The organism is Corynebacterium sp. S7, from assembly GCF_054401105.1.
Genome location: NZ_JBTIYK010000002.1, coordinates 1 through 49597 on the forward strand (window position 1 = coordinate 1; position 49597 = coordinate 49597).

At 56.7% G+C, this 49597-nt stretch carries 47 protein-coding genes, 5 pseudogenes, 1 riboswitch and 1 other annotated feature; of the genes and pseudogenes, 24 read left to right on the forward strand and 28 right to left on the reverse strand.

All coding sequences use genetic code 11. The annotated features are described in order from the left end of the window. The first annotated feature begins 322 nt into the window (after positions 1–322). The 5 genes and pseudogenes from ACXZ66_RS13935 to ACXZ66_RS13955 all read left to right on the forward strand — a co-directional run bounded on the left by ACXZ66_RS13935 (position 323) and on the right by ACXZ66_RS13955 (position 5987). Complete coding sequence (locus ACXZ66_RS13935; RefSeq protein WP_458751461.1) at positions 323–940, forward strand: recombinase family protein; 618 nt, start codon at positions 323–325, stop codon at positions 938–940. Between the two features lie 428 nt (positions 941–1368). Beyond that, a pseudogene (locus ACXZ66_RS13940) lies at positions 1369–2202 on the forward strand (IS3 family transposase); the annotation flags it as partial. Positions 2203–2230: 28 nt separating this feature from the next. Continuing rightward, entirely contained in the window at positions 2231–3022 is a 792-nt protein-coding gene (locus ACXZ66_RS13945; protein WP_458751463.1) for a transposase family protein, read from the forward strand. A 248-nt stretch (positions 3023–3270) separates the two neighbouring features. Beyond that, positions 3271–4539: a hypothetical protein gene (locus tag ACXZ66_RS13950; protein ID WP_458751465.1), complete on the forward strand. Its 1269-nt coding sequence runs from the start codon at positions 3271–3273 to the stop codon at positions 4537–4539. Between the two features lie 266 nt (positions 4540–4805). Next, entirely contained in the window at positions 4806–5987 is a 1182-nt protein-coding gene (locus ACXZ66_RS13955) for a recombinase family protein (RefSeq protein ID WP_458751467.1), read from the forward strand. Between the two features lie 168 nt (positions 5988–6155). On the opposite strand, the pseudogene ACXZ66_RS13960 reads toward ACXZ66_RS13955, so the two are convergent. The 3 genes and pseudogenes from ACXZ66_RS13960 to ACXZ66_RS13970 all read right to left on the reverse strand — a co-directional run. Then, a pseudogene (locus ACXZ66_RS13960) lies at positions 6156–6260 on the reverse strand (hypothetical protein); the annotation flags it as partial. A gap of 161 nt (positions 6261–6421) precedes the next feature. Then, positions 6422–6841 carry a hypothetical protein gene (locus ACXZ66_RS13965; protein ID WP_458751469.1) on the reverse strand — a complete coding sequence of 140 codons (420 nt, stop codon included), beginning with the start codon at positions 6839–6841 and terminating at the stop codon, positions 6422–6424. An 80-nt stretch (positions 6842–6921) separates the two neighbouring features. Then, entirely contained in the window at positions 6922–7170 is a 249-nt protein-coding gene (locus ACXZ66_RS13970; protein ID WP_458751471.1) for a helix-turn-helix transcriptional regulator, read from the reverse strand. A 129-nt stretch (positions 7171–7299) separates the two neighbouring features. Here ACXZ66_RS13970 and ACXZ66_RS13975 point away from each other — a divergent pair, with 129 nt between their 5' ends. The 4 genes from ACXZ66_RS13975 to ACXZ66_RS13990 all read left to right on the forward strand — a co-directional run bounded on the left by ACXZ66_RS13975 (position 7300) and on the right by ACXZ66_RS13990 (position 10219). Continuing rightward, positions 7300–8241, forward strand: coding sequence for an ABC transporter ATP-binding protein (locus ACXZ66_RS13975; protein WP_458751473.1), 942 nt, complete (start codon positions 7300–7302; stop codon positions 8239–8241). 59 nt (positions 8242–8300) lie between these two features. Next, the gene (locus ACXZ66_RS13980; protein ID WP_458751474.1) at positions 8301–9554 is read left to right on the forward strand and encodes an ABC transporter permease; all 1254 of its coding nucleotides are present in this window, start codon (positions 8301–8303) and stop codon (positions 9552–9554) included. Positions 9555–9606: 52 nt separating this feature from the next. After that, positions 9607–9801 (forward strand): hypothetical protein, encoded by a 195-nt coding sequence (locus ACXZ66_RS13985; RefSeq protein WP_458751476.1) that lies wholly within the window; start codon positions 9607–9609, stop codon positions 9799–9801. A gap of 268 nt (positions 9802–10069) precedes the next feature. Then, a complete protein-coding gene (locus ACXZ66_RS13990) occupies positions 10070–10219 on the forward strand; it encodes a helix-turn-helix domain-containing protein (RefSeq protein ID WP_458751478.1) in 150 nt (49 codons plus the stop codon). Between the two features lie 21 nt (positions 10220–10240). Here ACXZ66_RS13990 and ACXZ66_RS13995 read toward each other — a convergent pair whose 3' ends face one another. Next, entirely contained in the window at positions 10241–10639 is a 399-nt protein-coding gene (locus ACXZ66_RS13995) for a hypothetical protein (protein WP_458751480.1), read from the reverse strand. A 268-nt stretch (positions 10640–10907) separates the two neighbouring features. Here ACXZ66_RS13995 and ACXZ66_RS14000 point away from each other — a divergent pair, with 268 nt between their 5' ends. The 4 genes from ACXZ66_RS14000 to ACXZ66_RS14015 all read left to right on the forward strand — a co-directional run bounded on the left by ACXZ66_RS14000 (position 10908) and on the right by ACXZ66_RS14015 (position 14696). Further along, on the forward strand, positions 10908–11339 hold the full coding sequence (locus ACXZ66_RS14000; protein ID WP_458751496.1) for a GNAT family N-acetyltransferase: 432 nt from the start codon (positions 10908–10910) through the stop codon (positions 11337–11339). Positions 11340–11474: 135 nt separating this feature from the next. Next, positions 11475–12227 (forward strand): YfbU family protein, encoded by a 753-nt coding sequence (locus ACXZ66_RS14005; RefSeq protein WP_458751482.1) that lies wholly within the window; start codon positions 11475–11477, stop codon positions 12225–12227. Between the two features lie 160 nt (positions 12228–12387). Next, positions 12388–13107, forward strand: coding sequence for an Abi family protein (locus ACXZ66_RS14010; protein WP_458751484.1), 720 nt, complete (start codon positions 12388–12390; stop codon positions 13105–13107). 542 nt (positions 13108–13649) lie between these two features. Beyond that, a complete protein-coding gene (locus ACXZ66_RS14015) occupies positions 13650–14696 on the forward strand; it encodes a putative toxin-antitoxin system toxin component, PIN family (RefSeq protein ID WP_458751485.1) in 1047 nt (348 codons plus the stop codon). Between the two features lie 236 nt (positions 14697–14932). On the opposite strand, the gene ACXZ66_RS14020 is transcribed toward ACXZ66_RS14015, so the two are convergent. From ACXZ66_RS14020 to ACXZ66_RS14045, 6 genes and pseudogenes are all read right to left on the reverse strand, one after another. Then, on the reverse strand, positions 14933–15370 hold the full coding sequence (locus ACXZ66_RS14020; protein WP_458751487.1) for a hypothetical protein: 438 nt from the start codon (positions 15368–15370) through the stop codon (positions 14933–14935). Between the two features lie 627 nt (positions 15371–15997). After that, positions 15998–16225, reverse strand: a pseudogene (locus ACXZ66_RS14025) (DDE-type integrase/transposase/recombinase); the annotation flags it as partial. Positions 16226–16286: 61 nt separating this feature from the next. Further along, positions 16287–17036: an ABC transporter permease gene (locus ACXZ66_RS14030; protein ID WP_458751488.1), complete on the reverse strand. Its 750-nt coding sequence runs from the start codon at positions 17034–17036 to the stop codon at positions 16287–16289. A gap of 2 nt (positions 17037–17038) precedes the next feature. Beyond that, positions 17039–17824, reverse strand: a complete 786-nt coding sequence (locus tag ACXZ66_RS14035; protein WP_458751490.1) for an ABC transporter permease — start codon at positions 17822–17824, stop codon at positions 17039–17041. Beyond that, positions 17821–18456 carry an AAA family ATPase gene (locus ACXZ66_RS14040; protein ID WP_458751491.1) on the reverse strand — a complete coding sequence of 212 codons (636 nt, stop codon included), beginning with the start codon at positions 18454–18456 and terminating at the stop codon, positions 17821–17823. The genes ACXZ66_RS14035 and ACXZ66_RS14040 overlap by 4 nt, the downstream gene beginning before the upstream one ends. An 11-nt stretch (positions 18457–18467) precedes the next feature. Continuing rightward, positions 18468–19669, reverse strand: a protein-coding gene (locus ACXZ66_RS14045; RefSeq protein ID WP_458748508.1) for an IS3 family transposase whose coding sequence is annotated in 2 segments (ribosomal slippage) — positions 18468–19375 and positions 19375–19669 — 1203 coding nt in all. Because the reading frame shifts where the segments join, the coding sequence is not laid out codon by codon here. Between the two features lie 304 nt (positions 19670–19973). On the opposite strand from ACXZ66_RS14045, the gene ACXZ66_RS14050 reads away from it, so the two are divergent. Next, the gene (locus ACXZ66_RS14050) at positions 19974–22994 is read left to right on the forward strand and encodes a type 2 lanthipeptide synthetase LanM family protein (protein ID WP_458751493.1); all 3021 of its coding nucleotides are present in this window, start codon (positions 19974–19976) and stop codon (positions 22992–22994) included. Between the two features lie 445 nt (positions 22995–23439). On the opposite strand, the gene ACXZ66_RS14055 is transcribed toward ACXZ66_RS14050, so the two are convergent. Then, positions 23440–24915: a hypothetical protein gene (locus tag ACXZ66_RS14055; protein ID WP_458751495.1), complete on the reverse strand. Its 1476-nt coding sequence runs from the start codon at positions 24913–24915 to the stop codon at positions 23440–23442. Positions 24916–25843: 928 nt separating this feature from the next. Between ACXZ66_RS14055 and ACXZ66_RS14060 the strand changes: the two genes are divergently transcribed. Next, a protein-coding gene (locus ACXZ66_RS14060) for an IS3 family transposase (protein WP_458748511.1) occupies positions 25844–27108 on the forward strand; the annotation gives its coding sequence in 2 pieces (ribosomal slippage) (positions 25844–26135 and positions 26135–27108; 1266 coding nt in all). After that, positions 26134–26265 (forward strand) — a sequence feature (AL1L pseudoknot). (Overlaps the previous gene by 132 nt.) 690 nt (positions 27109–27798) lie before the next feature. On the opposite strand, the gene ACXZ66_RS14065 is transcribed toward ACXZ66_RS14060, so the two are convergent. Next, positions 27799–27975 carry a hypothetical protein gene (locus tag ACXZ66_RS14065; RefSeq protein ID WP_458751444.1) on the reverse strand — a complete coding sequence of 59 codons (177 nt, stop codon included), beginning with the start codon at positions 27973–27975 and terminating at the stop codon, positions 27799–27801. A 17-nt stretch (positions 27976–27992) separates the two neighbouring features. Between ACXZ66_RS14065 and ACXZ66_RS14070 the strand changes: the two genes are divergently transcribed. Beyond that, positions 27993–28178, forward strand: coding sequence for a hypothetical protein (locus tag ACXZ66_RS14070; RefSeq protein ID WP_458751446.1), 186 nt, complete (start codon positions 27993–27995; stop codon positions 28176–28178). 959 nt (positions 28179–29137) lie between these two features. Here the strand turns inward: ACXZ66_RS14070 and ACXZ66_RS14075 are convergent. Then, positions 29138–30013, reverse strand: a complete 876-nt coding sequence (locus ACXZ66_RS14075) for a hypothetical protein (protein ID WP_018297231.1) — start codon at positions 30011–30013, stop codon at positions 29138–29140. Positions 30014–30095: 82 nt separating this feature from the next. Continuing rightward, on the reverse strand, positions 30096–30746 hold the full coding sequence (locus tag ACXZ66_RS14080) for an AAA family ATPase (RefSeq protein WP_458751448.1): 651 nt from the start codon (positions 30744–30746) through the stop codon (positions 30096–30098). An 83-nt stretch (positions 30747–30829) separates the two neighbouring features. Here ACXZ66_RS14080 and ACXZ66_RS14085 point away from each other — a divergent pair, with 83 nt between their 5' ends. The 4 genes from ACXZ66_RS14085 (at position 30830) to ACXZ66_RS14100 (ending at position 33850) form a co-directional block, all read left to right on the forward strand. After that, positions 30830–31081 carry a helix-turn-helix domain-containing protein gene (locus ACXZ66_RS14085; RefSeq protein WP_083912632.1) on the forward strand — a complete coding sequence of 84 codons (252 nt, stop codon included), beginning with the start codon at positions 30830–30832 and terminating at the stop codon, positions 31079–31081. A gap of 177 nt (positions 31082–31258) precedes the next feature. Next, complete coding sequence (locus ACXZ66_RS14090) at positions 31259–31864, forward strand: ParA family protein (protein ID WP_033378012.1); 606 nt, start codon at positions 31259–31261, stop codon at positions 31862–31864. Positions 31865–31872: 8 nt separating this feature from the next. Continuing rightward, complete coding sequence (locus ACXZ66_RS14095) at positions 31873–32118, forward strand: hypothetical protein (RefSeq protein ID WP_018297228.1); 246 nt, start codon at positions 31873–31875, stop codon at positions 32116–32118. A 472-nt stretch (positions 32119–32590) separates the two neighbouring features. After that, positions 32591–33850 (forward strand): replication initiation protein, encoded by a 1260-nt coding sequence (locus ACXZ66_RS14100; RefSeq protein WP_245533824.1) that lies wholly within the window; start codon positions 32591–32593, stop codon positions 33848–33850. A 381-nt stretch (positions 33851–34231) separates the two neighbouring features. Here ACXZ66_RS14100 and ACXZ66_RS14105 read toward each other — a convergent pair whose 3' ends face one another. Further along, entirely contained in the window at positions 34232–34495 is a 264-nt protein-coding gene (locus ACXZ66_RS14105) for a hypothetical protein (protein WP_018297226.1), read from the reverse strand. A gap of 108 nt (positions 34496–34603) precedes the next feature. On the opposite strand from ACXZ66_RS14105, the gene ACXZ66_RS14110 reads away from it, so the two are divergent. Beyond that, a protein-coding gene (locus ACXZ66_RS14110; protein ID WP_458748508.1) for an IS3 family transposase occupies positions 34604–35805 on the forward strand; the annotation gives its coding sequence in 2 pieces (ribosomal slippage) (positions 34604–34898 and positions 34898–35805; 1203 coding nt in all). Between the two features lie 236 nt (positions 35806–36041). Here the strand turns inward: ACXZ66_RS14110 and ACXZ66_RS14115 are convergent. The 10 genes and pseudogenes from ACXZ66_RS14115 to ACXZ66_RS14160 form a co-directional block, all read right to left on the reverse strand. Then, positions 36042–36455, reverse strand: a complete 414-nt coding sequence (locus ACXZ66_RS14115; protein ID WP_083912634.1) for a hypothetical protein — start codon at positions 36453–36455, stop codon at positions 36042–36044. A 528-nt stretch (positions 36456–36983) separates the two neighbouring features. Continuing rightward, a complete protein-coding gene (locus tag ACXZ66_RS14120; RefSeq protein ID WP_144741801.1) occupies positions 36984–37694 on the reverse strand; it encodes an IS6 family transposase in 711 nt (236 codons plus the stop codon). Positions 37695–37748: 54 nt separating this feature from the next. After that, positions 37749–38036: pseudogene (locus tag ACXZ66_RS14125) on the reverse strand (phosphomethylpyrimidine synthase ThiC); the annotation flags it as partial. Further along, positions 38034–38143, reverse strand: a riboswitch (TPP riboswitch). (Overlaps the previous pseudogene by 3 nt.) A 397-nt stretch (positions 38144–38540) precedes the next feature. Further along, positions 38541–38684: pseudogene (locus tag ACXZ66_RS14130) on the reverse strand (IS701 family transposase); the annotation flags it as partial. Between the two features lie 154 nt (positions 38685–38838). Further along, the gene (locus ACXZ66_RS14135; protein ID WP_458751450.1) at positions 38839–40242 is read right to left on the reverse strand and encodes an IS1380 family transposase; all 1404 of its coding nucleotides are present in this window, start codon (positions 40240–40242) and stop codon (positions 38839–38841) included. Positions 40243–40552: 310 nt separating this feature from the next. Continuing rightward, complete coding sequence (locus ACXZ66_RS14140) at positions 40553–41245, reverse strand: potassium channel family protein (RefSeq protein ID WP_436406008.1); 693 nt, start codon at positions 41243–41245, stop codon at positions 40553–40555. Beyond that, on the reverse strand, positions 41238–42614 hold the full coding sequence (locus ACXZ66_RS14145) for a TrkH family potassium uptake protein (protein WP_458751453.1): 1377 nt from the start codon (positions 42612–42614) through the stop codon (positions 41238–41240). The genes ACXZ66_RS14140 and ACXZ66_RS14145 overlap by 8 nt, the downstream gene beginning before the upstream one ends. A 248-nt stretch (positions 42615–42862) precedes the next feature. Next, a complete protein-coding gene (locus ACXZ66_RS14150) occupies positions 42863–43135 on the reverse strand; it encodes an Rv0909 family putative TA system antitoxin (RefSeq protein WP_458751455.1) in 273 nt (90 codons plus the stop codon). Between the two features lie 519 nt (positions 43136–43654). Next, the gene (locus ACXZ66_RS14155) at positions 43655–44281 is read right to left on the reverse strand and encodes a recombinase family protein (protein ID WP_458751456.1); all 627 of its coding nucleotides are present in this window, start codon (positions 44279–44281) and stop codon (positions 43655–43657) included. A 206-nt stretch (positions 44282–44487) separates the two neighbouring features. Continuing rightward, positions 44488–44631, reverse strand: coding sequence for a hypothetical protein (locus tag ACXZ66_RS14160; RefSeq protein WP_155268199.1), 144 nt, complete (start codon positions 44629–44631; stop codon positions 44488–44490). Between ACXZ66_RS14160 and cmtR the strand changes: the two genes are divergently transcribed. Further along, the gene (gene cmtR / locus ACXZ66_RS14165) at positions 44632–44991 is read left to right on the forward strand and encodes a Cd(II)/Pb(II)-sensing metalloregulatory transcriptional regulator CmtR (RefSeq protein WP_290280009.1); all 360 of its coding nucleotides are present in this window, start codon (positions 44632–44634) and stop codon (positions 44989–44991) included. Further along, positions 44991–45587: a cadmium resistance transporter gene (locus ACXZ66_RS14170; RefSeq protein ID WP_046552205.1), complete on the forward strand. Its 597-nt coding sequence runs from the start codon at positions 44991–44993 to the stop codon at positions 45585–45587. Before cmtR ends, ACXZ66_RS14170 begins: the two co-directional genes overlap by 1 nt. A gap of 354 nt (positions 45588–45941) precedes the next feature. On the opposite strand, the gene ACXZ66_RS14175 is transcribed toward ACXZ66_RS14170, so the two are convergent. Continuing rightward, positions 45942–47069, reverse strand: coding sequence for a type I restriction endonuclease subunit R, EcoR124 family (locus tag ACXZ66_RS14175; RefSeq protein WP_458751458.1), 1128 nt, complete (start codon positions 47067–47069; stop codon positions 45942–45944). Between the two features lie 41 nt (positions 47070–47110). Here ACXZ66_RS14175 and ACXZ66_RS14180 point away from each other — a divergent pair, with 41 nt between their 5' ends. Then, positions 47111–47821, forward strand: coding sequence for an IS6 family transposase (locus ACXZ66_RS14180; RefSeq protein ID WP_144741801.1), 711 nt, complete (start codon positions 47111–47113; stop codon positions 47819–47821). On the opposite strand, the gene ACXZ66_RS14185 is transcribed toward ACXZ66_RS14180, so the two are convergent. Both ACXZ66_RS14185 and ACXZ66_RS14190 read right to left on the reverse strand, forming a co-directional pair. Continuing rightward, a complete protein-coding gene (locus tag ACXZ66_RS14185; protein WP_458751460.1) occupies positions 47735–48217 on the reverse strand; it encodes a type IIL restriction-modification enzyme MmeI in 483 nt (160 codons plus the stop codon). The genes ACXZ66_RS14180 and ACXZ66_RS14185 overlap by 87 nt on opposite strands. A 21-nt stretch (positions 48218–48238) precedes the next feature. Next, entirely contained in the window at positions 48239–49477 is a 1239-nt protein-coding gene (locus tag ACXZ66_RS14190) for an IS256 family transposase (RefSeq protein WP_458749673.1), read from the reverse strand. Positions 49478–49597: the final 120 nt, after the last annotated feature.

Below are 49597 nucleotides of genomic sequence, written 5' to 3' on the forward strand. Positions count from 1 at the left end.
GATGCGGGACTACCACGAGGAATTCGACGCCACGATCGGGGTGTTGCGACGACCAGTTGAATCCGCCTTGTTAGCGACGCTTGAAAAGCAGTCCCCCCTACGACGAGGGGTTTTCAGTCGGACGCTGCCACACTTCCTTTGGACCCCTCAAGATGCCAGTAAATGTTTGCACGAATTTTTCGTCACTTTAATTGGTTTCTACACCCTTGACGTGACATAGGTAGAATGACGGGTTAAGTGACAAATGGAGATTTTTCGACCTTGGGCGATGTTTTTCCGGCGTGTGTCACGTAAACGATCGTATAAGTGATGGGGAAGTGCTATGGCATTAATTGGTTACATGCGGGTCTCAAAAGCGGATGGCTCGCAGACCACGGATTTACAACATGACGCCTTGATCAAAGCTGGCGTGGATCCGGATCACATGTATGAGGACAAGGCATCGGGCAAGAAAGAAGACCGACCCGAATTAGCTTCCTGTCTGAAAGCACTTCGTGCCGGCGACACCCTCTTGGTGTGGAAGCTTGATCGTCTCGGTCGGAACCTGCGGCATCTGGTCAACATCGTCCACGACCTCACCGCCCGCGGCGTCGGACTGAAAGTGCTCACCGGGCAGGGTGCGGCGATCGATACGACCTCGGCTCAAGGCAAGTTGGTCTTCGGGATCTTCGCCGCACTGGCCGAGTTTGAACGCGAGCTGATCTCCGAGCGGACAAAGGCGGGTCTCGAATCGGCACGGGCCCGCGGGCGCAAAGGGGGCCGACCGTTCAAGATGACCCCGGCCAAGGTGCGCCTGGCGATGGCCTCGATGGGACATTCCGAGACCAGCGTCGCCGCCTTGTGTCAGGAACTCGGGATTACCCGGCAGACCCTGTACCGGCATGTCTCCCCGACGGGGGAGTTGCGTGAGGACGGACGGAAACTGCTCACCGGTAGCTGATTTCTCGCCCGCGGTACGGGTGCGCCGCCGTTTTTCCGGGGTTGTCTCGAAGGGGACCTATATATAGAGGAATAGCTGCGAAAAAATGAAAGAAGGAAACGAGGCGCTGACCACCTGTCCTGTACCGGGTGCCCGGTCCGATGTGTGGGTTCATATTCCCAGGCTGGGCACGGACCTGGCTGGTTTCTTTAGATGAGTATGGCTCTTAGCTGCGTGTGAAGATTGTCGCAGTTTCACCGACTGGCCAGCTGCAGTTCAGGTCAGACGGCGCTAGAATTTTTTGCGAACGGCACGCTTTCCTAGTCACGTGTGCCGTTCGGTATTGTTGCAAACTCATGTTTTCGACGAAAATGGCGGACTTGCGATCCGCAGTGCGCTGCACGCTATCACGTAGCTAGCAAGCGGGAATTTCTCTTCGCAACAGCACCCTCAAGATCAACAGGTCCTCCTATTACAAATGGAAAACAACCTCTCCTGCCAGGACGAAACGCCTGCTGGACGACTCCGTGCTCGGTGCCCAGGTAAAGTCCATTTTCACTACTGAGCGCGGTTGCTACGGTGCCAAACGCATCACCGCTGAGCTCAATGATGATTCAGGAAAAACGCCGGTCAATCACAAGCGAGTGGCCAGGATCATGAAGTCCTTGAAGCTGTTCGGATATTCGAAGAAACGCAAGGTCACCACCACCGTGTCCAACAAAACCAAGACGGTGTTTCCTGACCTCGTGGGCCGGGAATTCACCGCTGCTCAGACGAACCTGATCTACGTCGGCGACATCACGTATCTGCCGATTGCTGATGGATCGAATATGTACCTGGCCACGGTAATCGATTGCTATTCTCGCCGACTGGTGGGCTTCGCGATCGCTGATCACATGCGTACCTCCCTGGTGCAGGATGCCCTGCTCATGGCCAAGGGCCAGCGCGGCAGCCTGAAAGATGCGGTGTTCCATTCCGACCACGGAAGCGTTTACACCTCTCACGGGTTCCAGGACACTTGTAAGGAGCTGGGAATCAGGCAGTCAATGGGATCAATCGGGACCAGTGCTGACAACGCCTTGGCGGAGTCGTTTAACGCTGCGCTGAAACGGGAAGTCCTTCAAGATTCCAAGACCTTTGCGAATCAGTTGCTCTGTCGTCGGGAGGTGTTTCGCTGGTGCACCAGGTATAACACCACCCGGAGACATTCCTGGAGGCTTATTCATAGGGGTTTAGCGCTCCCAGGTCGATCGCCGCTCGTGGGGCGTGTCGTGTGCGCATAAAAAGGGGACTGCCTGTTTCGATTAATGTGTGAAGAAAAACCCAACAAACAGTCCCACCAACAAGACTACGGCCCCACTAAATGACACTCAACTACTCGGCCTGATCGAGACCATCGAGCATTGCGATCAGCTCGCCGATGTGCCCTACGGCAGGCGCACTCTGACCGTGGAAGATCGTGTCCTGCTGACTCTGGACTACCTCAGCGAGAACCGCACCGAACAAGCACTCGCCAAGAGCTACTGTGTCTCTCAGCCCACCGTCTCCCGCATCATCAGCACCTTCACCGATCTGATCACCACCCTGCTGGAAAAACACCGGCCCACTCCCGCAGACTTCCAGACCTTTGCCGGCACACTCGTGGTCGATGGAACCCTAGTGACCTGCTGGGACTGGCACGACCACCACGACCTCTACTCCGGGAAACACAAGACCACCGGGCTCAACCTCCAGGTCGCCTGCGACCTCGACGGACACCTGATGTGGGTCTCCGACCCGAAACCCGGGTCCTGGCACGACCTCCGGTGCATTCGGGAATCGGAGTTCCCCGACCCCGAAGGGCAGTCCTGGAACGTCACCGCCGATAAAGGCTACATCGGCTGGGACTGCACGCACCCGATCCGGAAACCCAGAAACGGCAGCCTGAACGACGAAGACAAAGACTACAACCGGCAGGTCAACAGCCACCGGGCAGTGATCGAGCGAGTGAATGCACATCTGAAGAACTGGCACATCCTCAAAACCAGGTATCGACGCCCAATCGACGATTTCCCCAACGTCATCAGAGCAATCATCGGAATGATGTTCTACAACGGCCTATGAATAAGCCTCCTGGTGTAAATATCTCGCGCCAACCGTATTCGAGGAACGCTGTCCTGCTATTCTGAGATCTGCTTCTTGATTAAATCCCCTGTGTCTACTTTCCAGGGGTCGGGCCCGATGCAGTGGAGCTTTGGTTTTGTCAGCGTTTCCGTCGCCGAAATTATTAGAGCCATCCTCCTCAGAGGACATAACAACACCGTAAAGTTAATTCTGGGGGAAATACGGGGATTTTGTGCAAAGGAGACGTTATGGCTCGAGGTCGTAGGAGCGGGAAGAAAAACGATGTCCCTCGTACAGAGATCACCATTGTGTCCGGTGTTCAAGAAGCCAATCGGCTTCAGGCAGGGACAGTAGTAGAAGACCTGACACTCACCAGTTCAGCACTGCTGTATGCCGATCATGTCAGGCTGTATTCGATGACAGCTGCTTTCCTACGCCAGCTGGGGACCTTGGCTGGGTTACCTGCGGAGTACCCCTGCAAATTGTTTGTGGACACGATGCTCAATAATGAGCACACTTCTCAGGAACGGCGAGAGCAGCTAACCCCTATTTCAGCACTTCTTGAGCAGCTCATTGCTACCTGGGAAAGCACCAGTCGTGCCCAGCGACGGGCTCCAGATTCCACGTACAACGAGCTGAAGAAACACATTCAGCCCTTTTCTGATCAGCTGCGCTTTCAGTACTTCGATATGTGGAACGCCCATGGAGGAGACCAGTTGGAGGAAGCAGAGGCTGCAGGCCAGCTAACCATCATGACGTCCTGGATAGACGACCTTTTTAAAGGCGGTGACCTCGACCAAGAACTCCTTCTTGGACTTCTAGAGTCGCAAGCTGCGGTAACAGAAGGCTCGTTAATGTTCGACTCGATGATGGGTGGCGTGGTCTCTGCAGCCCAGAAAGAGGAGGTTTTTAAACTTCCTCCGGCTAGCAGATATGGGATCAGGCGTACGGCTACTGGTACGGCCATGATCTCTTATCTGCCGACCTTTTCTGGTACGACTATTTCTGACGTTCTCGAAGCGAAGAATCAGATCCGCACACCGCTTGATAATTACAAACAGGCGGTTAAAGACCTTGAGCAGCGACTTGAGCCGTCCGCCAATACTCCACAGGAGTTCAAAGATGAGCTCGATTTCCTCTGGCATGACCATGTAGAGCGTCGGGTCAAAGAATTGAGCGAAGCCTTTCAAGATACGAAGCTTCCACGTATCTCGGCCGCATCGAAGGGGTTCGTTCGAGGAGCGATCAAGCCAGGCATGGTTTTCCTCGTAGGAGACAAGGCGGTAAGCGAAGCAAACCTTACCCCCGAGGACCTCGAAAGAATTATGAATGTTGCGGACGGCGCCGGAATAGCTTCCTGGCTAACGCCAGAGGGTGTAGCCACCGCATCGGTGGCTAGTGGAATCATGGGAGCGGTAAATGGATGGCGAGCGGCAACTAAGAAACTTGATTCGATTGGGGGCGAGGGGCTCTTCTACCTCGTTGATACGAATAACGCTTTGAATAGGAAAACATAAGCTGATCGGTACTGATGTCTCCTCCGTAATATTCAAGTGCCGAGCTCTGAACCGTAACGCTAAGCATTTCGCACACTCCTGCTACAAAAAGCGTTTTCGATCTAATCGCAACAGGGAAAACACGTTCTGCAGGGCGATTCAATGGGCTATACCCTATTGGGCCACTCTCCGGCCAGGCGTTTCCCCTGTCTCAAAAGGTGGGTTACCTCTTTTGATACACTATGTGCCAACAAGTCAATAATCTTTTGGGACACTAGGGGAATCAGATGGCCAGGCCGGGCACACTGCTCAACGAGGACCTGCGAACACCGCAGGAAGAAATACAGATCGTGCGCAAGCACAAGCACACCACCACCATCCAGCGGCGCGTCCAGCGCGGGCACCGGTGGGTGTGGGACTCGATGACGCAGAAGGTGGCCACCGAGCGCGTGCTTGACGACGACGCGGCGCGGTGGCGCGCTTTCGAGAACAACCCGAAGCTGGCGACCTGGCGCAGCACCCTGGGTAAGCCCCAAGCCCTAGTGAAGATTCACCGTTTCTATAAGTACGTCACTAAGGCGCAGGTCTACTACGGCCGCGACGACGCCGGTGTCACCCGGTGGGGTGAGATCGAGGAGATCTCCTCACCTGACGTCGTGCGTGACGGCGGGGCCGGCTGGGGTTTTCACCCACCCGCCTGGGAGACGACCCACGACACACCCGTGGACGGGCAGGCCAGCCAGGCCGACGGCCACGCCACCGAGATCGACAGCGGTGCCGCGGCGGCGACCACGGAGACAAACGACGCTGCCACAGCCATCGCGGCGACACCGGCCCCGGCAGCCGACGCCACACACGTCACCGACTCCCCAGCCTCGCCGGCGCTGGCCGTGCCCGCACCTCCACCGACGGGGCAGAAAGTCTCCTACCTGCGGGTCTCCAGCAAAGACCAGAGCATAGCCCGCCAACGCGAAGCACTTGCCCACCTCGGCATCCGCAAGGAGTTCGTCGACGAGATTTCCGCGCGCTCCCGCGCCGACCGTCCCGGTCTTGAAGCCTGCCTGGAGTATCTGCGCGACGGCGACGAACTACATGTGGCCAGCATCGACCGACTCGCCCGCTCCCTCATTGACCTCAAAGAGCTGGTCACCGAGCTCACCAACCAGGGTGTTACGGTCGTTTTCCATAAGGAGGGGCTGCGGTTTGCCGCCGACACCGACGATCCCACCGCGAACCTCATGCTCGGTGTCCTCGGCTCCTTTGCGGAGTTCGAGCGCGCGATCATCCGCGAGCGCCAGGCCGAAGGCATCGCGCTAGCTAAGAAGGCCGGGAAATACACCGGCCGGCCCAAAGCACTCTCTGACAAGCAGGTGGCCGACGCGCGGCGACGCATCGCAGGTGGTGAGTCGAAAACATCGGTAGCTGAGGGGCTCGGGATCGGTCGCTCGACGCTGTATCGCTATCTCTAAACCGGCTATCTACCTGGCCTTATCTTCAGACCATGGGAAATCATCTTTCCTGGTCGGGCAGAATTCCCGTCAAGAAGCGGTACCCAATACGCGAAGAAACTCCGCTTCCTTAGGTCGTCAGCGCTGAACGGTCATCCGCCCGCCTTGTTCAGAGCCGTCAGGAAGGAATCATCCGCGGCGCCGTCGGCGCAATTCGAAAAGCATATGCCCGAAGATGTGGGCCAGGCCGAGCAACCCTTCAGGTTCGGCGCGGAAGCCGGAGCGGACATGGACGGCAACGACGGTGGTCGCCGGTCACGGTCAAGAAAGGGGACTGAGTCGGACTTCGTTGTCGAGGGCGATCTTCGATGCAAGTGAGTGCACTGTCTACGGGCGCCCCCGTATGTCGACTGTATGGTGAGCCCAAGTCGGCGCTACCGGGCCCCGACTCAGAGTTATTCCTGGGGAGTTGCCCGGGTGATCCACCCCAACCAGAAGGTCGGTGTCGCGGCGATCAGCAGATGCACAGCCAGGATGAGCTGCCACACTGATTGGAGGACATCCTCGGCCCAGACTCCACCGGATTGACCGATGACCGCAAGAAAGACCATGAGCACGACGCCTGCGCCGATCGCAACCCAGAATCCGGCGGTAAAGGCCCGCGACTTGAGGCTGCGTTCGTACTCGTCCAGATACCCGGACTGGGTTTCAGCAATGTCTCGGGTGGCGGAGCGGGTGATCAGCCAGCAGAGGATGAACACGACAAGCGCTACCCACCAGATCATAGAACCGAAGGCGGTCGCCAGGGTCGCACCGATGAGCACGAGCCAGGCGACTGCCGCAGCACTGATGGCTGCTATTTTTCTTGTCTTCATCGCTTCAAGGTCCTCCAACTCCGCTTGTCTCGATGATTTTCCGCAAACGTAACTAATCCCGGAAGCACGCTCCGGAATTCTTACCTGTAATCGTCTGGCGAATAGGTGAAAGGTTCTCTGCTAAATACCGACTCGACGGGTAAGTCGAACACCGCGCAAATGGCCATCGCCAAGTCGAGCGAGGGATTGTGTTCGCCCCGCTCCAACGCACCGATGGTCTGGTGGTTGACGTCGACCTTGTCAGCCAAGGCTTTGCGAGACAGGTCCATCTCGGTCCGCAACACCCGCAGGCGGTTGTAGAGCGGACGCACCTCTTTCTTCCTCGGCATAGACCCAGCGTAGCACCTGACCTTTGCACGAACAACACTTTCTGCCCTTATTTACATAAAAACATTGCATATACACAACACATCGTTGTATCTTCGGGGGTGTAATCACCACAGCGAACGGAAAACACCATGCTCCAGCTCAACAATGTCAGCAAGAGCTACACCTCCCGGCGGGTGCTGCGCGGCATCAGTCTCGATGTCCTTCCAGGCGAGCTCTATGGATACGTCGGGGGCAACGGCGCCGGCAAAACCACCTCCATGCGCATCATGCTCGGCATCAGCGAAGCCGACTCCGGCACGGTGAGGTTAAACGGAAGCCCCATCGATGACCGAGTGCGCTCGACAATCGGCTACATGCCCGAGGAGCGCGGCCTCTACCCAAAGATGACACTCGTCGACCAGCTGACTTACTTCGGCGTCGTCCACGGTGTCACTGCCCGCTCGGCCCGCGCCGCCGCGGACTACTGGCTTCACCGCTTAGGCCTGTCCGGCCGCTCCGACAGCCCGCTTGAATCGCTGAGCCTCGGTAACCAGCAGCGCGTACAGCTGGCCGCCGCCCTAGTGCACGAACCAGCCGCCCTCATCTTGGATGAACCATTCTCCGGATTGGACCCGGGTGCTGTGAATACGATCGCGAACATTCTCCGCGAGGAAGCCGACCGCGGCATCCCGGTCGTCTTCTCGAGCCACCAGCTCGAATTAGTCGAGAAGCTCTGCGACCGCATCGGCATCCTGCGCGACGGCCGCATCATCGCCGAAGGCACCTACGAGCAACTGGGCAGCGCGGTCGGACGACAGTACGTCATCGAGACTCCCGTCGCCCGCGCCACGTGGCTGTCGCAACTGGAGCGGGCCCTCGATAACGACGCCGAGCATCTGTCCGTCCAAGCACAAGACGGCAACCACACCCGCGTAAAAATTTCCGAGCACCTCGACGAACAGCTCATCATTGACGTTATCCGCCGCAGCGGCGACCTCACTGCCTTCTACCAGTGGCTGCCGCCGCTGACCGAGATTTACTCCGCGGCCATGTCCGGCACGGCGGACTCCCCCACCACCGCAGCGGCCTAGCGCACAGAAACAAAACAGCACCACCGAGCACCCTTCCCACCACGCCTGAAGGAAACACCATGACAACGCTGGATGAATCTCCCCCACCACATATCTCCGACCCCCCTTCCCAACGTCCACAGCTGGCACGCACCGCTGGCACCAACCGCTGGTCCGTCGTCTTCGCGGTCCTGTTCCGCGAGCTGAAGGCCAAGCTACTGACCCCCGGCTACCTGTGGAGCACCATCGCCTTCGCCGCGGTCGCCTTCTTCACCCCGGCCCTGCTCAACCGCGGGGGTGACAACACCTCGGTCATCGCGATTCCGCCGGAGTCCGGCGGATTAACGGGGCTCCTCGAATCCGGCGCTCAGGGCGCCTGGTCAATCCGTGAAGTCGCGGACAAGCACGAAGCCGAAGCACTCGTCACCAACGGCGACGTCGACGCCTACCTGACCCCGGCCGCTGACGGCAGCTGGTCACTGGTCAGCTCGGAGGCGATGAGCCCACAGTTACTGGAATCGCTGCAGACCTTGCTGTCCACCCAGTCGTTGACGTCCGCTGCCGTCGAAGCCGGCGCTACCCCAGAGCAGTTGACCGAGGCCGTCTCCGATGCCACCGTCACCCCGATCATCCTCGAACAAGCCGTCGTCGATATGCCGACGCTGCTTTTCGCGTTGGGCATCGGCCTGACAATCGTGTTCATCGTGCTCCTGTGGGGCGCGACCATGGCCAACGACGTAGTCCAGGAGAAAACCACCCGTGTCGTCGAAATCCTGCTGGCGACGCTGCGCCCGTGGCAGCTGCTGGCCGGAAAGATCATCGCGATCACCATCATCGGCATTCTCCAGGTCGCCGCGGTCCTGGCCGCCACCTGGGCGGGACTAGAACTGTTCGGCGACGGCATCTCCTTTGAGGGAATCCCCGTCAAGTTGGTCGTCGTCGGCGTCATCAGTGTCTTAATCGGTGTGCCGCTGCTGGCCTCCTTCATGGCCGCTATGGCCGCCCGTGTCGACCACCCGGACGACGTCTCCACCGCCACCCAGCCGGTCTACCTGCTGCTGATGGTTCCGTTCGCCGCGGTCGTATTCCTGGCCTTCGAAAAGCCAAACGGCACCGTGCTGGAGATTCTCTCCTACGCACCGGTAACCAACATTTTCGCAATGCCGGTCTTCGTCGCCGCCGGCGACGTCGCACCGTGGCAGCTGCTGGCCAGCCTAGCGATAGCCCTGTTGACACTGGCTGCGGCGATCGCACTAGCAGGACGCATCTACTCCAACTCGGTCTTGCGCAGCGGCACCACCGTCTCCTTCCGGGAAGCCCTGTCTTCCACCTAACCCCATCCCGCCACCGACCACCGCACCACACCACCAGAAAAGGATGAATACTGTGAATACCTTCACCACCCGCTCTGCTGTCACCCTCATCAGCGTCATCGTCATGATTGCGCTGCTCGCACTTGTCTTTGCGACCTCCTTCCCGTGGTGGCTGGGACTGATCATCGCACTGGTTATTCTGCTGCCGATGCAGATCTACCTGAACAAGTCCCACCCACAGCGCAACACCATCCGCAATGACCACTAGCGCCCCGCACGTCGGCGGCGTCACCGCTGCCGCGGGACATCACTCTATTTCCCAAGCGGCTAAGGACCTGCAGACCTGGCGGGCATAGGGCTACCACGTCGCCAGCATCCTCAATCCCACCTACCCTCAGCACCTGGCCGGGGTATACGAAGCACCAGCCCTGCTGTTTAACAGGTGCTGTTATAAATAGTGAATCTCGCCTGCACCCATTCGGAAAACCGCAGTACACAACGGTTGGAAGATCAGCGAAATAGGCTCACCACGCGAGTTGGCGACAGCACCACCCAAAGCACTGTCCGAGGAGCAGGTGGCTGACGCACGGCGGCGGGTCGCAGGCGGGAAGTCACAGACGGCTATCGCTCACGATCTAGGAATTGGGCGCTCCACGCTGTATCGCGCCTTAGCGGCAGAACAATAGTCCTGCCCAGGAAAAGTGGGCTTACCAGCAATTTCCAGGGGTCGATTCCCCGTGGAGATATTCTCGCTCGAAGGCTTTCTTCGACGAGCAATGGCCGTGAAAAACCTGCGCGTTGACGGCGTCGTCCACCGTCGCACCCGGGGTGAGTTCTGCCCACACTCCAGGCGCCACCGCTACAGCTTCTGACGTGCCCGTGCCCTCAAACGCCCACTGCATATTCTCGGGGATCTCAGAGACCGGGACAATCTGCGGGTAGCCCTCCGGCAAAGAAAGTGTCTCGGCGGGTGCCTCGGCCGCAGTGTCCACCGGCGTCTGGACAGGTGTTTCCGTCGGCGCCTCAGCAACCGGCTGCTCACCATCCGGGCTTGAGCAACCCGCCAGCAGTAAAATCGACACACAGACAACAAGGGTTTTCTTCACGGCGTGACCATATCATTTCAGGTTACACCGCCTTTTCGAACGGATACTCAGGCTGCCGAAACGCAAGAACCATCTCTTAGGGCAAGCAACACGCAGGCGTTGTGCGTTTTCGACTTCGCTAGGCAGCAGGAAAGTAGGATTATTTCATTAAGCTAAGACAAATGACCGATGCCTTGCTTGGCCTATCCCACTTACTGAGCTTTCTGACGGGACCCTCACCCTGCGTGGGCTTAAAGCCACTGACGCCGAGGACATCTATCTATGCGCCATCGATGAACGCATGAAACGCTATACCCAGGTGCCGTACAAATACACCCGTGAGATGGCCCTTGATTTCGCCACCAGACGAACCGACAACCTCGTGTTTGCCCTTCAACACGACGAATTCGGCGAGCGCTACTGCGGCAACATTGAAATACGCCTGCGGGATCCATCGATCCCTTCGGTCTCCATCGGATACAACACCGCCCCATGGGCCCGCGGACGCGGGCTGCAAGCCCGAGCCTTCGCGCTTGTCATGCAACACTGCTTCGACAAAGGCATCCACCGTGTCGAAGTACAGGCCGCAGTGCACAATGTTGCATCTCGACACGTCGCCGAAGTCGCTGGCTGTCAGTTCGAAGGGATCATGCGCCACGGTGAAAACCTCCGGGGCAGGCGTCATGATCTCGCGGTGTACGCAAAACTGGCCACAGACTAACCCCTAAGAAGCGCGGCCTCGCCTTTTATGAGACAGCTAACCGAGTGGGTGCACCCCACAGGGCACGGTTGCGCAAGATAATGTAAGCATGTATTCTTTTCCGTAAGACGTAAGTGCATTAAGTTAAAGGGAATCATGAAATCCATAACCATTCGACTCCCCGACGAGTTGAAGGACCTTATCTCCGCGGAAGCAGAGAGCAACGGCCAGACCCAAAGTGACTATCTGCGACAACTTATTGAAGCCCATGCGGGGCAGATTCAAGGAGAGAAGTTTCCTAGGAAATCTTTCCAGGAGCTGTCACCGACCGCCGTTGAACGCCAAACGCTGATACTGGGGTATCAAATCCTCCTTGCCACTCGCGGTGATCTTCCCGAGGAACTGTATGACCCGGAATACTTCCGCAACGTGGTGAAAGCACTGCAATACGGGTACGCAGGAGAATACCCCCGGATATTTGCGGGCACTGATGAAGAGTTGAGCTACGACGAGTGTCGGCTGGTGTGGGACATCTTGGATATGTTCCGAGTGATTAAATACAGCATTCGCGACTTGGGCGACAATGGCTGGGAGCGCACCGAAGTCATCGAGGCTGAGCACTACGGGTCATTCCAGGGATTTGATTTCCAGATCAACCTGGAAAGCAAGCTCGCTGGCTATGTCGATTTTCTCGTGTCCACCGGTCGTTGGGAAGAGCAGAAATCAGTAGTCGAGGCCAACGGAGGAAACTCCCACCGCGAGATGCTGCCCACCTACCGTTCTATGCTGGCGGAGTTTAAACCCGTCTGGCGCCAGGTCACTAGCCGCGGCGGCCGGCACCGCCTCAGTGCAGAGGAAATCAAAGGGGTGCTGCTAGCTGCTCCCGGTGCACATCTCAAAGAAGAGTAATGCCCGGACAACGACACCTACCCGCAATGGTGGGGGAAATCCACCTCACAACCAACCGCACCCAGACATGCAACAACCCCGAGCACAAAGCCCGGGGTCGTGGGGTAAGGTGCGTCGATCTACATCGACGCTCACAGCACTAAGGATACCATCACCGGCAATGAGAACCAAAGACGAATTAGACGCCATGCTCGGAGCGGCCCGCTTCGAAAAATACTTCACCGTCGCCGGCAACGACCTCGACAAAGCGGTGCAGTTATATCGATGGAACACCCGCCTGGCAGGTTCGTTGCACTCTCAGCTGTCTTATTTTGAGGTCTTGACGCGTAACGCCATGAACAGAGCCTTACAAGACTGGAATTATCAGCAATGCGGTCACCGCGAGTGGTCCTTAGAACATCAGTCAGCCGACCTTTTATATGCCATGGCAAACCGACCCATGGCCCAGGCCCGGAAATGGGCGCGTAAAGAGTCTCGACGCCGCAGACGAGGACATGCCCGCAAGAACGCTCCGCTGAACCACGACGACGTCGTCGCCCAACTTACCCTGGGCAACTGGTCGAATCTCCTCGGCGAGGCGTTGCCGGTTCACAGAGCAAATGCGCAAATTTTGTGGAAGAACTGCCTGCACATAGCGTTTTCCAACGTCGATAGTAGTGACCGGTCGCGAGAAGATATCGGGAAAAAGTTCGAACGCTTAACGCATCTGCGCAACCGAGTGTCCCACCAGGAGAACCTCCTGGAGACGAACGTGCGGAGCCGGCTCAACGATATGCTCTCCGTACTTCATGCCATCGATGAGGACTACCCCGGCTGGGCGATGGTAGGCAGTCAGGTCAGACAGATAGCACAGGAAGATCCGCGGAAAAACTGGGAGTGAAAACAGCCGTGTCCGCTGCGACGCACCATCGCATAGACGACCCCGGGGTCTGGTCCGAGTGCGACCGTCGCGCGGAAGCTCTGAAGTCACCTGCGTCCAGCCCGCTATAAGACCCAGAGAGTGGCCCACCCTTCATGGATGGGTGTGAGGACCCACGGACCCTTACTCGTGACACCTCGTTATGCCCGCCTCTGGTTGAGGTTGGGGCCGTGCGATGGGGTTACTCTCTACTTTCCCAGGGGGAGTCCAAAGGGCGTCCTAAAGAGGTAGCCTAAAAGCATCCGATTGAAAGGTTTCTAGCCCATGAGTCCCAGAAAAAATGCAGCTCGGAAGCGGCTTCTAGAATCCCTCGGGGCCTCCGAAAGTGACCGGGCCCAGATGACGGATAAGGAACTTGCTGCCGCAAGCTATCGCGCCATTCTTGATTCTGTCGCTTCCCAAAGCGACCTCGTAGACAACGAAACAGCGGCAAGAGAAGTAACTTCTGAGGTCAAGAAAATGCGGGATGAAAAAAGGGGCCGCTCTAGGATTGGGGTCAATAGGTGACCAATAACGGTGAGGATCACACTCCCCAAAAACCGCCTAAGCTCGTTTTAGATGCAAATGTGTTCATTTCGGAACTCATTGCTAAACGTAGGAATGGAAAATCTTTAGTCGAAGCATGCCTAGATGGACAGCTTGAACTCATCTACTCGAACCGCCTTTTAGATGAGCTTGAAGATGTAATAAACCGAGAGAAATTTCGCCGTTGGTTCACCGTTGACCAAGGCATGCAACTGATCGACGCGATTGTCCTAGCCGGCACCGAGGTCCAGGACCGACCTCAGTCAGAGCTCCCACAAGTATGCGAAGACCCCGATGACAATTACTTGTTCGCCCTATATGAAGATTCCCACGCGAACCTCTTAATAAGTGACGATAAAAAGGTAAGAGCCGTTAACCTGCCCGGGGTCATGATCGTTGACCGTCCCGCCGCCAATGCACTTCTTGAAGAAGAACACCCCTGGGGAACGCATTTACTTAGAGGTGAAAGAGAAGAGGTTTGGAAAAAGATTGAAGCAGCAGGTGCCAAGAAAATTTTCGATGCTGTCTCCATGCTGTTTGAGTGCGTGGAGGGCGTACGAAACGGAAAATACCGAGTAGAAACCCTAGAAGCACTCGTCGTACCCGGTACTGCCCCTTATTGGATTCGCAGCTTTGAAGATATCTTCGAAATGATCGACGGACGCGCATTTGGAACTCATCCTATTGTGATTTCACCTGACTTAGTGGGGGTGAAGCTGGTCCCCGATCCAGGCGAGGTGGTAGTACCCGTGCGCTCCCCCTCGGCGGTGGGCAGGTCGACCCCCGATCCAGGCGAGGTGGTAGTACCACTAAACACCCCTACTAGACTCACGGACGTCCTGTGCCTCACTCTCGAACGCTGCAGTGATGTTTTGGGGGAGGATGGCGTTGATCCCTTAGGCCTCGGGGGATGGAGATCACACACCATTGGGGACCGTCCGCTGCAAGCTAGCGAAGTGAGACCTCCAGGCGACGAGTTCCGCAAGCAACAGGTCGAGAAGATCAAGGCTCGGGCTAGGAGATAGATTCTGGGATGATTGAAGGAGCCTCTGGGCTCCGCTCCCTCGGCGCCCCAAGTTCTACAAGTACTACTAGTGTCTCCTGAGAGGGCCCTTCACTACCGGGGTGAAGCCGTTTATCGACTTTTCCGGCCTCTGAGATCATCAAACTGCCTATTTTGTTGAAAGAGCAGATACACCGCTCCGGAGAACTTGACCCCATATGAAAACCACATCACCTCGGAAGGTAGAAGGGTTGAGAGTTAAAGCTTGGGAACCACGGCCAGGAGTGGAAAACCGTAGACGGCATTCTCCTCTTTAATGATCTCCTCGCCGGGCTTGTGAAACCCCACCCACAGTGAGGGCATCTGAGAGCGTTGCTGCGCACCCCCGCTTGTCATGTTGAGAAACCAGGTGTCAGGGTGATCCGCCGCAATCTCATCTAAATGGCCCTTCGTCTCGATGTAAACGAGATCGTGCGTTCCCGCCTCTGCAAGGGCCACCGGATCAATCAGATCCCCACAACCTGGGCGCTTCCGGTATTCATGCGGCGCCTTGTCGGTATACATCTCCCGGAAGATATCGCTCGGGACATTCTCCCGTTCAGCGCCCAACCCGTGGACAGTCCAAGTTTTGTCCTCGTTTTGCTCAGCCAGGACGGCATGTTGGGAAGTGGCGCGCGAATAATAGGGCTTCATCATGGAAGTGACCCTACTGGTGGTCTCGGACACCGTTGCCCTCTCCTGTGTTCGACCGTTCGAACATCGCAACCCTCGCTCTCAGCTTGCAACGCTGATGGTACGGCGTCATCAGCGTGGAAGGCTGAAATATTTACAACCTCCTGGAGAGCAAGCAAAACGTCGACACCGGCTTTAGATGCCGCTCCTGGAGCCGATCCCACTCGGCGCCATACAGCCTGCGGCGCTTCAGGCGCACGGCACTTGCAGGTCAATCACAAGCAGAGCAGATACACCACTCCGGCAGACTTGACGGCGTACCTGTGCACGGTCGGGCTGATGTGGGGTTAGAGAAGACACCCACCAACCATATCTGGCAGGGTTAGTACGTGGCGGTTGATTCGATGGCCCACTCTAAAAGGACCCCGAGCTGGGCATCGTCTTGGTGTACTGGCGCATCTGCCCAGTGGTGGCTGGTGATTGCGCGCGCTGCTTGTTCGTGATCAACGGTAAATTCTCGATCGAACTCATCGTCCGGCTGCGAGAGATAGTGCTTGTGCGTTTCTTCGGCCCACTGGAGTACAGCGCCCTCGAACTGAGAACGGGTGAATGCGACGGTCTTACCGGCGCAAAGGAGTCCATAATCATCGGTGACGGTATCGTCTCCATGCCTTCCAACGTCCGGTAGACGGACGTCCGGTTCTTGAAGGCTCCCTTCGGGTCCCAGGATCCGTTTCAGCCGCCCATGATCGCCTTCCAGCACGTTGTTGAAGGTATTTCATCTGCCGGTGTTCTACTGTTGGCGGGCAGATTCCCTCCTTCTTGAGCTCAGAAATTTCCCCTGGCCAGTGCGGGAGTCTTGTCGGTGCTGATCACCCGAACTAACTGCGTAGGACACTAGTAGCCCTGAGCGAAGGATATCAATGTCTGACCGTGAATTTTACAGGCGGACATCAGCGTTGCGTAGATAGATTGCCGAGGCTAACCACCCCAAGGTTGCCATGATCATCGAAGCGAATGCCACGGTGGCGACCGTACTGACATCAAGGGACCCTGACGTGGAGACAGCCGTGCTTCCCAGTGAAATGGATGTGGTTACCAATGCTGGTGGCAGGAAGTATTCAATGCCGGCGACACCGGATCCCAACGCGCCTACCGAAATGACACAAAGCACTAGAGCAATTGCAATCGGGGCCGCGAAATTGCGGATAACCATCGATAGGAACGACTGCCATGATGCCACAGCCACTCCCGGAATAATCGCGACCAGGATTGCAGTGACGTAGGTCCACGGAAGCTGCCCGGGGACCGACAGAAGCAGGCCGCTGACGAGTGCCAGGACCAGCAACACAACCTGCATAACGGCGATAATCACGACCACAGCCGCCATTTTTGATGCGACCAAGCTACCGGCCGATCTGGTAGAGGTCATCATCGTGTGCCAATTGTGGCCCCGATGCTCGAAACGCCAGGCAGCAGCGGAAATAATCGCGATACCCACTGTCATGAAAATGAGTCCGTAGAACAATAAAATCTGAGAAAAGTAGCTCCCCCAACCACTGTCCAGTTGAGCGGAGTTGGCAGCATAGTTGGCAGCCCCGATCGCCACAGCGATTAGTGGAACGAGCACGACCACTGCCCAGACATGAGAACGACGGAACTTCAACAAATCGTTGCGCAGCAGATTCATGGTTACAGTTCCTTATGATTCAACGAACTAGTCAAGTTTACGAAGGCGATGGCTGCGACTGACAGGTACATAATCCACAGCAGCCAGTTCGGGTTCACCGAGACAACCCCGGAGTCGGAGAAGCCGTAGGGGATCACCATTGCGTAGTAGCCGAATGGGTTGATAGCGGCCAGCCATGGCGGTGACAAGAGTGCGGCGATGCCTAAGAAGCCACCGATGACACCGATGCCGAGGACCACGAGCTGCGATTCGATTCGCGCGGCCAGCCACAACAGCACGGCAAGTACCGCGAGGCTGGTGCCGTAGGCTCCAAGTGCAGTGATGGCCCATGTGACCAGCATGGAAGAATCGGGTGCGGGGCCGCCAAGCAGAATCGGAACGGTGAGTACACTGATGAATTCAAGTGTTTTCAATCCCCCAACAATGATGGCTAATACGATGAACTTGCGACGGACCAGGGTCCCGGGACGAATGCTGGCCACGGCATTCAGACGCCATCCGCCACCGTTGTGTTCAGCGTCGGCGCTGCGGCTGGCTAGCATTGCCAGCTGGAGGGGCGAGAGAAACGCCAATGCCATGCAGTAACTGATTAGGTATCCGGCCCAACTACTGTGTGGATCTTCGCGGAATGCATCAATCTGGCCTCCCGCAAACAGGTTCATGCTGGCAAACAGGGTTATTCCGGCCGAGAGCAAAATCCCCATCAAGACAATTCGTGTGCGCCGCAATTTGGCGAACTCGATGGCCGTGCCGCCGGTGTTGTGCGCATGCGCGACTGCGGTTGTCATGCGTTCAATGCCTTTCGTCCGGTCAGACTGATGAACACTTCTTCCAGACTTTGGTGGCGTCGAACAACCTGGTAAATCGGAATGTCGTGGTTGACCAGATGAACACATACTTCGGCAACATCGTCAGCGTCAAGTCCCGATACCTCCAAGCCGTCGCCGGTGGGCCGCGGGTTCAACTTGTGCAGCAACGCTGCCGCCTCATCGGTAGCAGGTGTTTCAATGAACACATCCGGCAGATGGGCATGGAAAAGCTTGTCCTGGGAGCCTTGGAACAGCAGTTGACCGTGGTTGATAATGGTCAACTCTGTAGCCATCTTCTCGATTTCTGACAGCAGGTGACTGGAGACAAGTACCGTCCGCCCTTGCTCGGTGGCTAGGCTGACGATCAGATCGCGAATTTCTTCGATACCTGCCGGGTCGAGTCCGTTGGTGGGCTCATCCAAGATCAGCACCTGAGGATCACGCAAAAGGGCCATGGCCAGACCAAGGCGCTGTTTCATGCCCAGCGAGTAGTTTTTGACGAGCTTATCCATCTGTGTGCCCAATTGGACGAGTCCGATCGCCCAGTCGATGTTGCGCGCGTCGGCACCCAGAAGTCGGGCGGTAGGGCCCGACCCCCGGGAAGTGGACACGGAGGATTTAATCAGGAAGCAGATTTCAGGATAGCAGGACCGCGCTCCTCAAACACCGCAGGCGCGAGATATTTACACCAGGAATGTCGGCGCACCGTGTTGTAACGGATACACCAGCGGAACACGTCCCGGCGGCAGCGCAATTGATTCTCAAAGGTCTTGGAATCCTTGAGGACTTCCCGCTTCAGCGCAGCGTTGAAAGACTCCGCTAACGCGTTGTCCGCACTGGTGCCGATTGATCCCATTGACTGCCTAATTCCAAGCTCTTTGCAGGTGTCCTGGAATGCGTGAGAGGTGTAAACGCTGCCGTGATCCGAGTGGAAAATCGCACCTTTAAGGCTTCCACGCTGGCCCTTAGCCATCAGCAAAGCATCCTGCACCAGGGACGTGCGCATATGATCCGCGATCGCGAAACCAACAAGTCGGCGAGAATAGCAATCAATGACCGTGGCCAGATATATATTCGACCCATCCGCAATCGGCAGGTAGGTGATGTCCCCGACGTAGAGCTGGTTTGGTTTATCGGCAGTGAATTTCCGGCCGACAAGGTCAGGAAACACGGGTTTCTTCTGATCTGAGACGGTCGTGGTGACCTTGCGTTTCTTTGTATATCCGAACAGCTTGAGTTCGCGCATGACTCGGGCAACCCGCTTGTGGTTCACGGGGCCATGACCGGCCTGGTCTTTGAGTTCAGCCGTGATCCGTTTCGCCCCATAGCAACCGCGTTCGGCAGCGAATACAGTCTTGACGCGGGCGCCGAGGATCGCGTCGGACATGAGGCGTTTCCTGCGGGCTGAACTGCTGTTTTTCCATTTATAGAACGAAGATCTGTTGAGTTTTAACACCTCGCACAACCGCTTAACCGAATGGTTCTTCTGGGCGTCATCAACGAACCGGAAGCGGATCACCAGTTCGTCTCTTCCGCGAAATATTTAGCGGCTTTCCGCAGGATGTCACGTTCTTCCCGGAGCCGGGCGTTTTCTCGTTCGAGTTGTCGAATCCGCTCGGCCTCCGTCACCGAGGCCGGGGAAGCTGAATCCTTAGAGCTGATCTTGGTGCGGGCACCGGTGCCGTATTTTTTCAGCCAGTTATGCAGGGTGGCACGGTTGATCCCAAGATCAGTGGCGATGGTCTGGAGCGAGGTGCCCGGGGAGTTCTCGTAGAGCGCGACGGCATCGCGTCTGAACTCTTCGGTGTAGGTCTTGCTTGGCATGGTGTGGAGATTACCTTTCAGTCCCAGATTGTTGGGATGTTAGGTGTCTACCAAACGGGGGTCAGGTCCCATGGGACGTCGACAATAACGACTCCGCAATCGCCCTTGACCACAACGAAATCGACAGCGTCTTCGACAAGAACACCCTGATCGCCGCCTCCTCCGGCTGGCTGTGCACCCTGACCATCGAGTGCGGAACTTTCGTTTGCGCTTGCCGCTAATCGAAACTCCCGACCACTAGGAGGGGCGTCCAGGAAACTGGCGCGCCCCTCCCTTGACATCCCTAAAATAGGAAGTTGTAAATATGCTGTCCAAGACAGGCTTGTTCGAAGCATTTTTTTCTTCCGAGAGGCAAGAAGGTCATTTCAGCGATGCTGCTATCCAGTCGTGGAAGGGCGACTTTTACATCTCTGATACGCGTTGGCACGAGTACCTAAATTCACGAGAAACTACTGAACGTTCATTCTCTTCAGCCCTTACTTCGACACAGGCTAAAGACACCGATGACGGTTGGATTGAAACGCTAAACGCAGTCCTCTCCGGGCCTTACACAACCCCAGTGTGTAACGCTCGTCCGCGCTACGGTGCGCAGCAATTGGATCATCTTCCTTTTGAACCGTTTTTCGGACCATTTATAAATTATTACATTGAATTGATAAAACGCCGCATCCCAAACAACCTCACGGTCGCGTCCGACTGTCTGCAGAGCATTGTCGATGATCTTTCCTCTGAACTATTTAAAGAAGGGTTTCTCTGCGTTCTGGATTGGTACAAGCTATCGGGAATGACGCGGGATGAATACGACAATGTCTTTCGGTTTGGAAACGGACATGCGGAAATCTTTACTAGGTACCCAGTTCTTCCACGCGCACTGATTAAAGCCGCAGAGGACTTTACCGCTCTAGTTTTGACTATTCTTTTCCATTTTGAGAACGACTGGTCCGAGCTCAGCAAAGTCTCCTTAGTGCAAGGTGTCAGTCCACGGATCGACGATTTGAGATCAGGCTTAGGCGACAAACACGAGGCCAAAACTGTATGCCGACTAACAATCGAAGATAATGAGCTGTATTTCCGTCCGCGGTCGGCACCCGAGTTTCAGTTATATAACGACATCGTTTACGCTATCGGTGCTGAAAAATGGCTTCCACATGTCGAACATCTGAACTTTTCAGACCATTGCTGGGTTCGTGGCTATCAGATCGGTTCTGTAGCCCATTTGGCTTCTGATGATCATATCTACCGGCTCGGTCTTCTTGGAGCCATTTTCCATTCTCTGGGCTCTAAGGATATGCACTTCGAGAACATCATCGCCACGTCGGCTGGCCCGGTTCCTGTGGATTTAGAGACGATCATCGCGCCACAGCCCGCCGCACGGACTCACCGATCGGACGAACTTGCTCAATTGCTAATCAACGACAGTCCTCTTGGCACGGGCATTTTCCCAGTAGGAAGCTCCATCTCCGGAGGCGAGTTAGAGGTCAGCAGCCTATTCGGCGGCCTAAAAACCACAGATGTTAGCGTCGAGAAAATTATATTCGACGATTCCGGCGATATATTTCTCATCCCCGAGAAACAGACAAGCCGACCATCAAATAGCAGCCTTAATGGAATGAGCTATCAAGATGTGGTAGAAAACTCTTCGTGCGCGCTAGAAGGACTTAAAAAAGGTTTGGAGCTAGTCAATGCCTCAGAGAAAAATATTACGTTTCTTGTAGATAGCTACCGCGACCAGCCAGTCCGTGTACTTCTTCGCCCCACGGCCATCTACGATATGACGCTTAGGGTCCTTCGCCACCCTACTTATATGCGATCCATGCTTTCTCGTGAACGGTTCTTGCTTCGTTTGTGGCAGAAAGTAGATGATCAGCCGTTCGAGCTTTCGCCTGCACAAATTTATTCAGAAGAAAAGCAACTACTGGAGGGAAATGTCCCGTACTTTACGGTACAAAGCTCGTCTCTAGATTCTCGAGATCAGTTTGAAATGACACCGTTAGAACGAGCTCGACATCAGATCCTGCGGGCTTGCTCCCCGGCTAGCCTTGTTCAAGATGTTGGTTTTGTTCGAGAATCAATCGCCAGCGCTGCAGGCATTCAGCCACCAGCCGATCTCCTAATGTCAGACAGTTTCGCCGATCCGCACCCTGAGGTTGTAGCTGAGATTGCCGATTCCATTTTTCAAAAATTTATTGATCAGGCAATCCTATCAGGTGAAGATGTTACTTGGCTAGGGTTCACGTCTAGTACGGAGGGCGGGTCAGTCCGTCTCTCTCCGCTAGGCACTGGGATGTACGACGGATTGAGCGGAATCGCCGTGGGCTTGTCGTCCTACTTCCGAGTATCTGGCGACCTGTCGGCCCGCGAGCTCGTACGCATGATTATCGACTCTCTTCAACACGAAGTAAGACTTCTCGATGCTTCACCATTCACACCTATCGGCGCCTTTTCAGGTTTAAGCGGAATCCTTTACGCCATCCATTTCGCAGAAACCATGATCGGGGATCCAAGTAGTCTTTCCTCACGCGAGTCCGAAGATGCTTGGGTCACACGGTTGTCTGCCCGAGTGGAAGAAGATACCTATCTTGATCTAACTTCCGGATCTGCGGGGGCCTTATCCGTCGTTTGCTCATTAGTGGAAAACGGAGTGTGGACCACCAAACAATCTCAGGACTTGATCCGACTTCTACAGAAAAAGCTTTTATCCAGCGCATATCAGAGACCTGGACTCATCGGGCGTGGGTGGCCAACCGGTAACGCTGAAGTCATGTTGGGAGGATTCTCGCATGGCTCGGCTGGTATAGCCACTTCTCTCGCCCGAAGTAACCGGATCTGCCGTGACACAAATGTCGGATTCTGTGTCCAAGAAGGGATCATCTTCGACGACAATTTCATTTCGCCGGAGACAGGATTGTGGATTGACCAGCGTCCAGAGTTCGGTAACGAAGAAGTAGTATCAAATCAATGGTGCCACGGAGCCGCCGGAATAACGTTAGCCCGCTCTCTCATCAATAAATGGAGAGAAGGCGACAGTTACGCAGGACTAATGGAGGCGGCAGTCGACAACAGCAGTTTTGCCCCAGTACCGCAAAACTTTTCACTTTGCCATGGTTTGTTTGGCAACGCCTATTGCTTGAAAGAAATAGATGAGCAAATGTTCAGTACCGCATTCAATCTGTCTTTCGACGCGCTCTTGAATAATGGGTTCAGGGCTGGTCTATCGTTTGACATCCAATCTGTCCCAGGTCTCATGACCGGATTAAGCGGAGTTCTATACGCGTTGAGCGCGTACCTAGATAGGAGAATCCCCAACGTACTCTGGCTCGAATAGGAGCATTATAGGCGAGCGCTCGTGTTATCGCGTCTCACGGCGCTCAGAAAAACTGTCGTGACCTGGGATGCTAGTGACTGTGGTTAGGGGAAACACTGAATCTTCTATCGCTTCGACGGCGTGGCGGAAGTGGGGCAGTACATTGAGACCCCCAGCAGACAAGATGGTTTCTTCTTTTCCTGTGATGCGGACCTGTCCGTATAGGACGAATGCGGAAGCTGCTGGAGGAGAATTATGCTCAGCAAGTACTTCTCCTGCGTGTAGTGCGATGATGGATTGACTTAGGGGCCGTCTTTGATAAGGAGTTTTGCTACTCGCCCTTTGTTTGAGCCGAGCGCTTCATGAAGGAAAGCCTCAGTTAGTCTTTGAATGCTCTTTTTTGTCTCGTTCCCGTCGTGGAAATTCTCGGGCCCAAGCGGAATGCATTCATGATGATTCGATGGTGTCAATAGGTTGTGCTTACCCACTCTAAGGGCGCTTCAACTCCCGTATTGGCCTGGTTGTGTCGGGCGAGGACGGTGTGTAGCCAGGCGAGGGGCCGGCGGATTTCGGTGGGGTAAATCTCCCAGCCGCGGGCTGCGAGGAACGCGTCGATACCGGCCTGAATCTCCGAAGCTGCTCGGTGGGACGAACCCGTATCCTCGATAACATGGGCTAACGCTCCCAGGTGGTAGCGCCCACCAGTGGGTTTGCGGAGTAGCCAGGGGAGCCTGTCGGCGAGGACAGCGGCGGTTTTGTGCGCCTGGAGTGAGGCTGGATCGCGGTGGAAGCCGGGTTTTCTTTGCTGTTTCTGATTCGATGATGGCTTGCTCGCGCGCGTATGCGCGTTGAGTAACCAACTAGAGAGGGTAACTAGAGAACTACGCAGCGCTACGCGCTGGTGGGGTGACAGTAACCCGTGTGCGCACATGTCCACAAGCATGGTTTTTGCTTGGTTTATCAGTGTTTTCCACGTCCCTTTCCCTGTGCCGTTCTGTGGTCCGTGGTGCATGAACGGGTTGGTCGATACTGCCCAGGCGGGCTTAGGCTCCCGGGGCTTTTCGGCAACGAACTCTGAACGCGGGGTGACAAGGTCGCGTACCGAGCCGGCCCTTGTTTGGTGTCTGCGATGCCTGGCAAACGCGACGACCCGTTCAGCTGTGGTGAGGTGCCGGCCTGTGGCGCGCACGATGACCCAGCCCAGATCGGTGAGTACCGCCAAAACGTGGGATACGGCGCGGGTCATGGATTGCTCCGATAGGGCAGCAGTGCGCCGGCCTGTCGTGCGGTAGCCCTTTTTCTCCGCATCATGTGCGAGCTGTTGTGCGCGCCTGCCAATTGTGCGGTTGGCGGCGGTGCAGTTATGGCCTGTCACATCATCGGCAAACATGGCGGCCGCGCGCACAATGAATGACCAGTGCTGCTTACCGACGCGCTCCAGCTTCTTATGCCCGCATCTCTGGAGCGCGGCGAGTGCACCTTTCACCCACAGTGTGCGGGACTGCCAGCGATCCTGGACCCGCTCATCAGAGCTGACCGTCACGGGCAGCGAGACGCTGCGGGAGTTGGGGACCTCGGGCAGGGTGGGTCCCACCGTGGCCACAACATGCGCGCGAGCATCATCGACCTGGCCGAGGACATCGAGCATCTCGGAGGCAACCGCCTCGTCGGTTTTACCGGAGGAGTCAACGCCGAATACGCGCCGCAGGAGAGTGGTTTGTCCCTTCTCGGTGGCGATGCGGCTGGAGATGTCTTCGTAGATGACTTCGCGGTAAGCAAGTTTTGCCGATGCGTCGGCAAGATTTTTAGCGGTATTTTCTTGTGTCGTGGACGTTTTTTTATATGAAAAAGCCCAGGTCGTAGTCGTGTGAGAGGGTTCGTCCCGCGTTGGTGTTGCGAAACGTATCTGGGTACGACTAACCTGGGAGACAGCGTGTTGCAATGCTGTTCCCTTCTGTGGTGGAAGGATTTTCGAGAAAATCAGTTGGCGCTGTTTCTCCCCTGAGACTTTGTAGGACCCCCGGTGTGGTAGCCGGGGGTTTTCTCATGCCCACTATTCGCCGGAGTGGTGAAGTTCCTAGGTAGCTGGTGAAGGCTACGCAAGCGATAGCGGGTGGGTAAAACCCTTCCGCAGATATGAAATTACTGGTCTGGCCGTGACGTGGACCAACACGCAGAAACTACGTCTAAGCGGGTAAAACTCCTTAAAAAAGTCGAGACGACACCAGTGTGATTACACAGATGTTCCCCCTATTGTTACACACGACACCCGCAGGCTGTCGAGGAACCCGCGGCAAGTCGTCCAGGCCCAAAACCCCAGGCCAACAAAACAACAAAGCCACATTTGTGGCAAACACCATCACGAAAAACGGGGTCACCCAGCAGATTTAATAGCAAGCGGTGACACTCAATGGCACTGAGTTGTCGCCACACTGGGCAAAGAGACGCCGAACATCACACTCAACTTCCCACAGCGGGAAGATCGCCAGGGAAGCTCAGCTAAGCGCTTAGACGGGAAGATCACCACAAGGCGCGCGCAGGACTCACCGAAGAACACATTAGTGACGTGTCACATACAAACAGTAAGCATACATAGCGGACTATTCGGCCGCCGAAAACACTACATCTAGTGCCTAACCCCCTCTTTGCGCATATTTACCCACACGAAGAGCACCTATAATGTCCGCACAGGCACACATAGGACAAAATGCCAGGTCAGGCTGCGCATATTTACCCACAAAAAGCCCACCACCTAAAAACCGTGCGCATATCTGCCCACACGCCTGCGCATATTTACCCACACGGTTGCGCATATCTGAGGCGGCCTGGGTTGGTCGGAGACTAGGTTTTACCCTAGGAGGAAGATCAGCATGGCACGACCCAGTCAGTACGACGCAGCCACGCAGGAGCGCGCGGTGCGCATGTACTTCGAGCGCCTCGAGGAAGGCGATATCTCCAAGGCGGGCGCCCGCCGGGAGATCGGTGAACTTCTCGGTGTGAAGGAATCCACCCTGCGCAACTGGATCCGCAAACAGGAAAAGCAGGCCGAAGCTCCTGAGCCTGGTTCCCTGTCCTACGAGCAACTCCAGGCCGCCTACGACGAGCAGGCCAAGGAAGTGGCCAAGCTGCGACGCGCGAATGAGATCTTGAAGACGGCGTCGGCTTTTTTCGCCCAGGCGGAGCTCGACCGCAAACTTCGGTAATCGTGGATTTCATCCGCACCTACCGCCACCGCTTCGGGGTCGAGCCAATCTGCGAAACCTTGACTGCCCATGGCATCGCGATTGCCCCAAGCACCTTTTACGACCATCAGGCCCGCGGCTTCGGCCCTTCGGGCGCCGAGTTGGATGAGGCCTATGCCGCTCACCGCATCTACCGGCTGTGGGAGGCCAACCGCAAGGTCTACGGCCGCCGTAAACTCTGGAAGGCCGCTGTCCGCGACGGCATGACTGTTGGCCGTGACCAGGTCGAACGACTGATGAAGATCACCGGAATCAAAGGCGTCTCACGTGGAATGCACCGTAAGAAAACCACCGTGGCCAACCCGGCCCACCGCCGGCACCCGGACCTGATCAACCGGCGGTGGAGCTATCCGTCGCACCCGAATCAGTGGTGGATCGCCGACTTCACCTACGTGTGGACACGCCAGGGCTTTTGTTACGTCGCCTTCATCGTCGACGCGTACTCACGGATGATCCTCGGCTGGGTCGTGACCCGGGTGATGGACACCCGGATGGTGCTCATGGCCCTGGAGCATGCCCTGTTTTCCCGCCGGCGTACGAAGATGGACTTCACCGCCACCGGCATCGTCCACCACTCGGACGCGGGTGCCCAGTATACCTCGCTGGCGTTTACCGACGCGCTGACGGAGGCCGGGTTGCAGGGCTCGATCGGCTCGGCCGGTGACGCGTTGGATAACGCGATGATGGAGTCGACGAACGGGCTCTACAAGACTGAGCTCATCGACTTCGACCCTGCACGGACATGGAGGGACGCCAAGGAGGTCGAAACGGAAACGGCCTCGTGGGTCTACTGGTATAATCACCAACGTCTGCACTCATCGATCGGTGACGTTCCCCCGATCGAATACGAGCAGGACTACGAGGAATTCAACACCACTCGAAAAGCCCAGTAAGGCTTTTAACCGTAGTCTCCGAAAAACTCAGGCCGATTCAATCTGCCCACACGGTTGCGCATATTTACCCACACGGTTGCGCATATCTGCCCACACGGTTGCGCATATCTGCCCACACGAAAAACCGAAAAAAGGACCGACACCAGCACAAATAAAGAAAAAATCGCCCGCCTATATCTATATATCCATATACCAGTAGAACAATAACGCGCGCGGGCGCACGCGCGAGGCAGACCACCACAACATCTAGCACCACACAACAGCGAAAAAGAACTCACGCCTCGCTCCGCTCGTTGCGCTGGCGCGGACGACTTCGTCGCCCTTGCCCACAAAAACCACACTCACCGCAGTCGCGGGTCACCGATCCTGGACGGAAAAAAACCACACGCCTCACGGCAGCAAGTAGTACACCGAGCGCACAACGAACCCAAGCACACCCTCAGAAATCGACAGCCACCACAGCAAGGAAGCAAAAAGAGGGCAATCCACGGCACCACTTCACGAGCTGTACACCGGCCAGAATCGCCCCAGACCGACCAACAGGAACAAAACCAACCACATACACCATCACGACCCCTCAACGCCCCAGAAACGGCCACAACGCTTTTTCAAAGGATGAAGCGCCCCTGGAACATGCCCCGGTACTAATTCGGGGCGACCCCACGGGCGCTTGCTGGGATTCGGGCTGTCTTAGTTGCGCACTGCGAGAGCAACCTGCGCGGTCAGCGACCACGCGAATGCGGCAATGACGAAGCTGGCGTGGTTGAACATGCCCGCCACCATCAGTGCCACCGTGATGGCAGCGACTGCGACCTGCATCGACGTGAAGGCAGCAGCATCGGCATCTCGAAGCTCGGGGACCAGCACGCCGAGGAGTACGAGAAGTGAGGCAAGCAGCTCACGCGCGATCCACGGGAAAGCACGAGCACGGTCAGGCCTGCGATGATGGGCGATGGGGAAAACTGGTCGAGGTGGATGGTGGAGGAGCCGGTCAGCGCGGCCGCTCCGGCCAGGGCGATGACAGTGTTAGCTGCGGCCGTGGCGAGTTGGTCGAGAATGAATGGGACTAGGGAAAAAGCTTCTTGGAATTAAGCATGGCAACACCGTGCCGGCATTGCCGAACGTCAGCTGACGGATTTTAGGCCCCGAAAACCGCCTATATGTCAAAGAGTATGAACATAACTGGCGAAACTATAACCTTATAGCTATATGACCCTATGCCTACATGGCCATATCGACGTCAAAAAGTGTCACCTAAAGCCTCCAGGTGACATTTGCGGCGCCGAGCGCGCACCGGATCACGCCGGCCTAGACCTGCGGCGCCCAACGGGTGTCAGGTGCCGACGGGCTGCGTGCGGAAAATACATTAAAAAAAGAACACGCCAGCTCACGGGCGCGATCACACCGGCCGGCCGAATACATTGCATAGAATAATGCTCGCCGAATATTAAACGGGCACACAGTGAACGGACCGGACTCCCCGCGCGTTTTGGTATGGCCCCAGGTTTGTACAAAACCTGGTACCTATTAGAGAAATAGGACCTATAAAAGAGTATTAAAAGTACAGGTCATAGCCACTATTAAAAAGTTAGTGACATGTCACTGTAAATCTTCCGAATCCCGCACATCTCCCGCGGAGTCATTGGGTATGCGTGAATGTGTGCCTGAAACAATTATATCTTGCAGGCATGGTCTGCGGGAGCATCCTGATTTTGCAGGAAAAATCATCTCCAGTGGCGGGATTGAACTTATGGGAGAGCGACCGCTTGGCTTCTAATATGACTCTATGCCTATAAGGTTATATCGCTATATGACCCCATCTCTTGGGAGGGGATCGGTTACTTATTTATCTAGCCGGGAAACTGTCACATAATGCCGATTATGTTACGAAAGTAGTTCAATGCCGATTTATAGATTTAACCGCTGATCTCTATATTTCGAGTTTTCTGTGTGATCTCAGTCCCGTCTGGTATGAATTCTTTGAATCGAATTAGGCACCCGGCAAGATGTGTGAGCTACATGGCGTTCTTTAGCCGGTGATTACGTAGTCTTCACCGCTACCTTTACCGATTTTGCCGTACATGAGCATGGATAGCGTGTAAGCCATGTGTCCAATAGCGTTCCTACTGTTTCCACTTGTTGTTTCCTGTGGGTCGTCGCTTTGCACCGAGACCCACGCACCACGAAGGCCGTAAGGCTCGACCTCCTCAGAGATTCCTCCGGGGTTGATGGAGAAAGTAAGATTCATAGCGGTGTTGTCATTGAATAGATAGCCACGGGTGTTGGGGTCAATATTGGTGTTGAAAATCATGGTCGAATCCTCAACCAGCCCATTGGAGCTTGCATAAGCTAATCCATCATCGGCCAGAACAGACACCCCTGCTACGTCGTTTACATTCTCGAACTCCGTCACATTTTCCGAGCGGTTGTTGTAAAGATCGGAGTTCACATCACGGTTATATTCGTTCTGCTCTGCAGATAAGGCCGACACGGTGATGGTGGCGTTGTTGATGTCGCCGCCTGGGATGTCGGTGATGTCTGCGTCTTTGATGATGATGTCGCAGGTTTTGTGGCCGGATTGGGTGGGGTTGCCTTCCTGGAAGGACACGTCGACGTATTCTGCGTTGCCACCGTCTTCAGCGGTGTAGTACAAGACGAACTCTTCGGCCTTCTCAGTGAACATTGAGCTGCATCCTTCATTGGCGATGGAAGCAAAACGTTCATCGCTGCCTTCAAAATGAGGAGGTTTGGTGGGGATGGCGTTGGGTTCCTTCGCCGTTGTTTCCTGCCCGCCGGTACCGCCGTCTCCGGTTTCGCTGCTGGTACAAGACGCCAGAACAAGACCTGCGGATACAGCCACAGCAGTAGCGGTCAAAAGGTGGCGGGAGGAAGAGCGGTGAGGCATTTCTTGGACTTCTCTTTCTTAGCTTTACGTGGTTTGTGCTGGATTTAATGAACACAGGAATTCGTGAAAGAAAGTGATTCGATTAGAGTCCCCACCGAGATTCGAGTTCTTTTACCAACAGCTCAAAGCAATAGTGTTCTTCGCGCCAATCAAAACTGTAAGGGCGTCCCTGTGTTCTGCCCAGAGATTCGATGATGCTGGCCAAGACAGTGGGAGGATTCGAGATGACAGTAGCGATCGTCTCCTGTATGCAATCGAATCCAAACTCGCTACAGTCTTCCCTCTCCCGAAGCACAATAAGCAGGGCGCCAGACTCCCCCAGAGTTTCGAATATGGCGGTGGCATTTTCCTCATGCATTGTCGTGATCGGGACAATTGTCCGTTCGGCGACTTGTGCGCAGATCTGGGCCATGCCGCGACCTCCGTCGAGGATTGTGACTCCCCCGGGCCCAAGGTCTGCATCGATCGCTTGTATCCGGCGGTACTCCTGCACCGACTCGTCAAGCCCTTGCTTCTTTGCGATCGTGGTACTGAAAACTTGAAAAGGCAGAGGATCCGCATTCGCCTTGGCATTGATGGAGATCCCGTACGGCCCTGTAGTGGTTCCAGCAATCACATCGAGGGGATCGAGGACCGCCACTCCCCTCCCCTGTCGTGCTAGCTCGGAAGCGAGCAGCATTGAGGTAGTCGTTTTTGCTGCTCCACCTCGGTCATTTGTGACTGCAATGATCATTTTTCCTCCGAATCGATCAATATTGCCCTCAATGATACTTATAGTCTGTAGACCTTTGGTCATCATTTTCAGAGTTTTGATGGGTGGATAAAACTGAGGGCGATGATGCGCTACTTCGTGAATTTGGACAAAGGCTACGAACAATTCGTGAAGAGAAGACTCTTTCCCAAGAAGCGTTAGCTCATCTTGCAGGGCTTCACCGAACCTATGTCAGCTCGGTCGAGCGAGGCGAGCGGAATATTTCTTTGTTGAATATCCTTACGCTTGCCACAATCCTTGATGTTGATCCAGGGAAACTTGTTGAAGGCATGGAGCGGTGGCCTGGAGAGAAATGAGACCCCACGATGAATCTATGACTGTATGAACATACGTCCATATCGCCATATGTTCATAGTTGCTAAGAGTGGATAGAAACGACTTAGTCATCATACGGCCGAGACACTCTCTCGACACGTGTGGTCATATGGCTATATGTTCGTATGCTCATGTCGGTGGGCTGCTAGTGTCAGGGTATGGCAAACACCATTGCGGTTATCCAAACTAAAGGCGGAACAGGGAAAACGACAACAGCTATGATGCTCGCATTTGCGCTCGCATCCATGGGAAATCGGGTAGTTGTGCTCGATTCGGACAAACAGCGTTCCGCAGCTGACTGGTTCGATGATGCTGGTGGTGACATCGGCTTCGATGTCCGCTCAGTCCCCACTGATCGGACATTAAATACTGCACTCTCGCAATATGATGATTACGACTATGTTCTTGTAGATACCCCTCCCGGCAGCAACAGTATTGTGGAGGTTGCATCGCGTGCTGCCGACCTCGTCCTGATTCCAACGGGTGTTTCCCCCTTGGACATGAAACGAACCCAAGCGACCCTCGATTCATTTGAAGGATCCAACATTCCTGTTGCGGTAGTGCTTGTCAACGTCGATAAACGGGAGAAATTACTCGATCTGGCAGAAGAGAACCTTTCAGCCAATAGTCGTGCGGCTCTCGCTGACACGATCATCCCAACGCGGGCAGCCACTCGTGGTGCAGGTGGAACTATTCCGCGTATCACCACTAAGCCATTTCAGGAGTGGGTAGATCTAGCAGAAGAGCTAAAGGAAGCATTCTAGGAGGAGACATGGGAATTGGAAATGCAGCAAAAAAAGCAGAAGCGAGTGCCCGGAAAAAAGTCGGTACGAAAGAGAAGGCAGAAGTATCTGCTCCCCTAACGGGTTTTGAGGAGCGTTCTGCAACGTTGCGCATTTACGTTAAAGACAAGGCCCTTCTCAAAGAAGCTAAGTTGGCAGCCCTGGAAGATGACACTAGCTTGTCCCAGCTTTGGGAAGAGTGGGCAATGGAATGGTTGAAAAACCGTAAAAACTAATGGTAGTTAATATGACTGTAGGGCCATAGGGTCATATAGCTCTACAGCCATATATTTTACTTTCGGTATGCGACACTCCTAGATAGACAACCGCGTAGAAAGGGGACATCCACCACGGCTACTAGGGCGTTATGGGGTTACTTACGCACCTGTCATTTACACTAGGAAACATCCCTAGAAAAGAATGAAGGCCACCAGGCGGCAACCTGATGACCTTCGCTTATCACCCGGCACCAACCTGGGGGAAAGCATATACATGACTCTACCTAAAGCGGATCCCCCAGGCACAACCCGGCTCGCCAGTTTAGCTCCACCCCTCTATGACAAACGTGCATGCGGAGGGCTAGACGATACACCTGCAGGTGTCACAGACCGAGATGAGCTGATTGCCCACTTGGGGAGGACTACTTTGCATGGGTGCGTCAATAGAGATTTCACAAAATCATACAGACGCACCCAGGACGGGCGCTCTGTGCCACGTTTATACCGGGTTGATTCAGAAGCTCTTGGCAAATGCGAATACGTAATGCTCACCAACAAACAGCGAGCCACAGTCCTTGTTGTAGACATCGATCAACCAGGGACACCAGGCGGACACCCAACCAATTTGGCGGAAGATGTACGAGTCGCATTTCTCCAGCTTCTAGACCACAATCTCGGGCCGGCTTGGGTGGGAATCAACCCGCAATCAGGTAAAGCACAAGCCATCTGGCTGATTGATCCAGTTTATGCTGGAGAACAAGGAAAATCATCACCCATGAGTCTACTAGCGGCCACTAGCCGAGCTCTTGGTGAACTACTCGATCATGATCCTCATTTCGCCCACAGGTTTAGCCGTAGTCCGTTCTATACAGGGGATTCGCCCACTGCATATCGGTGGTATCGACAGCATGGTCGAGTTAACCGTCTTGGAGACATGATTAGGGAGGTCCGAGCAATGTCAGGCCAAGCCCAGCACGAAAAGAACCCTCGCCAACAGTTTTCAAGCGGACGGGAACTGATCAATGCGGTACGCACTCGACGTGAGGAAGCTCAAACGTTTAAAACCATCGCTGATGAAGTTGACGGCGAGATTGCCGGAGAGCTGGATCAATACGACCCCGAACTTATCGACGGGGTTCGCGTTTTACTTATACGGCAAGGTCGGGCAGCCCGTGATGAAACCGCATTCCGCCATGCGCTTAAAACTGGTCACCGTCTGCGCAAAGCAGGGGAGAGGATGACGGATACGGCGCTTATTGATGCCTATGAACACGCCTACAAAGTTGCCCAACGGGTAGGAGCTGATGGACGCGATGAGGAGATGCCACCGCTACGTGATCGCCAAACGATGGCACGGCGAGTGCGCGGATACGTTATAGCATCTAAGACAAATGAATATGGGAACTCATCTTCCCCAGGCCGTGCGACAAGCAGTGAGCGTAAAGCGCTTTCCACTATGGGACGGCGAGGCGGCAAGAAGGCTGCAGAACGTTGGAATAACACCGACAGTGAGTACGCGCAGAATGAACGTAGGAAACTTGAAGCCGCCAACAAGAAGAGGGCTCTAGGAGGACGCGTCGGTGCTCGCCAGATTGCCAACTTTTTTGATGACCATATGTTCCAGACAGGCAACTACCCAACCATCCCGCAGGCTATGAAGGAGTTTGGCGTTTCGCGCCCAACGGTGAAACGAGCTTTGAAAAAAGCAGGGATTACTTTGCCCAGAGGACGACCAAAAGCTGAAAAATAAATGGGTCAGGCCGTAAGCAATATACGGTTCCCCTGCCGTGAGGCAGTAGGTACTTATTTCAGGTTAGCGAAAGCACGTCAACCATTTCACCTTCGTTTGGTTTACGTGCTTTCGCTGTTCTCTTTAGCCGAAACAGGCGGTGTAGCGCGTAGGTCCTGGGGGCGAGGTATGAACGTAAGCCCGCTTGTTGCTACCGGCACCAGGGAGGGCGACTAGTGTGTCGGCTACGAACGGTGTTTACGTCCTTTACCCCGTGGTGCTTCCATGGCTATACGCTGTTGCGTACGTTTGTATGATCGTACTTTCTTGAGGTTGTGATGCAGGCTCCGTGGCGTCCTCCTGATTGGAGTCCTAGGGAGCGCCGGAATTCTCCGTGTGTGTTTAGCTCGCCTGACGATGCTCGCTCTGCAAACGACCAGATGAGAGTCCGACTTTGTCGGCGATTTGGGTAATGGTGTATCCCAAGTCATACAGCTCTGACATTGCGTCTGCGATTTCGATGTTGGTGGTGTCGGCGGTCTTGACTCCCCGCGCTACGGTTGCGAGATTATCCGCGGTCGTATCGACTCGAGCGCGCTGCTCACATTCAAGTCGTTTCTTAATTTCTGCCTTGGTATTCCTCTGTGCTATCGCCTCGGCCCTCACTTGATAGTCCGCGTTCGTTTATTTCTAGATCCCAACTACGGACCTGACCCCCGTTTGGTAGACACCTAACATCCCAACAATCTGGGACTGAAAGGTAATCTCCACACCATGCCAAGCAAGACCTACACCGAAGAGTTCAGACGCGATGCCGTCGCGCTCTACGAGAACTCCCCGGGCACCTCGCTCCAGACCATCGCCACTGATCTTGGGATCAACCGTGCCACCCTGCATAACTGGCTGAAAAAATACGGCACCGGTGCCCGCACCAAGATCAGCTCTAAGGATTCAGCTTCCCCGGCCTCGGTGACGGAGGCCGAGCGGATTCGACAACTCGAACGAGAAAACGCCCGGCTCCGGGAAGAACGTGACATCCTGCGGAAAGCCGCTAAATATTTCGCGGAAGAGACGAACTGGTGATCCGCTTCCGGTTCGTTGATGACGCCCAGAAGAACCATTCGGTTAAGCGGTTGTGCGAGGTGTTAAAACTCAACAGATCTTCGTTCTATAAATGGAAAAACAGCAGTTCAGCCCGCAGGAAACGCCTCATGTCCGACGCGATCCTCGGCGCCCGCGTCAAGACTGTATTCGCTGCCGAACGCGGTTGCTATGGGGCGAAACGGATCACGGCTGAACTCAAAGACCAGGCCGGTCATGGCCCCGTGAACCACAAGCGGGTTGCCCGAGTCATGCGCGAACTCAAGCTGTTCGGATATACAAAGAAACGCAAGGTCACCACGACCGTCTCAGATCAGAAGAAACCCGTGTTTCCTGACCTTGTCGGCCGGAAATTCACTGCCGATAAACCAAACCAGCTCTACGTCGGGGACATCACCTACCTGCCGATTGCGGATGGGTCGAATATATATCTGGCCACGGTCATTGATTGCTATTCTCGCCGACTTGTTGGTTTCGCGATCGCGGATCATATGCGCACGTCCCTGGTGCAGGATGCTTTGCTGATGGCTAAGGGCCAGCGTGGAAGCCTTAAAGGTGCGATTTTCCACTCGGATCACGGCAGCGTTTACACCTCTCACGCATTCCAGGACACCTGCAAAGAGCTTGGAATTAGGCAGTCAATGGGATCAATCGGCACCAGTGCGGACAACGCGTTAGCGGAGTCTTTCAACGCTGCGCTGAAGCGGGAAGTCCTCAAGGATTCCAAGACCTTTGAGAATCAATTGCGCTGCCGCCGGGACGTGTTCCGCTGGTGTATCCGTTACAACACGGTGCGCCGACATTCCTGGTGTAAATATCTCGCGCCTGCGGTGTTTGAGGAGCGCGGTCCTGCTATCCTGAAATCTGCTTCCTGATTAAATCCTCCGTGTCCACTTCCCGGGGGTCGGGCCCTACCCACCGCTGCTACTTCGCACACTCAGCACAGCTTCACCCCACCCTAAGTTCATGCCTGCTGTCACGAACTACTGGCGTCTCACGACGCCACCACAGTGCGCACACCGTTGGCTGATAATCAGAATTTCGGTTTTGTGCAGGTCACAGACCCGCCGCAGGAGCGTGAAAACTTTTCCGTTCGTGCGTTAAAAACGGGTTAACGGCGGCGCTTCGCGGCCCGGCGTTGGGCACGATTCCCGCCCGTTTTCGACACCACTGCCGCCGCGTCCTCGGCAGCGACGGCGGCGTTGAGAACCTGGGCAAGTTCGTGAACCGCTGCAACCAATTCCTTGTGCTGCTCGGTTACGAAAAAATCGCGCCCTTCGCGCAGATTGCACGCCATTGCGCGCACGACTTTCGCCGCCTCCCCCGCTTCCTCGGCAGGGGTTCGTCGGTTCAAGCTCAGCTGGTTTCGCGCTTCGGCAAGCGCGTCCCGGTGGCGTTGCTCGCGTCGTTTGCGCGACGCCGCCGCGCGGCACGCATCTGAGCAGTAGCGCGCTTTTCGTCCTCGCGGGTCGGTTCTCGGGGGGATCGGTCCGCCGCAGTTCTCGCACTCGTTGCGCTCAGTCATGGGGCGATTATAACGAACGTTCGATATAATCGGTGCATTTTTCACAGGTCTCTGACCAGCACAAAACCGAAAGTCAGATTATCTGCCAAAGGTGTGTTGCTTTTGGTGAGTGTCGCGGCGCCGGCGCCGGCGCGGGCGCTGTGACGCGACGGTCGATGTGTGCGGGTCGATGCGGGGTCACGGAAGCGGTGTGTGAAACCGGGGTACAAGTGTGTTGGGGTCGTCATGGTGCGTGGATGGAGCATCATGCGGGAGAAGAGTGATGGTGGGGCAAGGAAGCCGTGAGGCTTCCGCGCCAGCGCGTCGACCGGGACGCGCATCCCCGGGAGATGAGCGCGATGTGCGCGGACGCATTCGACCCGGGTGTAAACATTGTTTACCGATAACCGAGCGGCAGTCCCCGCGCAAAAGTCATCCCCGGGTGGCGGTGGGGTCGGACCATATGTAAACAATGTGGTGCTGTTGCAAAGTTGGGCCAGGGTCGAAAAGCCCAACCTCAAGACATTAGTTGTCCTTGCTCCGGGGTGCTTAAGCTGTCTCGAATATCCGGCTGACGATCACCGCGTCCGGGTTCGGTTGCCCGTAAGCAAACATCGTCCCCTGGCCTTTCCGTAATGAATGCATCGCTTCCATCCCTTTCAACGTCCGGTAGGCGGAAATTCGGTTTTTGAACGCTCCCTTCGGCCCCAGGATTCTTTTAAGTCGGCCATGATCTCCCTCGATAACGTTGTTCAGGTATTTCACCTGCCGGTGCTCCACCGTCTGAGGGCAGATTCCCTCCGCCTTCAGCTCGGATATTGCCCTGGCCAGAGCTGGTGCCTTGTCGGTGTTGATGACCCGCGGGGACCCGGCTGTCGTATTCGACCTCAGGGTCTTGGCCAGGAAACGCTTGGCCGCCGCGACATTGCGCTTCGGGGAGAGATAAAAGTCCAGGGTCTGCCCACCGGCGGTAATAGCCCGGTAGAGATAGCACCACTTCCCGCCGACCCGGATGTAGGTCTCATCCACCCGCCAGGAACTGGCCTGCCAGTCGGGTACCTGCCGGTACCAGCGCGTCTGCTTATCCAGCTCAGGGGCGTATTTCTGCACCCAGCGGTAGATCGTGGTGTGATCGACTGGCACACCCCGCTCGGTCATCATTTCTTCGAGATCGCGGTAGCTCACCCCGTAGCGGCAGTACCACCGCACCGCCCACAGGATGATGTCACGGGGGAAATGCCGACCGGAGAAGATGCCCATGGCTCTGATTATTTCACGCCGGTCTTTCTACTGCCCCAACTTTGCAACAGCACCCTCCTGGGATGCCTCACCACGTCTAAGGGCGGAGCGACCATCGTCGAGCAGGTTGCGCTCCCGCCCCGCATAAGTTTCGACGTCACCGCGGCCAGTAATCCAGGATGCCCGCAGCGGCGGAAGACCGACGAGCGGGTCACTACCGGGCCCGGCGGTGCGGTAGACCCGAACAGGCGGGTTGGGTGCGCCGCCGGGACCATCTTCTAACGATATCTCCGTGACCGGGACCTGGAGGTCGTATTCTTGGTCATGGACGTGGGCTAGGGCGTGCTGAGCCGATGAGCTCATAATGAGGGTTCCTTTTCCTTCGCCGGCATTACCCGGACAGGTTCGACGGTCGCAGGCTGCAACAACCCGATCTCAGCCCTTGCATTGGGGCTCCCGTATGGACGGAACCAATCCTAACAGGCCGTTACACCCATCAGCCCGCCATATATGGCAGCGAGGGTCGCTCATTCCGTGACCGGGGCGGCATTCCTGGCACATTCATCGGGGGGCCTACGACCCGTGTAGAGTCTGCATTGCGGGATTTTCCTCGCACACCACCACCTGCAGTCTCTCCCATATTGTTGTCGAAAGTCATCTGCACAGATATCAGAAGGCGATGTTGGGTGGAGGGGTTACGAACGCCTGAGTTTCATTTCCCCATGGTCTCTGCGGCTCGGCATTGTCGGTCCGTCTCGAGCATTCGGCTAGTAGTGCTTTGTTAGGTGGGGGCGCGGCCGCAGTACGGGCAATAGGCCAACAACCTGATGACAGCGGTCTGGAGTTCGGCGAGTGTGACATAGAAACTCACACCGCCTTGCGAGCTTTTGGGTCCGCAGCCAACCGTTGGATAGTGACAAACAGATGCGCCGCGGTCACTAACACCGTGTGGTGATGCCAGCCCAACCAGCTGCGCCCCTCGAAATGATCCAGACCCAGCCCGTGTTTCAACCTCGATCCACCGATGTGCCCTCGGTAAGCGATTGAGATCGGTTGCAGGCACCGTCAGGGATTTCGGGCAAGAGTGATCCCCAGATCACGTCGTCGTCTGGTTGTTCCACGAATTGGTAGGTCGGCTCGGGCCGGAGGGTTTCGGCTCAGGTGGTCAGGAAGAAACAACAGCCGGTGGCGAGTGACCGTGCTCGAACAGCTTCCGCCACTGCGGCTCCCATTTCCAGCCCTGCGGTAGGTGCAGGACCAACCGTCGTGCCCTACGAGCAATGCGGGCCGCCACCATGACGATCCGACGCCGGATCGTCGCAGTCGTAGCCCTGGCCAGTGCCCCGGCCGCGATGGTCCCGGCAGCCCTGGTGAGGTTGAAGGCCATGACCGCCACCACCAACCACGCCGCGTTCGCGGTGAACACACCTGAAGGCATATGCGCCAGCGCACTGTTTTTCAGGTCGGCGTTGACCTGCTCAATGATCGCGTGCTGCTGGTGGGTTTTATCCGCGGCCACGGTATCGATGAGACCTGAGTCGGCGGTGGTGAACACCGCATGGAAGCGGTGCAGATCAAACAGTCCCGGTTGATCAAGATCCTTTTTGTTCAGCTCTGGGATCCGGCGCACCACCAGCCGACCGGGAACCTGATCAGCCTCCTTCTTCGATGCAAAAGCGACGAAGGAGATTTCCGCGACTTCTGCTGAGGAGATCCATCGCTGGGTGTCCTCGTCGAAAAGCGCGTCGGTGTACTCAATTGTTTCCCAGGACGTGTCCGGGATCGTGGCGATCGCGTTCTGGATGTTGGGCGTCATCCGCGCGGTGATCGACACATCCGCACCTGCGGTCAGTGCTGCATGGATGCTGGGCCGGCCGTAGAAAGCGGAGTCCGCACGCACCAGCATTTTCTGGTGCTGGAGTCCCGGTAACCGCCTGGTGGTGGTGATCGCATCAGCAATCAACCGGCCGGCCCCACGCGGGGAGCCACATGAGCCTTTGCGCAGGCGCTGTGCGATGACCACCGGAGCGGAATCGGGTGTGGTCACCGTGGCCAGCAGGGCGTTGAGGCCACGGACCCCGGAGTAGCCGAAGCCGGCACCTTGTTTCTGATGGCCATGGACTTCGATGATGGTGTCGTCGACATCGACAAGCACGTACCCGCCGGTGTCGGCGGGCACCAGGACCGGTGACTGTGCTGCCAGTCCGGTGAGGAAGCGCGAGGCGACGGCGTCGAGTTGGCGGATGTGCCCGAAGGTGAAGGACCGGAGGAAGGAACCCAGGGTCGACGGTGCGTAGACCTGGTTGAACAGTCGGTTCATGCCGCCGTGGCGCAGCTGGTCCATATCAATGATGGAGTCGGCGCCGGCGACCATTCCGGCGATCAGGGTGGTGATCTTCGCCCCAGCGTTAGCGCCCTTGTCGCCTGCGACGGTCATCTGGTCTTGTGCCAGGGCAGTCAGCCCGGCTTCGTCCGCCAGGCGCATGACCGGGACCAGCCCGGCAGCCGACACGAGGTTCGGATCGTCGAATGATGCTGACATGGCTGCGGGAGTGTGAGATAGTTGCACCTGAGAGATGCTCTTTCTTGACGGGGATTACGGACCTTAGACAAGTCGTATTATCCCATGTCAGAGGGGCATTTCTTTTATTCCCACACCGCTGAAACCGGAATCACATCGGTGGATCCAGGCTAAGGACCCGCAAGGAGCTGGAGGGATAGCCCCCGCAGGCCCGGCCCATATCAGGCACAGGCTTCCAGATACTTCTTCAACACGAGACCAATGGGTGAATCATCCAAGTTAATGGAGTAGACGCATACCTTGGATGTCGAGTCTCAGCGGACAAATATGTGCTCGTTTGCGGACGTCATCGCTGGCGCTACGCGCAGGAGAAAACCTCAAGGTCTTCAGGGCTGCCGGCGACGACGATGAGGTCAGTTGATGACAATGGGTAACCGGATGAGAGGGGCTCCCACCGACCCGTGCCCGTACGAACGGACACCAGGTACACATGGTATTTTTCCCAAATCCGTTGGACATCCAGTGTTCCGAAAAGCAGGACCGACGGCGGGGCCAGCTTGATCACACCGTAGTTCTCGTCCAACTCGGCGAAGTCCTGAAACCGACCGCCCAGGAGGTGTGCGATCCTGCGGCCAGTGTCGTGTTCGGGTCGAACGACATGGTGCACACCGATCTGGGTGAGGATGCGGGCATGCGGATCGGAATCAGCCTTGGCCCAGATATCACGGATACCCAGCTCGACGAGGTTGGATGCGGTGAGGATGGAGGCTTCCAGATGCGACCCGATGGCCAAGACCACCCTCTCGACCTCATCCACGCCGAGCTGCCGTAGTGCTTCCACATCGGTGGCGTCCGCGACAGCAGTGTCGGTGAGATCAGCGGCGTGGTCGCGGACAAGCTTGTCATCGGCGTCGATACCGAGGACTTCCACACCATATCTCGTGAGTTCTCTGGCCAGAGAAGAGCCGAAGCGTCCCAGCCCGATGACGACCACTGGGGAGATATCGATCTTGCGTCTGCTCCGCAGCGCGGAGCCTGGAAACTTAGCCAATGAACGGCCTTTCCGTGGGGTAGTCGAATCTGCGGACAACGTTACGGGCGGCTAGCGCAGCCACCAGCGTGATAGGACCGACCCGTCCGAGATACATCAACAGGCAGAGAATGATCTGCGAGGGAGCACTCAAATCCGCGGTGATACCGGTCGATAAGCCTACCGTGGCGAAAGCGGAGATTACCTCGAAGCTCAGCTGATCGGCGGTGAACTGCGGCTCGAGGATGCGCAGGGCCCCGACCGCGAGTGTAACCACGCCGACACCGGCAGCGGCCACCGTCATTGCCTGACGTACCACGGTGTGAGGGATCCGTCGACGCCCCACTGAGGTGTCACGCTGGCCCTGGAACTCGGCAACCATCGCCGCGAGCAGCACGATCGCCGTGGTGATCTTGATACCTCCAGCAGTGCCAGCGGAACCGCCGCCGATGAACATTAGGATATCGGTGCCCATCAGGGTTACCGGGTTCATCTCCGCGTAGTCGACGGAGTTGAATCCAGCGGTGCGTGGGGCGGTCCCCTGGAAAAACGCCGTGAGCCATTTCGTCCCGAGCGACATATCGCGGAGCACGCCGTTCCATTCGATAGCAGCCACCATGATCGTTCCGGCGACAATCAGAACACCGGTGCCGACCAAGGTCATCCGCGTAGTCACTGACAACCGGTATGTACCGGGGGATACTCCACGCAGGCGGGCGCGGATCCGGTCCCGGACACGGGACACCAGCTCCGCAAGGACCGGATAACCCAGCCCGCCAATGATGAAGGCACCGGCCAGCGGGACAAGGACCCAGGCATCACTGGCATAGGGCATCAGGCTGTCCGCACGCAGTCCGAATCCGGCGTTGTTGAACGCGGAAATGGCGTGGAAGATCCCCTCCCAGGTGGCCCGAAGTGGGGACATCTCGTAGGTCGTTGCGAAACGCAGTCCGACGGTAAGAGCAACCACCGCTTCACAGACCACGGTGAGCACAAGGGTGGCCATGAGCGTCTTCCGAATGCCCCCAAGTGACAGGGGGCGCCCTTCCGCCGCGGTGGCTTGTCGGGACCGTAGGCTGATCCGCCCGGTCAATAACATGCCCGTTAAGGAGGTAAGGCTCATGATGCCGAACCCGCCTAGCTGGATCAGGGAGAGCACTGTGGCTTGCCCTGTGAAACTCCAGTAGCTTCCGGTGTCGACGACGATGAGACCGGTCAGCGACACTGCGGAAGTGGCGGTGAACAGGGCCGCGCGGAACGGGGTGAACTGGCCGTCCGCCGAGGCAAACGGCAGGGTCAGGACAAACGCACCCACCAGGATCAGACCAAGGAAGCCTGCGGCGGCAAGTTGGGCCGGTCGTAGCCAGCTGGACGGTGATTTTCGTTCCACCGGAGGGATCCTAATCCTGTTTCCCCGATACCGCTAGCCTGCCGCCCCGAAACTATGGCGTTAGTCCACGACAAAGGTTGATGCGCCAGCGATTGCGGATACTTCTTGGGAATGCGCTTGTGCGTGCATCACGAAATCTGTGCCTCCTGCGCTAACTTTAGCTTTTAGGTCTAGATTCCCCCGGGCCTAGTGCAAGGTTGAACCGGGGTGGTGTATTCCACTGAGCATGATGTGTCCTACTGCTGGCTTCAGGGCTTGTGCTGGCCGCTGCCGCCGGCGGACCCTGGTTGGTCGTCACGATTCGTGGAGCGTTCAGTGGTATCGCGCTTCGGCCGGGTCGGATCGGTAGAACCGGTGCCCAGACGTTTGTCCACCATGCCGCGGGCCTTTCTGATCTTGGTGGCCTTGTCTGCGCTAAGTTTTCCGGTGGCGAATTTTTCTGCCTTGTCGAGGGCCTGTCCGGTGGTCTTTTTGCCGGATGGGCTGTTCAGGAAGTCCTTGGCTTTGCCCATGATTTTCATGATTGTGTCCTTTCGTCGGTGTTTTCAGCATTCTGATCGCATTAGATGTGCGAAGTGCGCATCCCTGACGATAGCGGTTCTTCCTCTCGATCAGTGGGCGCCACCTGAAGTATCACAAAACCGCACCTCCCATTCCATTCCAATACACAGGGTATGAAGTGGGGAAGATTAGCTTGGCGGTCTTTCGCGGTCAGCCAGAGATTAATAGCGTCTCACGGGCACATCCTAATGAGGCTGGCGATTTTCAATGAGGACGCCCCGCCCTAGTTCCAAGGAAGTGGGGCACTCGTCCAAAATGTCAGAGTCGGGAGGGTTGATCTAGATCAGTTCGTTGGTCAGGAGTGTTGCTAAATCGGTCGTTTACGTGACACGCATCGAAAAAATATCGTTATCAGGGTCAGAAGGCGATTGCACAGACCCTGCCTGGCCAGCAGGGCTATGCACACGCCTTCTGACCACTATCTGGTCACTACCTGCGTGCACAAGACGACAAGTGTCAGAAGTCCCGTTCACCAACCCTCACCGCAGGCTGGGGTTTGAGGTGTCAGGGATGTCTGCGGCGGTGTGGGTCTCCACCGGCCGCGGTGGCAGGTGCCGGTAGAGACTGGAGCGGGTGATGCCGGTCTTCTCCACAATTTTGCTCATCGAGTACCCCTCGTTGCGCAGGTGTTCTGCGTATCGAAGTTTGTCTGGGTCCACCACACTGGGCCGGCCCACCCGTTTTCCCTTTGCCTCGGCCACTGCCCGGGCATGGGCTGCGCGCTCGACGGCGTAGGTGCGTTCCATCTGCCCAAACAGCGAGAGGATCACCACCGCCAACTGCGCCATCGGATCATTCGGGTTCGAGGAATCCACCGTGATGGGATCGGCCAGGGTGCGCACCCCGACCTCACGCTCCTGAAGTTCATGGATCAGGTTCAGCGTGTCCCGGACGGTGCGACCCAACCGGTCGAGGGTGTGAACGACGATGACATCACCCGCGCGGGCTTGCTCAAGGGCTTGCTGTAGGCCGGGCCGGTTCGTGGTGGATCCGGATTTCTTGTCGACGTAGATGTATTTATCCGCAACACCTTCTTTGCGTAGCGCGTCGATCTGACGGTCGAGGTCTTGTTTCGCCGTGGAAACCCGGGCGTATCCGATATCCATGACCCACAGCGTACCGGAATTCTATTCTGCAGCAGATTTTGTGAGACAGTTGGTTGGAATAGCTTGTGGAACAGTGCCGTCCGGGGGTTATGTATTTTCACTTGGTTTCATTAAGGGTGTTCCACTTCCTTGGAAGTGGGACACCTTGATCGGTACGTGGGCCGCCACTGGCCTGGGCCGGAAGCTGCCGGCAATAGCCCTCACCTTTAAATCACGTCGGGAACACCGCCAACTAGGCAACCGCTTCCTTCCTGCGCAGTGAAGGCCTCAGCCTGAAAGTGCAGACGACCTCTGGCAACGACGCCACCCCATGTCGAAGTTAGTTCAGCAACAGCTGTATAGTTCAGCACATGCTGACTATTGCTTCTCATCTAGACGTGATGAACCGGTTGGGTCGGGCCATGGCGGATCCGACTCGTTCCCGCATTCTCCTGGCGCTGCTGGAGGGGCCGGCCTACCCGGCCGCTCTCGCCCAGGATCTGGAACTGACGCGCTCGAACGTGTCGAACCATCTCGCCTGCCTGAGGGACTGCGGAATTGTTGTCGCCGAACCGCAGGGGCGACAGACCCGCTACGAGATCGTTGATGCTCATCTGGCGCAGGCGTTGAACGCGTTGCTGGATATCACCCTGGCCGTCGATGACAACGCCGAATGCATCGACGCCGGATGCGCCGTACCTGGGTGTGTCACTGGACAGGAGAGTGCGTAGTGGTAACCGGTCTACTGTCGGCGATTGGTCTGTTTATCGCCACCAATATCGACGACATCATCGTGCTCTCGCTGTTTTTTGCCCGCGGGGCGGGGCAAAAAGGGACCACGCTTCGGATTCTGGCTGGTCAGTACCTCGGCTTCATGGGCATCCTCGCGGCCGCAGTCCTGGTCACGCTGGGGGCAGGAGCATTCCTACCTGCTGAGGCGATCCCGTACTTCGGACTAATTCCCCTGGCCCTGGGACTATGGGCGGCCTGGCAGGCCTGGCGAAGCGATGATGACGACGATGATGATGCGGAGATCGCCGGGAAAAAGGTGGGTGTGCTGACCGTCGCCGGTGTGACGTTTGCCAACGGTGGCGACAATATCGGCGTCTACGTCCCGGTCTTCCTCAACGTGGACACTGCCGCCGTCATCATCTACTGCATCGTTTTCCTCGTCCTGGTGGCAGGCCTGGTCCTGCTGGCAAAGTTCGTGGCCACCCGCCCGCCCATCGCAGAAGTCCTTGAGCGCTGGGAGCACGTGCTGTTCCCGATCGTCCTGATCGGCCTGGGCATCTTCATCCTCGTCAGCGGCGGCGCCTTCGGTCTCTAATAAGCCCATCCCGAGCGCCCGGGTGGCCTATCCAGGTGTTGCCATCGGCGTCGATTGAACCGCCATTCGAAGCCGCGGAAAAACCGCCAAACGAAGCTGCAAGTCACAGCCTCCACGCTTCTTCTTTCGTTTCTTGCCACTTTTCTTGGATGGAGGGGGCGACTCTACGCGGAAAATATAGCTTGCCTCTTCTTCACACCAAGTTCCATCAGGTGCTGCATGCCCACTAAAATGAGTTTCCCCAAGGTAAACCTGCATAACCCGCCGACAGAAAGGGCAGGACGCCTTACCTTCAGTTACGCGAACGATTGGTGGCTGCAATGTCCTTACCTATCCTTCCCCCCTGGAATGCGTCTATCGGTCTTCCCCAGAAACGACCAGGTCGAAAAAGCGCTCAAAGAACGCCGTGAGCTTGGTGATGACTCGCTGCTTCACACCATCCAAAGACTGATCCTGGTTCTTCGCAAACCGTGACAACCGGGGCAGGATCTCCACGATTTCAGTACCGGAGGTGCGCAGCTCACCGTCGCGGAGGGCCTGCTCGACGAACTTCTTCGCCGGCTCATCCCTCAGACGTTCACCCTCGATAATCTCATCGAGTTCCGCGTTCTTCCGCCCCTCGATGAACTGGCGCCAGGCCGCGTCGACCTCAGCGTCCTTCTGCGTCGAGATGGAGTCTACAAAGGCCTCCACCAGATCCTTCTTGTTGCGCAGTGACGGGGACGCGTCCACGGCACGGCTGATCTCGGAACGCAGTTCCTTGTCGTCCCCGTCACCTTTTTCCTGACGGTGCTTCTCCACCAGCATGAGGATGTAGTCGACGTTGATCTCGACCTGCTTGATCAGCTCAATCTCGAAGACGACGTCCTCGTCAATGGACTCATGCTCGGCACGCTCCTGACTACGGCGCTGTTGGTACAGATCCAGGTACAGGCTCTGGTAGTCCTGCATCATCCGGGGGCTGAGCGGATTGTCCGAGGTCTCCGGGTCCACGAACTTATCAAAGCTGGTCAGGATATTGTGCAGGCGCAGGATCCCGCTAAACAGCACGATGAAGTTCTTCTGCCCCTTCTCACTCTCAATGACCGGGACACTGCCGTCTGGACCGAGCGGGAAGTCCTCGAACAGAGAGTTCACGGCGCTCTGGTACTGCGTCAAGTGCTCTGCATAAGACTTCATCAGCACCACACCGCGGGCATCCTTGTTGCCGAACAGCGAGATCGCGTCGTTGGTTTCGTCCTCCAGGTCGCGGAAGGAGACGATGTTGCCAAAGGTCTTGACCGAGTTCAGGATGCGGTTGGTCCGCGAAAACGCTTGGATCAGGCCGTGGTAGCGCAGGTTCTTGTCCACGAACAAGGTATTCAGCGTCGTGGCGTCAAAACCCGTGAGAAACATGTTGACCACGATGACCAGGTCAACCTCGCGGTTTTTCAACCGCAGCGACAGGTCCTTGTAGTAGTTCTCGAAACGGTGCTGTTGCAAAGTTGGGGCAGTAGAAAGACCGGCGTGAAATAATCAGAGCCATGGGCATCTTCTCCGGTCGGCATTTCCCCCGTGACATCATCCTGTGGGCGGTGCGGTGGTACTGCCGCTACGGGGTGAGCTACCGCGATCTCGAAGAAATGATGACCGAGCGGGGTGTGCCAGTCGATCACACCACGATCTACCGCTGGGTGCAGAAATACGCCCCTGAGCTGGATAAGCAGACGCGCTGGTACCGGCAGGTACCCGACTGGCAGGCCAGTTCCTGGCGGGTGGATGAGACCTACATCCGGGTCGGCGGGAAGTGGTGCTATCTCTACCGGGCTATTACCGCCGGTGGGCAGACCCTGGACTTTTATCTCTCCCCGAAGCGCAATGTCGCGGCGGCCAAGCGTTTCCTGGCCAAGACCCTGAGGTCGAATACGACAGCCGGGTCCCCGCGGGTCATCAACACCGACAAGGCACCAGCTCTGGCCAGGGCAATATCCGAGCTGAAGGCGGAGGGAATCTGCCCTCAGACGGTGGAGCACCGGCAGGTGAAATACCTGAACAACGTTATCGAGGGAGATCATGGCCGACTTAAAAGAATCCTGGGGCCGAAGGGAGCGTTCAAAAACCGAATTTCCGCCTACCGGACGTTGAAAGGGATGGAAGCGATGCATTCATTACGGAAAGGCCAGGGGACGATGTTTGCTTACGGGCAACCGAACCCGGACGCGGTGATCGTCAGCCGGATATTCGAGACAGCTTAAGCACCCCGGAGCAAGGACAACTAATGTCTTGAGGTTGGGCTTTTCGACCCTGGCCCAACTTTGCAACAGCACCGGTGATTTTGCTTCACCGATGACCACGGAGGGCCAGAACAGATCGATGTAGCCACTGTTGCCGGAGGAGCCTCGACGGGCGTCTTGTTCGAACAGATCCATGCGTGCGGCGTTGATGCCGAAGCAGGCAAGGAAGTCTGACCAGAATGATTGGGCGTATTTTTTCTCTAGTGCCCCCTCGCCTGTTGCCTTCCAGCCGTCGAGGCGGGTGCGCCAGCGGTGTTTGAACTGGTCGAGGTCACAGCGTACCTGGGTCAAGTCCGCGGGAGTGGTGTTTCTGCCTTTCGATAAAACAAGCAGCGTGACGACCTCAGGGACCGGCACGAGCTCGATGCTGGCGCGGGCTCATGCAACCTCCTGAGTGGATTCCCTGGCGTCGATCACAGAGCTGGCCATCATCGCCTTCGTCTGCTCCAGGCTCGTCAACGACATGTAGCGCTTCTGCTGGATCCAATCATCGTGCTGCTCCGCCAACACGGCACCGACGAGGCGGACGACGGCGTCGCGGTTGGGGAAGATCCCGACGACATCGGTGCGCCGGCGGATCTCCCGGTTCAACCGCTCGGTCGGGTTGTTCGACCACACCTTCGTCCACACGGCCTTCGGCGCGTTCGTGAACGCCAGCAGCTCATCGAGGGACTCCTCGAGGTAGTCCGCGACATGGGGGAACTTCTGCTCACAGAAGCCCACCACCTCCCGTGCCTGATCCCACACAGCCTGGGCGTCGGGTTGCTGAAAGATCGTCTGGAACATCGCCGACAATGTCGGCCACTGCGTCTTGGGCACAAGGCCGGAGAGGTTCTTCGAAAAATGCGTCCGGCACCGCTGCCAGGACGCGTTGGGCAGGACGTCGCTGATGGCGTGCTGGATGCCCAGGTGCGCGTCGCTGGTGACCAGGTACACCTGATCCAGGCCCCGGGCCTTGAGGTCGCGGAAGAACCCGGTCCAGGAGGCCACAGACTCGGATGTGGCGACCTGCATACCGAGTAACTCGCGGTAGCCTTCGGCATTGACGCCGGTGGCCAGCAGGACGGAGGTTTTGACCACGCGGCCGCCTTCACGGACCTTCATCGTCAGCGCGTCGCATGAAACATACAGGTAGGGTCCGGTATCCAGGGGCCGGGTCCGGAAGTCCTCGACCATGACGTCGAGGTCTTTGGCCATCTCTGACACCTGTGATTTCGACAGGTTGTTGATCCCCAAGCTGGCGACCAGGTCGTTCATCCTGCGGGTGGAGACACCTTTGAGGTAGCAGGTGGCGATCACGGTGGTCAGGGCCCGTTCGGCCCGGGTGCGTCGTTCCAGCAGCCAGTCGGGGAAGAACGAACCGGTACGCAGCTTGGGCACGGCGACGTCGATGGTGCCAACCCGGGTGTCGAGGTCGCGGTGGCGGTAGCCGTTGCGGACGTTGGTGCGGGACTCGGATGTGGTGGCGTATTCGGCGCCGCAGATCTGGTCGGCCTGGGTGGACAGGATCTGGTTGATGAAGCCCTGGAGCATCTGTCTCATCAGGTCCGGGGAGGCTTGAGACAGCAGGTCGTCGAGATAGGTGGTGGGGTCGATAGAATGGGGGCCAGCGGCCATCGTGGTGTCCCTTTCGAGGAGATGTAGGAGTTGATTCGAAAGGTACTGCGGTGGTCGCCTCGTGCATTCATGAGGGTTGTCACCGGCAGTTACAGATACACCACGCTAACGGACGCAACC

What these genes read in the sequence shown, in the direction of transcription:
- ACXZ66_RS14180 (WP_144741801.1), top strand. Translation starts at nt 47,111, where the DNA reads ATGGGCATCTTCTCCGGTCGGCATTTCCCCCGTGACATCATCCTGTGG.
- ACXZ66_RS14020 (WP_458751487.1), bottom strand. Translation starts at nt 15,370, where the DNA reads ATGATGAAGCCCTATTATTCGCGCGCCACTTCCCAACATGCCGTCCTG.
- ACXZ66_RS14155 (WP_458751456.1), bottom strand. Translation starts at nt 44,281, where the DNA reads ATGGATATCGGATACGCCCGGGTTTCCACGGCGAAACAAGACCTCGAC.
- ACXZ66_RS14190 (WP_458749673.1), bottom strand. Translation starts at nt 49,477, where the DNA reads ATGGCCGCTGGCCCCCATTCTATCGACCCCACCACCTATCTCGACGAC.
- ACXZ66_RS13935 (WP_458751461.1), top strand. Translation starts at nt 323, where the DNA reads ATGGCATTAATTGGTTACATGCGGGTCTCAAAAGCGGATGGCTCGCAG.
- ACXZ66_RS14080 (WP_458751448.1), bottom strand. Translation starts at nt 30,746, where the DNA reads ATGATCATTGCAGTCACAAATGACCGAGGTGGAGCAGCAAAAACGACT.
- ACXZ66_RS14005 (WP_458751482.1), top strand. Translation starts at nt 11,475, where the DNA reads ATGAAATCCATAACCATTCGACTCCCCGACGAGTTGAAGGACCTTATC.
- ACXZ66_RS14095 (WP_018297228.1), top strand. Translation starts at nt 31,873, where the DNA reads ATGGGAATTGGAAATGCAGCAAAAAAAGCAGAAGCGAGTGCCCGGAAA.
- ACXZ66_RS14050 (WP_458751493.1), top strand. Translation starts at nt 19,974, where the DNA reads ATGCTGTCCAAGACAGGCTTGTTCGAAGCATTTTTTTCTTCCGAGAGG.
- ACXZ66_RS14150 (WP_458751455.1), bottom strand. Translation starts at nt 43,135, where the DNA reads ATGAAAATCATGGGCAAAGCCAAGGACTTCCTGAACAGCCCATCCGGC.
- ACXZ66_RS14115 (WP_083912634.1), bottom strand. Translation starts at nt 36,455, where the DNA reads ATGACTGAGCGCAACGAGTGCGAGAACTGCGGCGGACCGATCCCCCCG.
- ACXZ66_RS13965 (WP_458751469.1), bottom strand. Translation starts at nt 6,841, where the DNA reads ATGAAGACAAGAAAAATAGCAGCCATCAGTGCTGCGGCAGTCGCCTGG.
- ACXZ66_RS14090 (WP_033378012.1), top strand. Translation starts at nt 31,259, where the DNA reads ATGGCAAACACCATTGCGGTTATCCAAACTAAAGGCGGAACAGGGAAA.
- ACXZ66_RS13955 (WP_458751467.1), top strand. Translation starts at nt 4,806, where the DNA reads ATGGCCAGGCCGGGCACACTGCTCAACGAGGACCTGCGAACACCGCAG.
- ACXZ66_RS14035 (WP_458751490.1), bottom strand. Translation starts at nt 17,824, where the DNA reads ATGACAACCGCAGTCGCGCATGCGCACAACACCGGCGGCACGGCCATC.
- ACXZ66_RS13975 (WP_458751473.1), top strand. Translation starts at nt 7,300, where the DNA reads ATGCTCCAGCTCAACAATGTCAGCAAGAGCTACACCTCCCGGCGGGTG.
- ACXZ66_RS13950 (WP_458751465.1), top strand. Translation starts at nt 3,271, where the DNA reads ATGGCTCGAGGTCGTAGGAGCGGGAAGAAAAACGATGTCCCTCGTACA.
- cmtR (WP_290280009.1), top strand. Translation starts at nt 44,632, where the DNA reads ATGCTGACTATTGCTTCTCATCTAGACGTGATGAACCGGTTGGGTCGG.
- ACXZ66_RS14010 (WP_458751484.1), top strand. Translation starts at nt 12,388, where the DNA reads ATGAGAACCAAAGACGAATTAGACGCCATGCTCGGAGCGGCCCGCTTC.
- ACXZ66_RS14030 (WP_458751488.1), bottom strand. Translation starts at nt 17,036, where the DNA reads ATGAATCTGCTGCGCAACGATTTGTTGAAGTTCCGTCGTTCTCATGTC.
- ACXZ66_RS13980 (WP_458751474.1), top strand. Translation starts at nt 8,301, where the DNA reads ATGACAACGCTGGATGAATCTCCCCCACCACATATCTCCGACCCCCCT.
- ACXZ66_RS13970 (WP_458751471.1), bottom strand. Translation starts at nt 7,170, where the DNA reads ATGCCGAGGAAGAAAGAGGTGCGTCCGCTCTACAACCGCCTGCGGGTG.
- ACXZ66_RS14120 (WP_144741801.1), bottom strand. Translation starts at nt 37,694, where the DNA reads ATGGGCATCTTCTCCGGTCGGCATTTCCCCCGTGACATCATCCTGTGG.
- ACXZ66_RS14075 (WP_018297231.1), bottom strand. Translation starts at nt 30,013, where the DNA reads ATGCCTCACCGCTCTTCCTCCCGCCACCTTTTGACCGCTACTGCTGTG.